The 55587-nt window shown below is 53.3% G+C and carries 62 protein-coding genes and 1 tRNA gene (2 of these 63 running past the window's edge); 28 read left to right on the forward strand and 35 right to left on the reverse strand.

Annotated features, from left to right (window positions below; all coding sequences use genetic code 11):
* The 3 genes in view from JMG82_RS02550 to JMG82_RS02560 are tightly spaced (each overlapping or abutting the next) and all read left to right on the forward strand, a layout consistent with a single transcriptional unit that may run on beyond the window.
* Positions 1–279, forward strand: the 3' end of a protein-coding gene (locus tag JMG82_RS02550) for an AAA family ATPase (protein ID WP_201353374.1). 642 nt of this gene lie to the left of the window's left edge; only the last 279 of its 921 coding nucleotides appear in the window; the start codon falls outside the window, past its left edge; it ends in the stop codon at positions 277–279.
* On the forward strand, positions 245–1114 hold the full coding sequence (locus JMG82_RS02555) for a DUF58 domain-containing protein (RefSeq protein ID WP_201353375.1): 870 nt from the start codon (positions 245–247) through the stop codon (positions 1112–1114). The genes JMG82_RS02550 and JMG82_RS02555 overlap by 35 nt, the downstream gene beginning before the upstream one ends.
* Positions 1083–3101: a transglutaminase TgpA family protein gene (locus JMG82_RS02560; RefSeq protein ID WP_201353376.1), complete on the forward strand. Its 2019-nt coding sequence runs from the start codon at positions 1083–1085 to the stop codon at positions 3099–3101. Before JMG82_RS02555 ends, JMG82_RS02560 begins: the two co-directional genes overlap by 32 nt.
* Positions 3102–3141: 40 nt before the next feature.
* On the opposite strand, the gene JMG82_RS02565 is transcribed toward JMG82_RS02560, so the two are convergent.
* Genes JMG82_RS02565 through JMG82_RS02575 form a run of 3 tightly spaced genes read right to left on the reverse strand, consistent with a single transcriptional unit; the run spans position 3142 to position 5237 of the window.
* Positions 3142–3969 carry a phosphatidylserine decarboxylase gene (locus JMG82_RS02565; RefSeq protein ID WP_201353377.1) on the reverse strand — a complete coding sequence of 276 codons (828 nt, stop codon included), beginning with the start codon at positions 3967–3969 and terminating at the stop codon, positions 3142–3144.
* Entirely contained in the window at positions 3970–4791 is an 822-nt protein-coding gene (locus tag JMG82_RS02570; RefSeq protein WP_201353378.1) for a hypothetical protein, read from the reverse strand.
* On the reverse strand, positions 4791–5237 hold the full coding sequence (locus JMG82_RS02575) for an iron-sulfur cluster assembly scaffold protein (protein ID WP_201353379.1): 447 nt from the start codon (positions 5235–5237) through the stop codon (positions 4791–4793). The genes JMG82_RS02570 and JMG82_RS02575 overlap by 1 nt, the downstream gene beginning before the upstream one ends.
* Before the next feature lie 178 nt (positions 5238–5415).
* Between JMG82_RS02575 and JMG82_RS02580 the strand changes: the two genes are divergently transcribed.
* The 4 genes from JMG82_RS02580 (at position 5416) to JMG82_RS02595 (ending at position 10715) form a co-directional block, all read left to right on the forward strand.
* Positions 5416–7437 (forward strand): EAL domain-containing protein, encoded by a 2022-nt coding sequence (locus JMG82_RS02580; RefSeq protein WP_201353380.1) that lies wholly within the window; start codon positions 5416–5418, stop codon positions 7435–7437.
* 86 nt (positions 7438–7523) lie between these two features.
* Positions 7524–8807, forward strand: coding sequence for a glutamate--tRNA ligase (gene gltX, locus JMG82_RS02585; protein WP_201353381.1), 1284 nt, complete (start codon positions 7524–7526; stop codon positions 8805–8807).
* The gene (locus JMG82_RS02590; RefSeq protein ID WP_201353382.1) at positions 8804–9079 is read left to right on the forward strand and encodes a YggT family protein; all 276 of its coding nucleotides are present in this window, start codon (positions 8804–8806) and stop codon (positions 9077–9079) included. The genes gltX and JMG82_RS02590 overlap by 4 nt, the downstream gene beginning before the upstream one ends.
* 10 nt (positions 9080–9089) lie before the next feature.
* Entirely contained in the window at positions 9090–10715 is a 1626-nt protein-coding gene (locus JMG82_RS02595; RefSeq protein ID WP_201353383.1) for a lytic transglycosylase domain-containing protein, read from the forward strand.
* Here JMG82_RS02595 and JMG82_RS02600 read toward each other — a convergent pair.
* On the reverse strand, positions 10645–11142 hold the full coding sequence (locus tag JMG82_RS02600; RefSeq protein WP_201353384.1) for a hypothetical protein: 498 nt from the start codon (positions 11140–11142) through the stop codon (positions 10645–10647). The genes JMG82_RS02595 and JMG82_RS02600 overlap by 71 nt on opposite strands.
* A 101-nt stretch (positions 11143–11243) precedes the next feature.
* Between JMG82_RS02600 and mobB the strand changes: the two genes are divergently transcribed.
* The 7 genes from mobB to JMG82_RS02635 all read left to right on the forward strand — a co-directional run bounded on the left by mobB (position 11244) and on the right by JMG82_RS02635 (position 18284).
* Entirely contained in the window at positions 11244–11741 is a 498-nt protein-coding gene (gene mobB, locus JMG82_RS02605) for a molybdopterin-guanine dinucleotide biosynthesis protein B (RefSeq protein WP_201353385.1), read from the forward strand.
* Positions 11741–12592 (forward strand): class 1 fructose-bisphosphatase, encoded by an 852-nt coding sequence (locus tag JMG82_RS02610; RefSeq protein ID WP_201353386.1) that lies wholly within the window; start codon positions 11741–11743, stop codon positions 12590–12592. Before mobB ends, JMG82_RS02610 begins: the two co-directional genes overlap by 1 nt.
* On the forward strand, positions 12579–12782 hold the full coding sequence (locus JMG82_RS02615; protein ID WP_201353387.1) for a hypothetical protein: 204 nt from the start codon (positions 12579–12581) through the stop codon (positions 12780–12782). The genes JMG82_RS02610 and JMG82_RS02615 overlap by 14 nt, the downstream gene beginning before the upstream one ends.
* A 105-nt stretch (positions 12783–12887) precedes the next feature.
* Positions 12888–14864 (forward strand): methionine--tRNA ligase, encoded by a 1977-nt coding sequence (gene metG, locus JMG82_RS02620; protein WP_201353388.1) that lies wholly within the window; start codon positions 12888–12890, stop codon positions 14862–14864.
* Between the two features lie 11 nt (positions 14865–14875).
* A complete protein-coding gene (locus JMG82_RS02625; protein ID WP_201353389.1) occupies positions 14876–15889 on the forward strand; it encodes a hypothetical protein in 1014 nt (337 codons plus the stop codon).
* Positions 15890–17062 carry a calcium:cation antiporter gene (locus JMG82_RS02630; RefSeq protein ID WP_201353390.1) on the forward strand — a complete coding sequence of 391 codons (1173 nt, stop codon included), beginning with the start codon at positions 15890–15892 and terminating at the stop codon, positions 17060–17062.
* A 127-nt stretch (positions 17063–17189) separates the two neighbouring features.
* Entirely contained in the window at positions 17190–18284 is a 1095-nt protein-coding gene (locus tag JMG82_RS02635; RefSeq protein ID WP_201353391.1) for a TRAP transporter substrate-binding protein, read from the forward strand.
* Here JMG82_RS02635 and JMG82_RS02640 read toward each other — a convergent pair.
* Both JMG82_RS02640 and queC read right to left on the reverse strand, forming a co-directional pair.
* Positions 18274–19284 (reverse strand): LPP20 family lipoprotein, encoded by a 1011-nt coding sequence (locus tag JMG82_RS02640; protein WP_201353392.1) that lies wholly within the window; start codon positions 19282–19284, stop codon positions 18274–18276. The genes JMG82_RS02635 and JMG82_RS02640 overlap by 11 nt on opposite strands.
* Positions 19285–19414: 130 nt before the next feature.
* The gene (gene queC / locus JMG82_RS02645; protein ID WP_201353393.1) at positions 19415–20086 is read right to left on the reverse strand and encodes a 7-cyano-7-deazaguanine synthase QueC; all 672 of its coding nucleotides are present in this window, start codon (positions 20084–20086) and stop codon (positions 19415–19417) included.
* A gap of 97 nt (positions 20087–20183) precedes the next feature.
* On the opposite strand from queC, the gene JMG82_RS02650 reads away from it, so the two are divergent.
* The 3 genes from JMG82_RS02650 to JMG82_RS02660 are packed head-to-tail and all read left to right on the forward strand — an operon-like array spanning position 20184 to position 22466.
* Positions 20184–21050 carry a Clp1/GlmU family protein gene (locus JMG82_RS02650; RefSeq protein ID WP_201353394.1) on the forward strand — a complete coding sequence of 289 codons (867 nt, stop codon included), beginning with the start codon at positions 20184–20186 and terminating at the stop codon, positions 21048–21050.
* Between the two features lie 58 nt (positions 21051–21108).
* Positions 21109–21534: an rRNA maturation RNase YbeY gene (ybeY, locus tag JMG82_RS02655; protein WP_201353395.1), complete on the forward strand. Its 426-nt coding sequence runs from the start codon at positions 21109–21111 to the stop codon at positions 21532–21534.
* A complete protein-coding gene (locus tag JMG82_RS02660) occupies positions 21531–22466 on the forward strand; it encodes a calcium/sodium antiporter (protein WP_346727046.1) in 936 nt (311 codons plus the stop codon). The genes ybeY and JMG82_RS02660 overlap by 4 nt, the downstream gene beginning before the upstream one ends.
* A 234-nt stretch (positions 22467–22700) precedes the next feature.
* On the opposite strand, the gene mrdA is transcribed toward JMG82_RS02660, so the two are convergent.
* Genes mrdA through JMG82_RS02725 form a run of 13 tightly spaced genes read right to left on the reverse strand, consistent with a single transcriptional unit; the run spans position 22701 to position 33256 of the window.
* Positions 22701–24503, reverse strand: coding sequence for a penicillin-binding protein 2 (gene mrdA, locus JMG82_RS02665; protein WP_201353396.1), 1803 nt, complete (start codon positions 24501–24503; stop codon positions 22701–22703).
* Positions 24500–24955, reverse strand: a complete 456-nt coding sequence (locus tag JMG82_RS02670; RefSeq protein ID WP_201353397.1) for a hypothetical protein — start codon at positions 24953–24955, stop codon at positions 24500–24502. Before JMG82_RS02670 ends, mrdA begins: the two co-directional genes overlap by 4 nt.
* A complete protein-coding gene (locus tag JMG82_RS02675; protein WP_236579205.1) occupies positions 24922–25344 on the reverse strand; it encodes an N-acetyltransferase in 423 nt (140 codons plus the stop codon). Before JMG82_RS02675 ends, JMG82_RS02670 begins: the two co-directional genes overlap by 34 nt.
* Positions 25345–25379: 35 nt before the next feature.
* On the reverse strand, positions 25380–25997 hold the full coding sequence (gene yihA / locus JMG82_RS02680; RefSeq protein WP_201353399.1) for a ribosome biogenesis GTP-binding protein YihA/YsxC: 618 nt from the start codon (positions 25995–25997) through the stop codon (positions 25380–25382).
* Positions 25978–26463, reverse strand: coding sequence for a lipopolysaccharide transport periplasmic protein LptA (lptA, locus tag JMG82_RS02685; protein WP_201353400.1), 486 nt, complete (start codon positions 26461–26463; stop codon positions 25978–25980). Before lptA ends, yihA begins: the two co-directional genes overlap by 20 nt.
* A 1-nt stretch (position 26464) precedes the next feature.
* On the reverse strand, positions 26465–26992 hold the full coding sequence (gene lptC / locus JMG82_RS02690) for an LPS export ABC transporter periplasmic protein LptC (protein ID WP_201353401.1): 528 nt from the start codon (positions 26990–26992) through the stop codon (positions 26465–26467).
* Positions 26983–27477, reverse strand: a complete 495-nt coding sequence (locus JMG82_RS02695) for a KdsC family phosphatase (protein ID WP_201353402.1) — start codon at positions 27475–27477, stop codon at positions 26983–26985. The genes lptC and JMG82_RS02695 overlap by 10 nt, the downstream gene beginning before the upstream one ends.
* Entirely contained in the window at positions 27474–28049 is a 576-nt protein-coding gene (hisB, locus tag JMG82_RS02700) for an imidazoleglycerol-phosphate dehydratase HisB (protein WP_201353403.1), read from the reverse strand. Before hisB ends, JMG82_RS02695 begins: the two co-directional genes overlap by 4 nt.
* 2 nt (positions 28050–28051) lie before the next feature.
* Complete coding sequence (locus tag JMG82_RS11755) at positions 28052–28783, reverse strand: septal ring lytic transglycosylase RlpA family protein (RefSeq protein WP_201354168.1); 732 nt, start codon at positions 28781–28783, stop codon at positions 28052–28054.
* Between the two features lie 34 nt (positions 28784–28817).
* Positions 28818–30029, reverse strand: a complete 1212-nt coding sequence (locus JMG82_RS02710; protein WP_201353404.1) for a lytic transglycosylase domain-containing protein — start codon at positions 30027–30029, stop codon at positions 28818–28820.
* Positions 30030–30063: 34 nt separating this feature from the next.
* Positions 30064–30858, reverse strand: coding sequence for a TatD family hydrolase (locus JMG82_RS02715; RefSeq protein WP_201353405.1), 795 nt, complete (start codon positions 30856–30858; stop codon positions 30064–30066).
* A complete protein-coding gene (locus tag JMG82_RS02720) occupies positions 30855–32396 on the reverse strand; it encodes an AAA family ATPase (protein WP_201353406.1) in 1542 nt (513 codons plus the stop codon). Before JMG82_RS02720 ends, JMG82_RS02715 begins: the two co-directional genes overlap by 4 nt.
* Positions 32393–33256, reverse strand: a complete 864-nt coding sequence (locus JMG82_RS02725) for an NAD(+)/NADH kinase (protein WP_201353407.1) — start codon at positions 33254–33256, stop codon at positions 32393–32395. The genes JMG82_RS02720 and JMG82_RS02725 overlap by 4 nt, the downstream gene beginning before the upstream one ends.
* 147 nt (positions 33257–33403) lie before the next feature.
* On the opposite strand from JMG82_RS02725, the gene aspS reads away from it, so the two are divergent.
* The 5 genes from aspS to JMG82_RS02750 are packed head-to-tail and all read left to right on the forward strand — an operon-like array spanning position 33404 to position 37031.
* The gene (aspS, locus tag JMG82_RS02730) at positions 33404–35173 is read left to right on the forward strand and encodes an aspartate--tRNA ligase (protein WP_201353408.1); all 1770 of its coding nucleotides are present in this window, start codon (positions 33404–33406) and stop codon (positions 35171–35173) included.
* Positions 35160–35411, forward strand: a complete 252-nt coding sequence (locus JMG82_RS02735) for a FeoA family protein (protein ID WP_201353409.1) — start codon at positions 35160–35162, stop codon at positions 35409–35411. Before aspS ends, JMG82_RS02735 begins: the two co-directional genes overlap by 14 nt.
* Positions 35408–35980: an adenylate kinase gene (locus JMG82_RS02740; RefSeq protein ID WP_201353410.1), complete on the forward strand. Its 573-nt coding sequence runs from the start codon at positions 35408–35410 to the stop codon at positions 35978–35980. The genes JMG82_RS02735 and JMG82_RS02740 overlap by 4 nt, the downstream gene beginning before the upstream one ends.
* Positions 35981–36016: 36 nt before the next feature.
* Positions 36017–36787, forward strand: coding sequence for a competence/damage-inducible protein A (locus JMG82_RS02745; protein WP_201353411.1), 771 nt, complete (start codon positions 36017–36019; stop codon positions 36785–36787).
* Positions 36756–37031 carry a DUF503 family protein gene (locus tag JMG82_RS02750; protein ID WP_201353412.1) on the forward strand — a complete coding sequence of 92 codons (276 nt, stop codon included), beginning with the start codon at positions 36756–36758 and terminating at the stop codon, positions 37029–37031. The genes JMG82_RS02745 and JMG82_RS02750 overlap by 32 nt, the downstream gene beginning before the upstream one ends.
* Here JMG82_RS02750 and JMG82_RS02755 read toward each other — a convergent pair.
* From JMG82_RS02755 to JMG82_RS02765, 3 genes are read right to left on the reverse strand one after another with little or no spacing between them, the layout of a single operon-like run.
* Positions 37028–37288, reverse strand: a complete 261-nt coding sequence (locus tag JMG82_RS02755) for a hypothetical protein (RefSeq protein ID WP_201353413.1) — start codon at positions 37286–37288, stop codon at positions 37028–37030. The two genes, JMG82_RS02750 and JMG82_RS02755, sit on opposite strands and share 4 nt — an antisense overlap.
* A gap of 19 nt (positions 37289–37307) precedes the next feature.
* Entirely contained in the window at positions 37308–37613 is a 306-nt protein-coding gene (locus JMG82_RS02760) for a hypothetical protein (RefSeq protein ID WP_201353414.1), read from the reverse strand.
* Positions 37603–38439 carry an HAD family hydrolase gene (locus tag JMG82_RS02765; RefSeq protein WP_201353415.1) on the reverse strand — a complete coding sequence of 279 codons (837 nt, stop codon included), beginning with the start codon at positions 38437–38439 and terminating at the stop codon, positions 37603–37605. Before JMG82_RS02765 ends, JMG82_RS02760 begins: the two co-directional genes overlap by 11 nt.
* 235 nt (positions 38440–38674) lie before the next feature.
* On the opposite strand from JMG82_RS02765, the gene ppa reads away from it, so the two are divergent.
* Positions 38675–39193 carry an inorganic diphosphatase gene (gene ppa, locus JMG82_RS02770; RefSeq protein WP_201353416.1) on the forward strand — a complete coding sequence of 173 codons (519 nt, stop codon included), beginning with the start codon at positions 38675–38677 and terminating at the stop codon, positions 39191–39193.
* Between the two features lie 32 nt (positions 39194–39225).
* Here the strand turns inward: ppa and JMG82_RS02775 are convergent, their stop codons facing one another.
* From JMG82_RS02775 to JMG82_RS02835, 13 genes are all read right to left on the reverse strand, one after another.
* Positions 39226–39663: an META domain-containing protein gene (locus JMG82_RS02775; protein ID WP_201353417.1), complete on the reverse strand. Its 438-nt coding sequence runs from the start codon at positions 39661–39663 to the stop codon at positions 39226–39228.
* On the reverse strand, positions 39663–40994 hold the full coding sequence (locus JMG82_RS02780) for an N-acetylmuramoyl-L-alanine amidase (protein ID WP_201353418.1): 1332 nt from the start codon (positions 40992–40994) through the stop codon (positions 39663–39665). The genes JMG82_RS02775 and JMG82_RS02780 overlap by 1 nt, the downstream gene beginning before the upstream one ends.
* Positions 40995–41150: 156 nt before the next feature.
* Complete coding sequence (locus JMG82_RS02785) at positions 41151–42242, reverse strand: nitronate monooxygenase (protein ID WP_201353419.1); 1092 nt, start codon at positions 42240–42242, stop codon at positions 41151–41153.
* Positions 42242–43441 carry a tyrosine--tRNA ligase gene (gene tyrS, locus JMG82_RS02790; RefSeq protein ID WP_201353420.1) on the reverse strand — a complete coding sequence of 400 codons (1200 nt, stop codon included), beginning with the start codon at positions 43439–43441 and terminating at the stop codon, positions 42242–42244. The genes JMG82_RS02785 and tyrS overlap by 1 nt, the downstream gene beginning before the upstream one ends.
* Positions 43442–43449: 8 nt before the next feature.
* On the reverse strand, positions 43450–45615 hold the full coding sequence (locus JMG82_RS02795; RefSeq protein WP_201353421.1) for a RelA/SpoT family protein: 2166 nt from the start codon (positions 45613–45615) through the stop codon (positions 43450–43452).
* A gap of 8 nt (positions 45616–45623) precedes the next feature.
* Complete coding sequence (locus JMG82_RS02800) at positions 45624–45836, reverse strand: DNA-directed RNA polymerase subunit omega (RefSeq protein ID WP_201353422.1); 213 nt, start codon at positions 45834–45836, stop codon at positions 45624–45626.
* A gap of 35 nt (positions 45837–45871) precedes the next feature.
* A complete protein-coding gene (gene pyrH / locus JMG82_RS02805; protein WP_201353423.1) occupies positions 45872–46582 on the reverse strand; it encodes a UMP kinase in 711 nt (236 codons plus the stop codon).
* A gap of 80 nt (positions 46583–46662) precedes the next feature.
* Positions 46663–47889: a murein hydrolase activator EnvC family protein gene (locus JMG82_RS02810; RefSeq protein WP_201353424.1), complete on the reverse strand. Its 1227-nt coding sequence runs from the start codon at positions 47887–47889 to the stop codon at positions 46663–46665.
* Positions 47890–47894: 5 nt separating this feature from the next.
* Positions 47895–48707: an FtsX-like permease family protein gene (locus tag JMG82_RS02815; RefSeq protein WP_201353425.1), complete on the reverse strand. Its 813-nt coding sequence runs from the start codon at positions 48705–48707 to the stop codon at positions 47895–47897.
* Positions 48694–49365 (reverse strand): cell division ATP-binding protein FtsE, encoded by a 672-nt coding sequence (locus JMG82_RS02820; protein WP_201353426.1) that lies wholly within the window; start codon positions 49363–49365, stop codon positions 48694–48696. Before JMG82_RS02820 ends, JMG82_RS02815 begins: the two co-directional genes overlap by 14 nt.
* The gene (gene trmB / locus JMG82_RS02825) at positions 49353–50531 is read right to left on the reverse strand and encodes a tRNA (guanosine(46)-N7)-methyltransferase TrmB (RefSeq protein ID WP_201353427.1); all 1179 of its coding nucleotides are present in this window, start codon (positions 50529–50531) and stop codon (positions 49353–49355) included. Before trmB ends, JMG82_RS02820 begins: the two co-directional genes overlap by 13 nt.
* Positions 50532–50540: 9 nt before the next feature.
* Positions 50541–51803 (reverse strand): fibronectin type III domain-containing protein, encoded by a 1263-nt coding sequence (locus tag JMG82_RS02830; RefSeq protein ID WP_201353428.1) that lies wholly within the window; start codon positions 51801–51803, stop codon positions 50541–50543.
* Positions 51712–52728, reverse strand: a complete 1017-nt coding sequence (locus JMG82_RS02835; protein ID WP_201353429.1) for an RluA family pseudouridine synthase — start codon at positions 52726–52728, stop codon at positions 51712–51714. Before JMG82_RS02835 ends, JMG82_RS02830 begins: the two co-directional genes overlap by 92 nt.
* A 47-nt stretch (positions 52729–52775) precedes the next feature.
* Between JMG82_RS02835 and JMG82_RS02840 the strand changes: the two genes are divergently transcribed.
* Positions 52776–53897, forward strand: coding sequence for an FtsW/RodA/SpoVE family cell cycle protein (locus JMG82_RS02840; protein WP_236579168.1), 1122 nt, complete (start codon positions 52776–52778; stop codon positions 53895–53897).
* 12 nt (positions 53898–53909) lie between these two features.
* Positions 53910–53986, forward strand: a tRNA-Ile gene (locus tag JMG82_RS02845).
* Between the two features lie 38 nt (positions 53987–54024).
* Entirely contained in the window at positions 54025–54942 is a 918-nt protein-coding gene (locus JMG82_RS02850; RefSeq protein WP_201353430.1) for a histone deacetylase family protein, read from the forward strand.
* A 180-nt stretch (positions 54943–55122) separates the two neighbouring features.
* Positions 55123–55587 carry an NfeD family protein gene (locus JMG82_RS02855; protein ID WP_201353431.1) on the forward strand — a complete coding sequence of 155 codons (465 nt, stop codon included), beginning with the start codon at positions 55123–55125 and terminating at the stop codon, positions 55585–55587.
* Positions 55584–55587, forward strand: the beginning of a protein-coding gene (locus JMG82_RS02860; protein ID WP_236579169.1) for an SPFH domain-containing protein. 866 nt of this gene lie beyond the right edge of the window; the window shows 4 of its 870 coding nt (coding positions 1–4); its start codon is at positions 55584–55586; its stop codon lies off the right edge, out of view. Before JMG82_RS02855 ends, JMG82_RS02860 begins: the two co-directional genes overlap by 4 nt.

The raw sequence follows: 55587 nt of genomic DNA on the forward strand, positions 1-55587 counted from the left end.
CGGCTAAGCGATGCAATGCTCGACTATCTGCAGGCTATCGTTGCCCATACCCGCACAAGCGGAGCTTTTTGTGTCGGCCTTTCCACACGCGGCGCCCTGGCTCTCGCCTCGATGACAAAAGCGTGGGCGAGACTCCACGGGCGGGATTACGCCATTCCCGACGACCTTCAGGCGGTGGCGGGCGAAGTCTGCATGCACCGACTCCGCTTCAAAGAGGGACCTACTACCATGGAACGCATTCGCCATGAACTCTTTTCGCACGTTGCTTCAGATTCGTAGAGAGGTCCGGCAGCACGCAACAAGGCAGAGTCTCATTCTTCTGTGTCTCATTGTAGGGCTCTTTTTCGAAGCCTATATGCACAATTTCAACCTCGTTTACATCACCCTCTTCTTTCTGATCGCCGCCGCCATGGCCGCCATTCCTCTCGGTCTTTTGAATATCGGTCCCCTCCAATGTCATTTCGACGGATGCGGCCGTCTGTTTGCAGGCAAAGAGGGAGAGTGCCGCTTCCGAATCGAAAATCCGGCGTCTACCACGGGATGGGGAGTCGACTTCTGTTGGAAAGAAAACCGCATCAAGCTGCCGCCGCTTCCTTCCCGAACGAGCCGCACGGTTGCGGTTGTGTGCCTTCCGAAACGGCGGGGACGCATGAAAGCGGGTTCCTGCTGCTTCGAATCGCTCTTTCCTCTCGCAACAATCCGATTCGTCAAACCGGTAGAGGTCGAAAGAGAACTCGTGGTCTTTCCCGAGCCGAAGGGAGTACCGCTGGAGAGTTTTGTGAAGCAGTCGAACGCTCCCTACGGTCACGAAACGGATTTCGACGGTCTCGCCGACTACAGCGGCACCGAAAACGCATCGCGTATCCACTGGCCATCGGTAGCCAAAGGCGAGACGCTGGTCAAACATTTTGAAAAGGAGCGGGAAAATGAGACGTTGATTTTCGATTTTCAAACCTGTGCCGGAAATGACGAAGCCAGACTTTCGCAACTCACACTCTGGGTGCTCGAGTGTGAAAGACGCGGCAAGCCGTTCATCATTCGGCTTCCGGGCAGAGTGCTCGAAAGCCAAAAGGTGGGAACCGATGCGATTCTTGAAACGCTGGCTCTCTACTGAAACGAACCTCCCGCCAGAGTCCGACGAGAGGCTGTTGAGGATTCTCGACCTCGCTTACGCAAGCCTTCTTCCACCTTTGCTGCTGATTTTGAAACTGCCGATGATTCTTTTTCTCCTTATCGCTGTCGTTTTGATCTTTTTTCGCAAAAAAGCGACGCCATTGACACTTAGTTCGCTTTTCATGACGGGACTTCTGGCTATCTTTCTTTCACTCTATGGGGCTTTCGGCTTCGTCGGCCTCATGCATTTGAAACTTTTCGTCGAGCTTCTTGTCTATCTGCTGGTTGTGGCAGTAACGCTGCAGCGGCTCACCCGGAAGGTCAATCTCTATCTGGCGATATCGCCTGTGCTTCTGCTGGGTCTTACGCTCTTCTTTTTCAATTCGATACCGATGCTTCTTTATACCGTTTTTGAAATCTTTTTTCTGCTTTGGATGGTTGTAACCTGGCAGATGCGCAGCGGTTTTGCGGAGAGTCTCCGCATGGCCGGCATGCTCTTTTTTCTTTCCCTTCCCCTGGTGGCGACACTCTTCATCTTCTTTCCCCGCATCTCCTTCGGCCACGCCTCCTACGGTTTCCGGGGCGAGGGCGCCGCATACGGCGGACACGACGGAACGATGCGGCTTGACAACGGAGCGCTTGACGTCCTTTCCGGACGTATCGTCATGGAGGTCGAATTCAAAGGCCACATTCCCCCCGAAAAGAGTCTCTATTTCCGAGGAAGCGTCCTTTATATCGACAGAATAGACCATTGGTCACCCCTGTCAAGACAAGCAGCGAGCAAATTTCGGCCCGTCAGAGTCGCGTATCCTCCCATGTTCGAAAGGGCGGAAAATCTCGTCATCTACAAAATTTCCCTCTATCCTACCCATAAACGGTGGCTTTACATGCTGGACCTTCCTTTCGAAGCGCCCGAGGGCGCATCGATCGGAGCGGATTTCGAAGTGACACTGCAAAAGCCGATCGACAGACCGCAGATCTATGAAGCCTCTTCCGCTCTCGATTACCGCTATGGCTCAAACACCGACGAAAACAGACTCCGTTACGCGCTGACGGCAAATCCCGCCCTCAATCCCATGAGTGCAAGGGAGGCGCGGCGCATCGTGCGGGCCTATCCCGACAAGAAAGAGAGGCTGCAGGCGATCGAAACATTTTTCAAGAAAGCGGATCTGACCTACACGCTGCGCCCCGACCCGCTCGATTTGAAGCATATGACCGACGACTTCCTCTTTCGCCGTAAAAAGGGGTATTGCGTCCACTTCGCCGCGGCTTTCGCCACCTTTTGCCGCCTCGCGAAGATACCGGCACGCATTGTTACCGGATACCGGGGAAGCCTGGCCAACAGCGTCAGAAATTTCATCGCCGTGGAAGAGCGCGACGCCCACGCCTGGGTGGAAGTCTTCGTAAACCGGGCGTGGCGGAGGATAGAAACCACGGCACTGGCACAGAAAGTGGGGAACGACGAAGCCACCGCCGCACTGCTTCGCAGAACTCCGGGCGCCGCGATGGTGAAAAGAGAAAAGAGCGGTACGCGTGGGCTCTCGAGAGCGGAACTCTATCTTCTCTACGCCAAATTCCGAATCGAGACATGGATTCTGCGCTACAGCCGCTATCGGCAGATGCAGCTGCTCGAACGCGCGAAGAGCGACCCCATGTTCGTGGCGATATTCCTGGGCGTGTTCGGGCTTTTGGCCCTGACGGCTTGGTATATCGCCGCGTTGCTGCGGCGTCTTGAATGCAAAACAACTCTCCGATGCCTGATGGAAAAACTCTGCCGGCATCTTGAAAAGCGTGGCTGCCGACGAGCGGAGGGGGAGACCATGCACCGCTACCTGCAGCGTTGCACAAAGATGCTCGGTCGCGCAAAGAGACTGGAAAAAATCGACGCACTCTATCATGCCTGCGAATATGCGGCCAAGACACCGTCACAAAGAAGCGAACTGTTAGAAACATTGAAAAAAGAGGTGAAGGCTTTTATTCGCGGCTGAACCGCCGCAGCTCATGCCAAACGGGACGGGATGGCGCGTTTTAATCGCGAATGATCGCCACTCTTTCACCGAAACGGACATGACGACGGTCGTTGGTTCGTATCTCCATCAGGCCCGGTTCGGCGAATATCAGCACCGTCGAGCCCATCATGAACATGCCGAGAAGATCCCCTTTGTGAATCCAGACCGGCTTTTTGTCGTATCGGTAGAATGTCGGTTCGTAGGGATCGGCATTCGTTTTGATGCGATGATCGAAAGCGATCGTCATCCGACCCACGTTGAGCGCCCCGACGAGCACGATAAAGATACGCCGGTTCTTTTCGGTGAAGCACTCCAGAATGACCCGCTCGTTCTCCACGAAGAGCTCTTTCGTGCGGCGAAGCGAAGGGAAGTTGACAGGATAGAGCTTGCCCGGCTGGTGCAGAATCGAGGCGATGCGAAGTTTGTAGGGCATGTGGTAGCGGTGGTAATCTTTCGGTGAAAGGTAGAAATTGATATAGGTTCCCTCATAGAGCGCTTTCGCTTCCCTGCCGTACTGCAGAGTCAGAAGATCGTCGATGCTGTACTCCATCCCCTTGATCTGCAACGCTTTGTCTTTCTGCAGTCTTCCGCATTCGGTGACAAAGGCGTCGACCGGCGAAATCAGCACACCGTGGCGATAGTCGATGGAACGCTCTTTTCTCAGTTCCCGGGTAAAGAGTTTGTTGAGCGTGGGATAGGTCGAAGGCGGGGCGAATTCCGACATGTCAAGCCCCAGCAGGTTGACATAAGCATGGTTGATGAAGGATTGGATGTTACTTGGAAACTCATGGTCCGCAAAGCGGCCGAACCACTGGGAAACGACATTCGTCAGATGTTTTTTCACCATCTATCCTATCCTCTCCAGCGCCTCTTCCATCAGGGTGATATGGTAGTCCTCCTGGAAGTTGATGAAATCGAAAAACTGCTGCAGTGTCTCGTTCGCCACCGCTTCGGCAAGCGCACGACACTGCTCCTTGGCCATCTTCTCCTCTTCGATGCCGTCGGCCAGAAATTTTTTCAGCGAATCGAACCGATAGATCTCCCGGGTGACCATCCGCGGAACCGCCAGTATCCCCAACTTCGCCATCATCAGCGCGAAAGATTTGAGATGGAATTTCGACTCGTCGATCAGTATCTGAAATATTTCGCCAAGCCGCTTGTCGTCGACGACCGTCTGGGCGTAGGAGTAGATCACGATCAGCTCGTACTCCTTGTAGCTCTCTTCGAAAAGAAAGAGCACCAGCGCATCGAGGGAGGCCTTGTCGAGTTCGATGCCATCAAACCTCAGAGATTTGTCAAAAGCAGTGACTTTCGCGTTGCGTCCGAAAGCGCGGTGGAGTTCGGCACGGATAAATTTCAGGTCGTTGAGCATCCTTTTGGCGAGGGGATCGCCGTTCTCCACCAGTTGCAGCCCGATACGCGCCAACGCCTCGTCGCAGTACATCGCCGCTTCCCCTTCGGTCGTAAACGCCAACTGTATGGCTGGCCGTTCGTAGCTGTATTCGATCTTTTTTTGGACATAGAGCGTTTCAATGAAACGAAGGTGCCTGTAGAGAATCTCGGCGTAGTCATAGAGCTTCTCGCCCCATGCTCTGTCTTCAACGGCGAAAGAGGCGAACAGAAGTTTGAGCCACCCTTCGTGAACCGTGGTAAAAAGTCTTTTCTGCATTATTGTTTCTCCTCTTCCGGCAGTGCACAGGCCCGTCCGATCATATGGGTGGGTACCAGCGCATCGGGATCGCTTTTTTTCGCCTCGTATTGGTCGAGTGCCGCCAGAAAAGCCTGTGCCACCATCTCCGAACAGGCCGCCTCTTCGGGGGGCATGCTGTCGAGTTTGCCAAGCATGATCTGGGCAAGTTCCTTCGATTCGGCGATGGTGGCTCCCTTGACCGTTTCGGTGAAGATCGACCCGGCGATGATCGTCGTCATACAGGCTTTGGCCTGGAAACGGATATCTTCGATCTTCCCATCATCCATTTTAAGGTAGACGATGACCATCTCCCCGTTGTCCGGATTTTTCCCTATTCCCTGCCCGTCGGCGTCTTCCAGTTTTCCGTAATTGCGCGGATTCATCATATGATCCATCGTGATGTCGTACAGCTCTTTCTTTTCCATTTCGTTCCCGGTATAAACTTCTTGTTGTTCTGTCCGATATTGGTTCATAAAAATATTCTATCGCATTCCATGAATTAATTAATGTTTGCGATCGATATTGAAAGCGTGATTATATCATGTTGTCACAATAAAATGAGATGGATTGCAATGTTTCCAGAAAATAATTGGCAGGATCGCAATGACCGCTAAAAAAAACCGATTCGTACTTCTTTTTGCGAGTATCTCTTTTCTGGCACTGCTCTACAATGCCATCTTTATCTATGATCAGTTCAGGCGTATCGACAATATCCAGCTGTTCGTCTCCACACAGCAGGCGAAAATTCTCGATGCGTTTTTTGTCGCTTTCAGGACGACCTATCAGGAGAGTTTCCTGAAAAACCATATTCCACTCAATGAAGAGAACATCAAGCTTCTGCCGGTAGTGACGACTCCCAAGATTTCCGAGAAGATTGCCGAAATCATCGCCAACAAAGCGATCGTCCGGACCGTTTCGGACCGGCCCAGGAACCCGAAAAACGCCGCCAATGAGCTGGAGCGTCGAACCCTTGATTATTTCAGAAAGCATCCGGGGCAAAAAAAGACCTACGCCACGATCAAAAGGGGGGGCGAAGAGTTTTTCTTCTTCGCCGCCCCGCTTTATATCACGAAACAGTGTCTCAAATGCCACGGAAAGCGGGAAGACGCCCCTGAGTATATCCGGACACACTACAACAGCGCTTATGGGTACAAAGAGGGTGATCTGCGGGGCCTCATCAGCATCTATCTCGACCAAAAAGGGCTGCATGAAAACGTGATGGGACTGGTTTACAAAAATATCTCTCTCATGCTGGTTATCACCTTTCTTTTTCTAACCGTCTTCTTTTTCCTGATGAAAAAAATCTATCTGAAAGAGGAGGAGTACACCTCAAAACTTGAAAAAGAGGTGGAAAGACAGACACAAGCCCTCGAAAAGAAGTCTCAGGAGCTTGAATACCAGCTCTATCACGACCGTTTGACCCAACTGCCAAACCGCAACGCCCTCATCAACGACATAGCCGATCCCAACGCAAGAGCACTGATTCTGCTCAATATCGACGATTTCAAAGAGATCAACGATTTCTACGGCCACGAAGCGGGCGACACACTGATCAAAAAACTGGCGGAGCTACTGCACGATGAGTGCCCAAGAAAGATCTGCACCCTTTACAGGATGCCCTCCGATGAATTCGCGCTTCTTCTTTACGCCGACATCAAAAAGGAGACACTCGAACGCCATATCAAGGAGCTGATTAGAAAAATCAACAATTTCGACTTCGTCATCGACTCCAATGTCGTCCACCTGCGAATCGCCGCCGGCGCCTCTATGGAGATAGACGATCTTCTCGTTACGGCGGATATGGCGATCAAGAAGGCGAAAGCGGAGAGAGCCGACTACATTATCTACGACCCTTCGATGAATATGAGCCACTTCTACAAAAAAAATATCGAATGGGCGGAGAGACTCAAAAGCGCCCTCGAAGAGGATCGCATCGTTCCCTATTTTCAGCCTATCGTTTCGGCCCGCGACGGCAGAGTCAAAATCTACGAATCCCTGGTGCGCCTTCTCGACGAGGATGGCACGGTCCATACCCCCTACCATTTCCTGGAAATCGCCAAGCGGACGAAATACTACCCCGAACTGACCAAAAGGATGGCTGACAAAATATTCGATATCTCCAAAAAGATTCCCTGTGACATATCGATGAACATCTCCTATCTCGACATTATGAACAAGCAGACGATGGACTACATCATCAGGAAAGTTTCCGAGTCCGACAATGCCCACCGCTTCCACTTCGAAATACTCGAAAGCGAAGGGATCGAACGATATGAAGATGTCTCAAGCTGCCTGAAGCGTCTTAGAAAACTCGGATGCCAGATTTCCGTCGACGATTTCGGCTCCGGCTATTCCAATTTCGACCACATTCTAAAACTCGAAGTCGACATGCTCAAAATAGACGGCTCCCTCATCAAGAACATCAACAACGATATCGGCTCGCAGATCATCGTCGAAACGATCGTGGATTTCGCAGAAAAACTCAGGATCGAGACCTGTGCCGAATTTGTCTGTTCAAAAGAGGTTTACGAAACCGTCAAAGATATCGGAGTCACCTACGTCCAGGGCTATTATATCGGTGAACCGAAGCCCGATATTCCAGACACCACCCATTACGAAATCTAAGAAGTGGCGCAGCGCGAGATCAACATTTCGACGACCAATTTGGTATAATCGCCTCAAGAAATCCGCCAGATGGCAAAAGGAACTCCATGCTGCGCTTCGCATCCGCTCCCTCGGCAGATATGTCCATCGACGATCTGCGCGTGGCCATTTTCAACTATATCGTTGCCAGACAGCGGGGCGAACGGTTCATTCTCCGTATCGAAGATGGCGACGATGCACGCAACAATGAGGGAAAGGAGCGGAATATACTCGAAATATTCCAGCTCTTCGGGCTTCATCCTTCCGATGTCTCCTACCAACGCGACAATCTCACGATTTATCAACATATGGCGGTCAAGCTGCTGCAAGAACGAAAGGCGTTTGCCTGTTTCTGCTCCCACGAAGAGCTCGAAGCGAAGAAGCAATTGGCCAAAGAGCAAAAGAGAGTCTACCGGTACAGCGGCCGATGCGAACGGCTCAGCGACGCGGAAGTTCTCGCCAATGAAAAACCTTTCACGGTTCGGCTTAAAAAGCCTGAGAAACCGATAACGTTCGACGATCTCGTCACGGGACACCAATCTTTCGCGCCGGATGATATCGACAGTTTCGTCATCATGCGGACGGACAAAACGCCCACCGCCAATTTCGCCTGCGCCGTCGACGATATGATTCACGACATCTCTCTTGTTATTCGGGAAGAAGAGCATTTGAGCGACACGCCCGAGCAGATACATATCAGAGAGGCGCTCGGCTATGACAAGACGGTGGCTTACGCCCATCTGCCGGCCATTCTCGGCGCATCGGGGGAAAAAGGCTTGCCGGGCGTCAGGTGGCTTTTTGAAGAGGGTTTTCTTCCGGAAGCGATCGCCAACTACCTGATTCTGCTGGGCAGCAAAACTCCGACGGAGGTCTTTACGATGGAGGAGGCGATTGGATGGTTCGACCTCGCCTCCGTCTCCAAAGAACCCGTCCGGTTTGAGATAGACAAGCTTCGTTTCCTGAACCGTGAGCATATACGGCTGGCCGATTCCAAAGAGCTCTCCCGTGCCTTCGGTTTCGCGGACTCTGCCATCGGGGAGCTGGCAAAATGCTACCTCGAAGAGGGAAGCACAATCGGGGAGATCAAACCGAAAATCGAGGCGATCTTCGCCGACAAACCCTTCGAAGGGGAGTGGAAAAGGCAGATGACGCTGCTGCGGGATGCAATCAAAAAGGGGCCGCTCTTTGAAACTTTCGACGAACTCAGAAGCTACCTGATGGAAAGGACGTATCTTGAAGGCGAAGCTCTCTTCACACCTCTTAGACTTCTGCTGACAGGATCCGAACAGGGTCCTGACCTTCGGACGCTCTATCCCCATCTCAAATCTTATCTACAGGAGATAGTCAAATGATTTCCGCACTTATGTTTGCCATCGTCAATGTCATCCATACAATCATCAACATCTACATCTGGATCGTCATCATCGCCGCACTTGTCAGCTGGGTCCGTCCCGATCCCTACAACCCGATCGTCCAGGCGCTCTACCGTCTGACAGAGCCGGTATACGCATGGATCCGCCGCTATATTCCGACCGTGGTGGGAGGCATCGACCTGGCACCGCTGATTGTCATCATCGGCCTTCAGTTCATCGACGTTTTCCTGATGCGCCTCGTTTTCCATTGATACCGTGCCGATGATGTGGGGTAAAGCTCTTGTTTTCGCCTTTCTGACTCCGCTTCTGCTCCATGCGGAGATTACGCCAAAACAGCTTGAAAAAATGCCACAAAGCTACGCCAAAGATTTCTATATCTGGCGTTTTTTCGATCAGAACATTACATCGGAGGAAGCGGACCGTGCCTTCTACCAGATCCGTTCTGTCAACTGGAAGCTCATCCACCGCTATGCGAAAAAGACGAAAAAACCGGGATTTGCCATGGCAGACCGCTGTCATCGGCTTGGCTACCGGAAAATTCCTGCCAAAGAGGCGGCATGCAGTGCCATCGCCGTCACTCCCTACAAATTTTCGAAACTCAAATACGCCGACAAGTACAGGCTCATCGCGCAGCTTTCCGAATTTCCAGAACTGCTTCGATGGATGGATATCATGGTCGCCGAAGAGCCTTTCTACGAGCTCGTGCGAAGCGACAACGATACGTTCTTCGAAGTGTTCAACCGCTGCGGACGCGATTGGCGCGAAACCTATCTCGATCATCCTCTCCCGCCGAAGCTTATAGAAAGAGTCGGTGGCGACAGGAAATTCGCACAGACTGTCAAACTGATCGTAACGGACCGGCGCCTGGAGAGACTGCAGAACTCTCTGCTTGGCATCGACTCCAAAAAATTCGACCACCAGACCACCTTCTTCCTGGCCATGAACGCGCTGCGGCACGGCCATCCCGCACTGGCGAAAATCTATCTGGCGGACGCCTACAAAAAGGCATGGTTTCGTTTCGACAAGGACAAGGTCCTCTTCTGGCTCTCGCGGATCGATCACGAAAAACCCTATCTGGAAGCGCTCGGGAAGAGTTTCGACCTCAATATCTATACCCTCTACGCCCACGAAAAGCTCCACACCCCCTGGCCCAGGATTGTTTCACCCACCTTTGGGAAAAAGCGCTGCCGCTACGATATCCGTAACCCTTTCGCATGGCTGAAGACTCTCAAAACGATCCGTGGGAAGAAGGAGGATTTTCTCATCGATTATGGCAAACGTTTCGCCTGTCCACAGACGCTTGGCCACTACGCTTTCGTGATGGAGAGAGCCTCCCGCTACCATACCCACTACTTTCCGATCCCCTACGAAGAGGCGTACGCAGGTCTGGATACGGATGACAAGGCGCTCATTCTGGCGCTCGCACGGCAGGAGAGCCGATTCATCCCCTCCTCCATCTCACCCTCCTACGCGCTGGGTATGATGCAGATTATGCCCTTTCTCGTCAAATCGCTGGCGAAAGAGAGAAACGAACCTTTCGACCTGGATGCGATGTTCGACCCTGTAACCAATGTCGCATACGCCAAGACCCATCTGACATTTCTCAAGCGTTCGCTCCATCATCCGCTTTTTCTCGCCTATGCCTACAACGGCGGCATCGGATTTACAAAACGGCTGCTGACGGAGCGGGAGCTATTCAGAAAAGGTGCTTACGAACCGTGGCTGAGTATGGAGTTGGTCTATTACGATGAAAGCAGACGATACGGCAAGAAGGTACTTGCCAACTATATCGTCTACAAAAAGGTGCTGGGAGACCCTATCGACGTTTCGTCGGTCGTTGGAACGCTAACTGAACCGAGCCGTACGGATAGATTCCGAAGTCGATAGTATATTTGGTACCCGAAATGGATGGGAATTTGACGATGAAGTACTTTCCCCACCGATTGACATTGGGCATCAGCCTGTAGATATCGTCCGTGCTCTCCACTTTCTGGATAGAGAGGGGTTCCATGCCGTTGAGCCGGATATGGTAATTCTTTTTGAACTCCTCCACATCCAGATCTGTGACGATGCCGACGAAAAAGAAGATTCCATCCTTGTAGGAGTATTTGTCGGGGAAAACCTCGTTCAGAAGCGTCGCACTGATGGCCGCTTTGGTCTCCAAACCGCGCACCACCTGGTCTTCTCTTGTGTAAACGAGCGCTTTTTCGTAGATTCTGTCGGGTTCAAAAAGCTCCGAAACACCATGCTTCGCACTGCATCCTCCCAGCGTCAGCACGAGTGTCAATCCTGCGAGCAAAAACTTTTTTTTCACCTGTCGGCCCTTTAAACTGTTATGGAAGAATTTTATCACATTATCCTTTCTTTAACCCTTTTTGGTTATAATCGACTTCATTTTACATCGAGGTAGACACTTTGCAGAAACGTTCGGCAATCGCCTTTACCGGCCCATCCAACAGCGGGAAGACAACCATCATCGAGAAGATAGCACGCGTGCTGATCAGAGATTACAAAATCGCTATCGTCAAAAACGATCCGAAGGACAAAGCCACTTTCGATGTGGAGGGAAAGGACAGCTGGAAATTTTTCCAAACCGGCGCGGAAGTGGTCGTCACCTCGCCGACGAGGACCACCTACTTTTCCCACCGCCAAAAAACGATCGACGAGATCGTCCGGATGGTCGACGATTTCGACTACCTTCTGGTCGAAGGGCTCAAAACACTGCCTCTTCCCCGCATCGCCGTCTTCCGAAACAGGATCGACGAAAGCTATTTTTCCTGCTCCGAAGCGATCGCGATCGACGACAGCATCGATGTAAAGGATTACACCATTCCGCCCGGCATCGACATCCTCGATCTCAACGATGTCGATCAGATCGTCGGCTGGATCAAAACCCACGCAAAGGCTGTTTAATGACACTCAAACCCGTATTCGACGCCATTGAGCGATCCGCCCACCGCATCAAAGAAGCGATCACCAACGAAGACCTCTGTTACGGAGACTCCTGCAACGCCACGGGCGATATGCAGCTCAAGCTCGATATCCAGAGCGACCTGATCATCGCTGAAGAGTTTTCCAAAATCACGGCAGTCAGGGCGATCGCCAGCGAAGAGAAGGAGGAGGCCGAAACCCTTCATCCCGAGGGACGCTTCATGATCGCCTACGATCCGCTCGACGGCTCCAGCCTGATCGATGTCGACCTGAGTGTCGGCACCATCTACGGAATCTACGACGGAGAGTTCCAGGCGAAAAACATGCTTGCCGCCGTCTATGTCGTCCACGGTCCGCGTCTTGAGATGGTTACGGCCTACAAGGGGGGCGTGCGCCACTACATCTACCGCCACGGTCGTTTCGCCGAGCAGGAGACGATACGTCTTGCGGAAAAGGGAAAGCTCAACGCCCCGGGCGGAACCCAGATGCACTGGTACCCCCATCACAAAAAGATGGTCGACGGGCTCTTCGCGGAAGGCTACCGTCTCCGCTACTCCGGAGGGATGGTCCCCGACCTGCACCAGATTCTCCTCAAAGGGGGCGGCCTCTTCAGCTACCCCGGCACGACGGACAAGCCCGAGGGAAAACTGCGCAAACTTTTCGAAGTCTTTCCCTTCGCGTTCGTCTACGAAACGGCCGGCGGCGCCGCGATCGACGACAAGGGCAGACGCCTGCTCGATCTTCCCTGCAACGATCCCCATGAAACCACACCCTGTTTCTTCGGAAGCTGCTACGAAATCGGCAAGGTGAAAGAGGCCTATGGCATCGACTGAGAAAAAAACCGATCAATGGGAAGTGGCACGTGACGAAGCGAAAGAGAGGCTTCTGGCGTGCCAGAAAGAGCATGGGGTCGAAAGCTGCATGAAATGCGAAAAGATCCTCGGATGCGACATCCGCAGCGACTACGTCAAGAAAGTCTACGAAAGCATGAGCAAAGGAGAGGGAGGCGGATTCGAGTTTTAAACTAAAAGTTAAAAACTAAAAACTAAAAGTTTCGGTTTTTTCAATGTCAATTGTTAGTTTATTGTTAGTTTTTAGTTTTTAGTTTTTAGTTGAAAAAGAGGTTTCATGAGCGAAAAATGTAAAAAAATCTATATCACCACACCGATCTATTATGTCAACGATGTCCCGCATATCGGACACGCCTATACGACGATCATCGCCGATACGCTGGCGCGCTATTCGCGCATGGTCGGCATGGATGTCTTTTTTCTGACCGGTACCGACGAACACGGCCAGAAGATCGAGCAGGCGGCCAAAGCGCGCGGCAAGAGCCCGCAGGAGTATGCCGACGAGATTTCGGCCCGTTTCAAAAATCTGTGGGATGAATTTGATATCAGTTACGACAAATTCATCCGCACGACCGATCCCGACCATATGAAGGGGGTTCAGAAGGCGTTCGAGGTGATGTATGACAAGGGCGACATCTACAAAGACGTCTATCGCGGCCATTACTGTGTCAGCTGCGAAACCTTCTTCACCGACACCCAGCTCGTGGACGAGGAGTTCTGCCCCGAATGCGGCCGTTCCACGACGATCGTCGAGGAAGAGAGCTACTTTTTCCGTCTCTCGAAATATGAGGAGAGGCTGCTGGAGTGGTACGAAAGCAAACCCGAATGCATTCTTCCCAAAAGCAGGCGAAACGAAGTGATCAACTTCGTCAAAAACGGACTCGAAGATCTCTCCATTACCCGTACCAGTTTCGACTGGGGCGTCAAGCTGCCGGAAAAGATGAACGATCCGAAACATGTGATGTATGTGTGGCTCGATGCCCTGATGAACTACGTCACGGCACTCGGATACGGAACCGACGAGAAACGGATGGATTACTGGCCCGCCAAAATTCATCTCATCGGCAAAGACATCCTCCGTTTCCATGCCATCTACTGGCCCGCCTTCCTGATGAGTCTGGGACTGGAGCTTCCCCACCACATCGGTGCCCACGGGTGGTGGACACGCAATGGGGAGAAGATGAGCAAAAGCAAAGGCAACGTCGTCGACCCAAAAGAGATCGCCGACGCCTACGGCCTGGAAAATTTCCGCTACTTCATGCTGCGGGAAGTCCCCTTCGGACAGGACGGTGACTTCAGCCAAAGAGCCCTCATCGACCGCATCAACTCCGACCTGGGCAACGACCTGGGCAACCTGCTCAACCGCATCATCGGCATGAGTGGCAAATATTTCGATTTCCGAATCGACAGCGAAGGGGTCAAAACCCATCACGCATCGGAGCTTGAGGAGGCGGAAAAGATATTCTCCGGCATCGAACCCTACCTTTACGAAGTGCAGACCAACCGCTACCTCGAAGAGCTGTGGAAAACACTGCGCATCGCCAACAAGGCGATTGATACCGCCATGCCGTGGGTGAAGATGAAGGAAGCGAAAGAGAAGGAGGCGATGGCGACCATCGCGCTGGTCGCCAACATCCTGGCGAAAGTCTCCGTACTCCTTCACCCCTTCATGCCCAAAACGACCCAGACGATTGCCGGCGCACTGGGATTTGCGATCACCACGGAGCAGTACCGCAGGCTGATCAAAGAAAAGAGTCTGCTGGAGAGTTTCACGATAAAGAAGATTCCACCCCTCTTCCCCCGCATCGAGGAGCCCCTCGTCGAAACTCCGGCAAAAAAAGAGGAGACGGCGAAAGAGGAGAAAAAACAGAAGAGAGGCTCCGAAAAGAGAGCGCCTTCCGAAACGAAGAGCGAAGAGAGCGGCGCAAACCTCATCACGATCGACCAGTTCTTCCAGGTCCAGCTGAAAGTGGGCACCGTCGTCAAAGCCGAAGAGGTTCCCAAAAGCAAAAAACTGCTCAGGCTGCAGGTCGACCTGGGCGAAGAGCAGCCGCGACAGATCATCGCAGGCATCAAAGAGTGGTATGGACCCCAAGACCTCGAAGGCACACAGGTCTGCGTCGTCGCCAACCTCAAACCGGCCAAACTGATGGGCATGCTCTCCGAGGGAATGCTCCTTGCCGCCAAAGATGAAGAGGGACTCTGCCTCATCCGTCCGGAAAAACCGAGGCGCCCCGGCAGCGCCATCGGTTGACGCACTCTTGCATGCGGCTTGAAAGCGTACTTGCCGTCACGGGCGGCAGGCTGCTCAATTCTCCTTCCATTTCGGGTTTCGACACCGTCGCCCTCTCTCCGCGCAAAGTGACACGCGGCTCGCTTTTTGTTGCGAAACGGCGGGAAGAGATTGTCCAGGCGCTTCAACAGGGCGCTTACGGTATCATCACCGATCTTGATCTCGTTCCGCAGGATGAAGAGGTCGCATGGATCAGGACGGACAATCTTGCAGAGGCCATGGTCCGTCTCCTGAGACTCTGGCTCGTGGAGAATCCGAGAAATATCCGATACGTTCCAGCCGCCGACCTCGAGTTCGTCGAGCAGATCGGTTCTCAAAGATCGCTCGTCATCATTGCAGGAAGCGAAGAGCAGATGAGCGAGACTCTCTTTCTCTCCCACGCCGAACAGATACTCCTATGCGGCGCCAGGCCCTTTATCGAACGAATCGGAGCCTCCGTCGAACCGATCGAACCGGCTCCCGTCGCCTGCACCGTCACGTCCTCGAAGATTTTCGAAACTTCGCTTGTTCTCGATGGCACCTACCATCCCCATCTTTTCGTGATCCCCTGCATGGTTCCACATCTTCTGCACGCGGTCGGTATTTTGAAAACACTTTCGCTTCCCTACTTCCTACAGCATCTGCACCATACTCCCTCCCTCAAGCCGGTTTTCGTCGACGCCTGCGGCCGGGAAGTGGCGTACGGATCGAGCGAACATGTGCTTGTCTTCGCCGAAAATTCGCTGCTGTGCGCATGCAAAGAGCTTTTTGAAAATGCCACATGGATCCGACGTAGGATCTTTTTCCCAAAACAAATTAAGTTCAATTGTGATATAAAAATGACGATGTATCCATACGAATCGCTGGAGCGTCTGCTGATGACGATCCGCGAAGAGTTCGCCAAACCCGCCTATACAATCATAACGGGCACAAAACGCGAACGTGTGATGGAACATCTGCCACAGGATGATGCGATATTTTCGAACATGAACAAAGGACTCTTTTAAATGAACAGTGACAGTTCTGAACCCTCCCCGGGTTTGCAGGATTTTCTCGAGGATTACTGGGATCTGATCGCCGGTATCCTCTTCGCCTCGCTGGCGCTTCTTTTTCATCTGAACCATTCGGTCTATCTCGCCACTCTCTTTGCGGGACTCGGCATCGCGGCATTCTCTTTCACCGTCTCCGAAATCGCGGAAATACTCGCCGAAAGACTCCAGGAACCCTATGCCAGTTTCGTGCTCACCTTCAGTGCCGTTGCCGTCGAGATTCTGCTGCTTTTCATGATTTTGCTCGAAAGCAGCCACGGCGCTCATGCGCTCGAAACGGTCAAAGGCGGTATCATTTCCGCTGTCATCGTCGATATGAACGTTCTGTTGGGCATCGCCGTGTTCGTTGGTGGCCTCCGTTTCAAAGAGCAAGAACACAACGAAGACACATCCAGCACCTATACGACCATTCTGCTTGTCGCGTCGGTCATGCTGCTGGTCCCGAGCCTTCTGCAGTACTCAAGCAGCAAGGGAGATTCGCTGCCGACGGCAAGCTATATCATCGCCGGCCTTCTGATGTTCTACTACATCACGATCTTCATTTTCCAGACCAGGACACACATTCACTTCTTCAAAGCCACGGCAAGAAGCCGGATTTTCCGCCTGCGAAGAAAACGCGCCGAAAAAGAGGGAATGGAGGAAGAGGAGGAAGAGGAGGACTACATATTCGAAAAACTCCCTAACATCGCCAACTTTTTCGTCATCTTCGGTCTCATCTTTCTCATCGGCATCATTGCGGAGATTTTCGCCAGCGACGGTATGCAGATCGCCAACGATTATGGTATATCCGCCGCCCTCGCCGGTCTGGTCATCGCCATCATCAGTGTCTCGCCCGAACTATTCACCGCCGTCAAAGCGGCGAAATCCGACCAGATCCAGCGGGTCGTCAATATCGCCATGGGGGCCTCGACCGTTTCGATCCTGCTGACGGTGCCCATCCTTATGCTTCTGGCCCCCTTCGCCGGTGTCCACCTCAGCCTCGATTTCAATTCACTGCAGATCGGCGCGCTGATCCTGACCGTCATTCTCGCGTGGAAAACGACCGACAACGGGGAGACCAACTACGTCGAAGGGATCAGCCACCTGATGTTCTTCTTCGCCTACGCCGTTATCGCGGCCTTCTATCATTAAACCACACAAAAGCGGCCGATGGGGCAAGCCTATCGGTCTGCGCTCTATTTCTCTTTTGAGAAAAAGCGTCATTCACCCTTCAGCAATCTTCACAATGTTATAATTTCCAAAAAATTCAGGAGTCCCCTTGAAACGCAGAGATTTTCTTAAAACCGCGGCGGTCGCCGGGGCCGCAGCGACATTTTCGGGATGTACCAGGGAACAGATCGAAGGGAAGAAGAGCTTCAACGTCAGCCGTCAACGCAAAGTGAAACTCAAACTGGCTACCAGCTGGCCGGCCAACTTCCCGATCATGGGGACGGGTGTCGACCGTTTCGCCGAAAAGGTCAAGACGATGAGCGGCGGATCGCTGGAGATCAAGGTCTACCCCAAAAACATCCTCGTCCCCGCCCTCGCCGTCTTCGATGCGACCAGCAGCGGACAGATCGACGCGTTCCATTCGGGCCCCTACTACTGGAAAGGGAAAAATCCCGCCTTCGCCCTTTTCAGCGGCCTGCCTTTGGGCATGGTCGCATCGGAACTGAAGTGCTGGATGGATTACGGCGGGGGGTACGAGCTGTGGCGGGAACTTTACGCAAAATACAATCTCCATCCGTTTGTCGGCGGCAACACCGGTGTTCAGATGGGTGGATGGTTCCGTAAACCGATCGAATCGCTTGATGACCTCAAAGGGCTGAAGATGCGCATTCCTGGCCTAGGAGGCGAGGTCATGGCGAAACTGGGCGTCAATCCCATCCTGCTGCCCGCCGGCGAAATCTACACGTCGCTCGAGCGGGGCACGATCGATGCGACCGAATGGGTCGGTCCCGCGCTGGATATCCGCATGGGATTTTACAAAGTCGCCCGCTACTACTACACGGGATGGCACGAGCCCGGCTCGATTCTGGAGTTGACCTTCAACAAGGCCCGCTTCGATTCGCTCGGCGACGAGCACAAAGCCATCATCCGATATGCGGCCGAAGCGATGACGACGGAGATGTACCATGAGTTCATGGATGAGAACGCCAAAGCGTTGAAAAAGCTCAAAGAGGTGCATGTAGAGATCAGGGATTTTCCGCCGGATATCATCGAGGCGGCCAAAAAAGCGCTGATGCAGGTCGTGGAGGAGCAGAGCGCCAAAAGCGGCGATTTCAAACGGGTCTTCGCATCGATGGACGCCTATGAGAGAGTGATCAGGCCCTGGACCGATATCAGCGAAGCGAAGTATCTCTCTATTCGCTGAAAGGAAACCCCTCTCTCAGCTGTTTCTCCAGCGCCTGCGTGGCTTTCTGCAGCGCCCGCATACCGCTTTTGGAAGAGGTTCCTGTCACCACGTAGTGTCTCTTTTCGATCACATGCCGGTGTGGCTCCCGCAGTTTCAGATCGATGGATGCACTCAACATGTGCGTATCGGCGCTGCTGTGATGATCGAGCACTCCTTCCACGAGGATGCAGATGGTGTCTTTTTTCACACCGTCTGAGGTCACGACCGGGTAGTTCTCTTTTGTCAGGGCTTTTTCGACCGCTTCGGAGAAGAGCTCCAGGGCAGGCGTTTCCGCCGGTTCGATACAGAAACTCAATCGTTTTTTGAGCGACCTCTCCATACGGTCGAAATAGGGCAAGGCCTCTTCGACACGGCTCGTTATGTTTTTCGAAAACGGTTCGATCGCCGAAGCGACCAGGTAGTCCGGAAGCAATTCCCTTATCTTCTTTTTCGCCTCATTCAGGGTCTTGTAGCGGACAAGAATATTCGACGTACGGACCGCATGCCAGCGCTCTTCGATCGGTACCAGTCTGCGAATCACCTTTCGCTTCAGAGGTTTGGCCAGGTCGGCGCGTCCGGCGCCTACAAGTACAATGTATCCTTCGGGCCTTCTTTCGCTTTTCAACATTTTAATATCTTTGACATGGAATTTTTCCAGTCGTCGATGAAGCGTCCTGGTCTGACTTTCTGTCAAATACCTTTTCACTCTCTTCTCATGAATGCGGCACCGAGCGAGCAGGTCATCGCTTATCCGTTCGTTCAGATCTTTCCGTGCCGCTTCTGCTGCCGCGTCCGGCGTCGTTCCCCTGCCTATGCCGTAAAAGAGAGTATCGCTGTTTTCAGGAGGATGGGTATACCACCCGGGCATCGCATCCACCTCTTTTTGCTGCGGTATGTCGGCATCTTTTTGTATCTCCTTCTGACTGCAGCCGGCCAGGAAGAGAAAAAAGATGAGGGGCCAAAAAAAGATCTTTGTCATGTTTCTGTTATCCGTTATGGAGCATGGTTTCATTCAGCGGGTTTTGCAATATCATGTACTACATAATCGACAATAACCAAAAACATGAAAGAGTCTGGAAGAAATTTTTTATATGTCGGGAATGGGTTCCTTATCCCTTTTTTTTGTAGGGGATGACATCCTGAAGGCCCGCTTTTTCGAACCCTTTGAGCCGAAGCCGGCAACTGTCACACACACCGCACGCCTCCTCCTCGTTCTGGTAGCAGCTCCATGTCAGCTCCAGTGGAACGCCGTATTCTACTGCGGTTTTTACGATATCCTCTTTTTTCAGATGCACAAGCGGCATGCGTATCTGTATGCGTGTCTGCTCCTTCGTGCCGAGGTTGATCGCTCTCTCCATCGCTTCGATAAAGGATTCCCTGCAGTCGGGATAGCCGCTGCTGTCCTCCTCCACCACGCCGATGTAGAGCGCTTCGGCCCCCTCTTTTTCCGCCACGGCGGCGGCAATGCTCAAAAAGATGCCATTGCGGAACGGAACGTAGGTTACGGGAACCCCCTCTTCGATACCGCCGGTGGGCACATCGATGCTTCTGTCCGTCAGTGCCGACGCTCCGATCTGCTCGAAAAAAGGAAGATCGATGAGATAACGGTTCACGACGCCCATCCTGTCGCAGATCGCCTCGAACGCCCTGCGTTCCCGCCTCTGTGTGCGCTGTCTGTAATCAAAATGCAGCGCCACGATCTCATACCCCTCCGCCCTGGCAATATAGGCGGCTGTCGTCGAATCCATTCCGCCACTCAATATCACTACCGCTCTTTTCATTGGAGATCCCGTATTTTTTATTCTTATTGCAATTTTACAATCGCAAGACTTTCATTATCCAAAACTTCACGGCATACCTGTGGTACAATCGATCATTATGGCAAATGAAACGACAACCCTCGACACTCCCTCGGCCTGGCTGCGTCTGGATGAAAAACTATTAAGCGGCATCGTCATGGTCATTGGAGGCACCGATTCGGGCAAAAGCACCTTCGTGCGCCATTTTGCGGAAAGACTTCGCGGCGAACGTCTGGTCGCGGTGATCGACGGGGATATCGGACAGACGGCGCTGGGACCGCCAACGACACAGACACTCAGCCTCTGCTCGCCGGATTTTGATTTCGTATGCGTGGCAAGATGGTTCGTAGGCGGCATTTCGCCCGCAGGGCACCGTGAGCAGACCCTGGTGGGGCTGGAGCGTCTCGTACAAAAAGCTAAAAAGTCGGGGGCGCGCACGATACTGATCGACACGACAGGTTTCATTTCGCCCGATGCCGGCGGCCATACGCTCAAATGGAGCAAATTCGATCTGTTGCGGCCCGCCACTCTCATCGCACTGAAAAAGGGCGAAGAGCTTGAGCCCATTCTTTCTCCCTGGCGCAAAAGCGGCCGTTTTTCGATGATTGAACTGCCACTTTCCAACAAGGTCCAAAAGATCTCCCCCGCCCGGCGCAAAAGAATACGCCAAGATAATTTCCGCCGCTATTTCCAAGACGCCACAACGATCTCTGTCTCTTTGGAAACGACGGGCGTGGTGGGACGGTGGCCCCTGCGAAAAATGCAGCTTGTGGGTTTGATCGACAACGAGGGGTTTTTGCTGAGGCTTGGCATCGTGGAGAGAGTGGAGGATGAGAAAATTTTCGTCAAAGCGCCCCTTTTCGATCCAAAGGCTCTTGACATGGTGCGCACGGGATCGCTTCTGCTCGACGAAAAAGCGGGCTGGATCGAACAAACGATTCGCTGAACGATATCCCGTAAGATCGCCATCGCCTTTTTATCGATTTTTCGATAAAATCGGCCCCATGATAGAGATTACCAACGAAACCAACTACCGGCCCAATACCAATCTGCTCGAAACGATCGCGGCGGAACTGACCGACCGCGACATCGAACTCGTTTTGACTAACAACAGCAGAATCCGGGAGATGAACCGCCTGCAGCGGGGAGTCGACGCTCCGACCGACGTGCTCAGTTTCCCGCTGGAAAAGGTTCCCTTCGCGCCCCTCGGCGAGATCGTCATCAGTGTCGAATACGCCGCCGACAAGGCGAGCCAGTACGGAAACTCTCTTGACGACGAGATCGCCCTGCTCTTTATCCACGGGCTGCTCCACCTGCTGGGCTACGACCATGAGACCGACAATGGCCAAATGCGCCGGAAAGAGGAGGAGCTGATCCGCCGTTTCGGTTTACCCGAAAGCCTCATCGTCCGTACGGAGGGCAGCCAATGATCGATTTCGTGATCTTCGTCGTCAGCATGGGCGCTCTGATATGGGGAGCCGAATTCATCATCAAAGAGTCCGAGCGCATCGCTTTTCACCATAACATCAGCGAATTCATCATCGGCGCGACACTGATCGCCCTGGGGACCAGCCTGCCCGAAATGGCGGCCAGTGTCGCCGCGAGCATCAAGGGGCAGAGCGATATGGCCGTCGCCAACGTCCTGGGTTCGAACATCATGAATATCGCACTGGTGCTCGGACTTGTCTTTCTGATCGCATCACGCATCGCGCCCCATCGCGATCTCTTCTTCAAGGACAGCGCGTGGCTTCTTTTTCCTGTCATCATCTTCCCGCTGATGATTCTCGACGGTTCCCTCTCCCGCATCGACGGTTTTTTGCTATTTGCGATGATGGGAGCCTACGTGATGTTCCTGATCCAGTCAGGCAGTGAGGAGCAACTGGCCGAATTGGACGTGGAGATGAAAAAAGAGGTGTTCAACTGGCCCAAAACCATCGCTCTGCTGGCAGCAGGCTTTGTTCTGGTCGTTGTCGGCGCGGATTACGCCATCGAGAGTGCCGCCAACATCGCCAGGGCGTTCGGAATCAGCGAATGGATCATCGGTCTGCTTCTCATCGCCTTCGGGACCAGCCTTCCGGAACTGGTCGTCAGCATCAAGGCGGCCCGTCAGGGCAAAGCCGACATGAGCATCGGAAACATCATCGGCTCCAATATGGCCAACACGTCCGTCGTGCTCGGCTCCGCCGCTATGACACGACCCCTTTCCATCGACCTTGTCAACAGCTCTTTCGATGTTTTCCTGATGATCGGCGTCACATTGATGCTCGTCTTCATCACCGCCAACAGACTCTACGCCAAAGCCTCCGGCGTCATGCTGCTCATCGTACTGGCCATTTTCCTGCAGCATGCGCTGAGCGCATAGGCATCGGCTATCTCTTTTCACTCGCGACGCTCTATAGTCTCGCCCGTTTCGGCAATGTCACCCTGTGATGCGATACGGCGATGACGACATTTGTCACATGGGTCATCTACCGGGGCAAATCCTGCTCCTTTCCCAGCGTCATGCAAAAAAGCGCATGCCGGGCAAGTAAGGAGGGTTGGTGACACTGTTTAAAAATGATCCGATGTTGTGCACGATACCGGCGAAATTTTCAGACTATTTGATATACCCGTGGTCGATGAGCCAGTTGTAGATCGCCTTGGTCATGGGGCCGGCGGCTGACCCACCGTGGCCGCCGTGCTCGATGAGGATCGTCACGACATACTGCGGATGGCGGTAGGGTCCGTAGGTCGTCAGCCAGGCGTGGGAGCGGTGGTAGTAGGCGAGTTCATCCTCTTTCATGCGTTTTTTCTCCTCCTGGGGGATGCCGATGACCTGGGCCGTACCGGTTTTGCCAGCCACTTTGACCTTCGTTCCCTTGAGTGCCCAGTAGGCCGTTCCCTTGGGGTGGTTGCACACTTCGTACATGGCGCGTCGTATGATCGGAAGCGACCGCTTTTCACGGAGTGTGAGCACATCGGTGAGCACCGGCTTGAGTTTTCTGCCCGCCAGGGACTCGACCAGATAGGGTTTTGGCAGTTTTCCGGTGGCCAAAAGTGCGGTGTAGCGGGCTATCTGCATCGGTGTCACGAGGACATATCCCTGCCCGATAGCGGCGTTGAGCGTTTCACCCATGTACCATGGCTGGCCGTATTTGCTCATTTTCCACATCTTGTCGGGTATGACGCCGATAAATTCGTTGGGCAGATCGATGCCGCTTTTTTCCCCAAGCCCCATTTTTCTCAATTCTCGGGCGATTTTGTTGATACCGGTCACCAGACTCCCCTTGTAGAAATAGACATCACAGCTCTCCCGGATCGCCTTGACCATGTCCGTCTTTCCGTGCCCGCTGCTCTTCCAGCAGCGGAATTTGTGCTTGACCGTTTTGCCCAGTTCGATGGCCCCGTTGCAGAAGAAAGTGGTGTAGGGAGAGACCTTTTTCGAGTCGATCAGCCCCAGGGCAACACCCGGCTTGATAACCGATCCAGGCGGATAGAGACCGTGGATCAGCTTGTTGGTGAAGGGATGGTTCAGGTTTTCGATGATCCGTTTCCACTCCTCTTTGCTGATACCGCTGACAAAATCGTTCGGATCGAATGCAGGATAGCTGCCCGCACTGAGAATGGCCCCATCGGTGCGCATGACAATGACGGCACCCGACTTTTTCTCCCTTTTGAACATTTCGGAGATGAACGCCTGTAGCTCCATGTCAAGATGGAGCGTGATGTCGGTATCCTCTTTCGGCGGCACCGTCTTAAGTACATCGATCTGTTCGTTGAAGGCGCTCACTTTCACCTTTTTGTATCCGGGTCTGCCCTCCAGAAATCTGTTGTAGTATTTTTCAAGACCGCTTTTTCCGGCGATCATGGTCAGTTTCACCATTTCGTCACCGGCCATCTCTTTTTGGTTGGCTTTGCCCACATAGCCGATGACATGTGCCGTCATATCGCCGTAGGGGTAGTAGCGTTTTGTCGTCGGTTCGATGGTGATATGCGGTTTTCTGGAGAGTTCCGTATAATGGGGAAGGACCTGCTCGTAGGGAAGGAATTTTACCATGACGATCGGATCGTGCCGGTAGGGGGAGTCGATGCGCCTGTAGCGCCTGAGCAGTTTTGTCCTGTTGACGTCGGGAAAATCTCTTTCGATATCTTTCAGGGCTTTGAGCAGTTCCGGAAGGCGTTTTTTGGATGCAAGATGAGCATCCACGAGAATTTTGAAACCGATTTTGTTGATGGCCAGCGGCTTGCCGTGCCGATCGAGAATCTCCCCCCTGACCGGTAGAATCCACTCTTTTTTGACAATATTCTGTTTGGCCAGGGATTCGTAGTAGGTGTTCGATTTGACGGTAAGCTGATAGATCCGTACCAAAAGGACCATCCAGACGATCGTGAAAAAGGCCAGAAGCAGTTTGATCTTCAAAACAGTATCACTCCCGCCAGATCCACAACGAAATAGTAAAGAAGTATCAGATCCGTTTCGACGACTTTCGTATGCATCAGGTGACCGTATCCCAGGAGGAAGACGAGATAGAGAAGATCGAAAAGAACGACACTCACAAGACGGATCGCCGTCCGCATACGCAGCAGATAGGTGATTTTAGGGTCAAAAAGCGCGAAAGTCACGAACATCACGGTCCAGATGCCGTAAAGGGGCAGGCCCCATACCGACTCCAGTATGACGGCATAGAGCATCCATACCGCCACCCAGAAATAGTCCTGCCGATCGAGCGCTTCCCTCCACTGCACATAGACAATGCCCGTCAAGGGCGGAAGTATCGGATAGACCGACTCCATCGAAGGATAAAGAAGCAGCAGTCCAAGCAGCGGCAGAAGCTGTGTCAGAGTTTTTTGATCAGCGATATTTCGTTGCACACGGGGAAATATTTGCATTTGATGCAGTCCGCCCAGATTTTGTGTTCGGGTATCGTCTCTTTCGGGATCTCTTTGAAACCGAGGCGTTCGAAAAAGGTTCCCATATATGTCAGGGCCAGCACTTCGCGAAGTCTCAGGCCTCTTCCCTCTTCGATCGCCCGCTCCACAAGCCCGGTGCCGATATTTCTGTGCCGGTGCCCCTCTTTGACAATGAGACTCCGTATCTCTCCCAGCCGCATCGAATGGATATGGAGCGCCACATACCCAACGATCTCGCCGCCAAAAGCCTCTTTTGCCACGATATAGGAGCGGATATTGGTCGCCAGTTCGTCGTCAGAGCGCGGAAGAATGATCCCCTCCTCCACCTCTTTCCTGACAATCTCCTGCATTTGCGGGATATCGGTCAACACAGGTTTTTCATAGATTACAGACACGGTTTTCCCTTGATGACGATATCGAAAATGAGCTGTTCCACTCTTTCGATACCCTGTTTTTTAAGATTGGATACCAAAATGGCACCGGGATGCTTGCCAAGTATCTTCCCTCTCTCTTTCTGATTCAGTTTGTCCGATTTTGTGAAAATTTCGATATAGCACTGATCGGGCCCGATGAACGATGCGATGTAGGATTTGACTTCCTCGTCGATCGGTACGTCAGGATGCCGTGCGTCTCTGAGATGGACAAAAAGACGGATCGTTCGGCGGTTTCGGATGAATTCGTTGAGGCTTTTCTGCCACGCATGCTTCATGCTCTTGGAGACTTTCGCATATCCGAATCCGGGCAGATCGACGAAATGGAGCCTGAATTTCTCCTGTGTCTCCTCTTCCTTGTAGACAATGTCGAAGTAGTTGATCAGACGTGTTTTCCCCGGTGTCGATGAGCTTTTGGCCAGATGTTTTCTGTGAGTCAGGGAGTTAAGAAGCGAGCTTTTCCCCACATTGCTGCGCCCGAGGAAAACCACCTCCCCGATCCCCTCCGCCGGAGCCTCTTCGATACGGCTGGCACTCGTGATGAAGGAGGCGTCAACGATCCTCGCCGCCATCGCGTTCCTCCACCTTGAAAATGAACTTCACCGGTTTGTCGCCCCCGCCCTCGACGCTCGCCCTGCCGCTCAGTTTCTCGACGACGACTTTCTCCCCTGTCACGGTTCTGTCGAGTCTGGGCTCTTTGAGCACGACACTGCCGTAGAGTTCGTAACGCTGCTCTTTGGGGAGGTAGACAAGTTTGTCGGCTTTGCCGGTGTAGAGCTGCCCCTCTTTCTTCATGTGGATGACGAAGGAAGCCTTTCCGATCGCTTCGTAGCGAAGGGGTTTTCGCTTCGCGTCGAAATAGACCACCACCTTCGACGCGTTGAGTTCGTCGGCACCCTTTTTCATCCGAACATGGCCGAGAAATTTCGCGACATGTTTCACATCGTCCGCTTCGAACCGGTCCGAGAGAATTTCCACCCGCTCCGCCGCCGCGAAAAGGACCGATACCGCCAGTAGAGTCATGACACTTTTTTTCAAATCAGATATCCTCTTCCGCTATCTTCGCATCTATCGATTCGGCCTTGATTTTACCACTTTTTTGGTAATAGTGGAGGTTTTTGCCGTGGATGACGCTGCTGCCGTAGGTGATGACGAAGGAAAAGCCCTGTGTCGTGTAGAGTTTTTTGTCGATGATATAGGTGAGTCTTTGCGTATCAAGAACCCAACCGCCCTCTTTTTCAAGATGGACATCTCCTCTTAGCTCGACCCTTCTGTTAAGAAAGAAGAGAGCTTTTTTCGCCCGGACCGACTCTTCACCCCTGGGTGCCAAACGGATCAGCTGCGCGTTGCTGACTTGCAACCGGTCCATGAATTTTTCCGCCTTTTCTCCGGTAAGATGACCGGTGACACCGTCGCCTGTAATCTCGTAACTTTCGAAATCGACAAATGCAATCTGCGGGATTCCCCGCTTCTCGATCCTGGCGACATGATAGGGCTCGAGAAAAAAGATCGCAGAAAAAGCGAGCGCGAAAAGCAGCAGAATAAAATCTCTGATCGTCAGGTCCAAAGTGCCAGATACTCCTCTTCAAGCCCCTCCTGCCGGATTAGCAGTTCGATCATCTCCCGGATCGCTCCCTCCCCGCCGTTTTTGCTCAGCACCACGTCGGCAATGTCGATGACATAATGGTTGGCATCGGCCGGAACAAAGGAGATGCCGCACGCTTTGAGCATTCTGTAATCATTCAGGTCATCCCCGATGACAGCCACTTCGCTGCATTCGATGCCCAGCTCTTCGCAGAGATTTTCGAGCATCGCGAGTTTGTCCTTGACATGCTGGTAGAAATGCCTGATTCCTAGCTCTTTCGCTCGGCGCTCCACGATTTTTGAGCTGCGCCCCGTGATAATGGCGGCGGCACGTCCAAGGCGAATCCAGTTGACGATAGCAAATCCGTCCTTCACGTTGAAGGCTTTGAGTTCGTCCCCCTTCTGCGTATAGACGATTTTACCATCGGTCATGCAGCCATCGACATCGAGAACGATCAGCTTGATCACAGCACCCCCTTCGTACTCGGGACACCCGCCTTGGCATTTTCAACCAGTGCCCTGCGAAGCGCCACGGCACACGCCTTGAAAGCCGCTTCGATGAGATGGTGACGGTTTTTCCCCCGTTGCTGTACCAGATGGAGTGTCAGACCGCTGTTGAAAGCGAAAGCCTTGAAGAACTCCTCGGCAAGCTCCACATCGAACTGCCCGACCTTTCCTTTCAGGTCGATCTCATAGACGAGATAGGGACGGTTGCTTAGATCGAGGGCACACTCCACCGCCGCTTCGTCCATCACGACGACACTGTTGCCGAACCGTTCCACATTCTGGATCGGATAGATCGCCTCGCTCAATGCCTCTCCCAGTACGATACCGACATCTTCGACCGTGTGATGGTCGTCGACATGGGTGTCCCCGCGACATTCGACACTCAGGTCGAACTGGGCGTGCTTGGCGAAACTCTCGAGCATATGGTCGAAAAATCCGACACCTGTCGCGATCTGCGAGACGCCGCTGCCCCCCGTATCGAGCACCAGGCGAATGGCTGTCTCTTTGGTTTTTCGTATTTTCTCTACTTTCACTCTCACCCCCTTATGATAAATGCACCGGGAATGCCCCAGGCTTTGATGAAATCTCTCGCTTCCGCTTCGCTTTTGAAACCAAGAAGCCAGACACGATAGAGCGGCTCTCCGTGGACGATGAACTTCCTGATCTCGGCATGGTAGCGTCCCTCGAAATTGTCGTATCGGTTCCGGTAGATTTCGGCTCCGCGGTAGTGCTTGAATGCTCCCACCTGCACGCCGAAACCGCTCAGGACCACCTCTTTTTTCACCCTTCGGCCCGCCTGTTTGGCCATCGAAGCGATAATATTGTCAAAGCCCAGAACCGTCAGACGGACCGGGGCCGTACCGGTTCTGTCGATACCCAGTTTTTTGGCTGCGGCATAGGAGAGATCGATGATGCGCCCCTTGACAAAAGGTCCCCTGTCGTTGATGCGCACGACGACCGATCTGCCGTTGCGCCTGTTTATGACCCGCACCATGGTGTTCATCGGAAGGGTCTTGTGAGCTGCCGTCATCTCGTACATATTGTAGGTTTCGCCATTGGATGTCTTCCCGCCGTGGAAATTGGGACCGTACCAGCTGGCCACACCCTCCTGCTGCCATCCGAGGGAGACTACCGTGGGATAGTAGGTCTTGCCGTTGATCGAGTAGGGACGCAGCGTCGCCCTGTGTACCGCCTGGGAGGAGCGCGGTTTCGATGGCCCATGGATGACGGGATATCCCAGTGTGCCGTGTCCGCTGCATCCAGCCATGACAAGAGCCAACAGTATGCCGGCCACACACTTTTTAGTTCGGGATAACAAGTTTGTCGCCTATATGGATGATATTGTCTTTCAGATCGTTCCGTGCTTTGATCGTCGCCACTTTGACACCGAAACGCTTCGCGATCTTGTATATTGAATCCCCTTTTTTCACCCTGTAATGGTGCAGCGATCCGCGAGGAACCGGGATGATGAGCTCCTGTTTCGGATAGATCACCGCCTTCTTTATCCGGTTGAAGGCGATGATCATCTTGTAGGAGATGCCGTAACGGTGTGCGATGCGGCTCAGGCTCTCCCCTTTTTTGACTGTATGGACCAAAAACATGTTCTTCTGTTTGCCCGGTCTGTAGGCTTTTTTGAAAGCGGCCATCCTGTTTTGCGGAATGTTGATGCTTGCACCCGCCACAGGCGGTGTGAATCCGTAATTGAATTGAGGGTTGAGCGTTTTAAGATCCGCCGTCGGCATTCCGATCTGGGAGGCGATATGTTCCAGTGTTTCGCCGCCGCTCACTTTGACGCGGACAAGTCTCTCGCCATCGGTGTGTCTGAAAAGTTTCAGTTCCGATTCGGTGAAACAGAGTTCCGCATTGTTGGCCACAAGGGCCAGCGAGACGATTTTTCGCAGATAGTTTCGGCTCTCTTTGGGCAGGTATTTTTTCTTCTCGTCCATCAGAACATGCAGCTCATCGGAGCCCGCCTTCTTTATGGCCCGCAGCACACGACCCTCTCCGCAGTTGTAAGCGAATGCCGCCAGATACCATTTGCCGAACCGGCGATGAAGGTCTTTGAGATACCTGACAGCCGCTTCCGTCGACCGGACGGGATCTTTCCGCTCGTCGATATAGCGGTCGATCTTCAGTCCGTAAAGTTTCGCCGTCTCGGGGATGAACTGCCACAATCCCGCCGCTTTCGCACGGGAAAGGGCGTGGGCATCGAAATGGGACTCCGCCATCGCCATGTAGAGAAAGACCTGGGGAATGCCACTCTCGTCGATCATCTTCTGAAGGGTCGGAATATAGATGCGTCCCCGTTTGAGCATCCGCAGAAAATGGTCGCGTTTGCGGGAGTTCATATCGTTTTTCAACTGCCTGAACAGCGGATCGTAGAGAAAGGATGCATCGATGTCGAGACTTTTGAGTACAGTGCTCTCGTCGTTGTACTGCGGTTCGTTGACCGCGGTAAGCGACGCATGCAGCAGGCCCAGCGACAAAAGAAGAAGCGATACGGCTTTTTTCACGGAGACTCCCAAAACGTTTTGAAAAAGTACGAGATTATACCATCTGCAACGTGGCAAACGGTTTAAACAGCCGCTGCGCGTTCCGGGTCGTCAGCGACTCCACCTCGGCGACGTCCATTTCAAGTATATCGGCTATTTTTTCGACGATGTAGAGCGTATAGGCGGGTTCGTTACGCTTTCCCCTGCGGGGATGGGGCGCCAGATAGGGGGCGTCTGTTTCCACGACGATCCGATCCGGCGGGATTTTCGGAAGCACGTGGGGAAGTTTTTTCGCGTTTTTGAAAGTCACGACGCCACCGATGCCGTAATAGAAGCCGTGACCGGCCAGCTTCAGAAGCTGTTCGTCTGCATTGTAGCAGTGAAGCACGCCGCCCACCTCTTTGGCATGATGGTCGATCAGCATCTGCATCGAATCACTGCCGGCGTCGCGGATATGGACGATCAGCGGCTTGCCCACCCGCTTCGCCAGTTCAATCTGGGCGCCGAAGACTCTCTTTTGTGCAGCGATCTCTTCGTGTCTTTGGCCTGTATCCTCGGGAAGCCGGTAATAATCGAGTCCGCACTCCCCGACGGCGATGCACTTCTCATCCTGCAGGTGCTCGAGCAGCAGCGCTTCGTCATATTCATTAATATCATAGGGATGGACGCCTGCGGCGTAGTACACTTCCGGATAGGTATGGGCGATTTTTCTTGCTTTCGCCAGTGTCTTGGGCTCGGCGCCGGGTATCAAAAATCCCCGTACCCCGTGCGCTTTCGCCCGCTCGATCACCGCATCGAGATCGTCGTCAAACCGCGTATCGTCCAGATGGCAGTGGGTGTCGATAATCATTTCGCAAACTCCCCGAGAAGATTCTGTGCCAACGCCCGCGCCTCCTTCATCCCCTTTTCTCCCGCGATCATCCGCGAAATCTCTTCCACCCGTTCGTTTTTGTCGAGAACCTTCGCCACACTTTTGCTCTCCTCTTTTTTGATCAGAATATGCTCTCTCGCGGCCGCACTCAGGTGGGGTTGATGGGAGATCGCCACAATCTGGTAGTTTTTCGAAAGGGTTTTGAGCAGTCTGGCGATGGCGATCGATTCGTCGCCGCTGACATTGGCGTCGATCTCGTCGATGAGCAAAATCCCCTCTCCTCCGGCAAGTTCGCTCTTGCACAGCAGAAGCGCGAGGCGTATCCTGTTGAATTCGCCGCCGCTGAGGGTTTGGATGGATGAGCCCTGCAAATCGATATCGACGGCGTCGATGCCAAGCCTGTCCAGCGGTTTTTCCGACAGCTTGAAACCCAAGGAAGGCATCCGCAGTTGCGCGAGGTAGCCGTTGATGAAATGTTCCACTTTCTGAGCCGCTTCCCTGCGGGTGTAACTGATGTTCTCCGCCTCCTTCCGCAGGGCAAGATGCAGCGTTTCGACTTCGGTTTCGAGCTCTTCGAGCTCATGGTCGATGTTGCGGTAGTATTCAAGATCACGTATCTTTTCGTCCCGGTAGGCGAGCGCCTCCTCAATCGAACCGTAACGCCGTTTGAGCTCGGCCAACGCCTCGATGCGGTTTAGAATCTGCTCCACGTCGATCTCCTGCAACTCGTCGAGCATCTCCTCGGCCCGCTCGAACTCGTTGCGGAGCATGTTCATCGCTTCGTTGAAGAGCACAAGCCCGTCGCTTTCGATCATCGTCAAAGCTTCGGTCACGGCATCCTCCGCATCAAAAACTTTCGATGCCCGTGCGATCGCCTCGCCGATTTTCTCTTTTTTCGAGAGTTTTCGCTTGATCGTCATCAGCTCTTCGTCCTCTCCCACACGGGGCGCTGTCTCGTCGATTTTTGCGATCTCGAATTCGGCAAATTCGATCATCTCCTTGATGCGGTTCTCATCGGATCGCATCTTTTCGAGCCTGTGGCTCTTTTTCATGTAGTCGTCGTAGAGATTCCTGAAAGTCTCCAGCCTTTCGCCATAGCCCGAATCTTCCACCATGGCCATGGCATCGAGCAGTTCCAGCAGCAGTTCGGAGGAGAGCTCGTTGTTGCTCCGTTGGGAAATATGGCGCACCAAAGGCTGCATGAGCTCCTTCAGACGCTTTTTCGAAATGGTGAGGTCGTTGAGGAAAAAGCGTATTTTTCCCTTCTTGACAGCTCTTAGCGTCATCTCCGCTTCGCCGTTTTCGAAACTGCCGAGATCAAGAAGAACGCTCGTGCTTACGACAACTTCCGAAAGCTCCGCCTGCACATCGGCCAGTCCGAAAAGCGCCAGAAGCGACTGCATGAACACCGATTTTCCGGCGCCGCTTGGCCCCGTGATGGCGATCAGCCCCGGCTCGAAGGAGATATCAAGCGTCTTAAATCCCAGAAGATTTTTGGCATAGAAGCGTTCGATCATCGCATCTGACCCCAGGAGAGTTTTTCACGGAGCACGTCGAAATAGTTGCGTTCCACCCGGTGGATGAGCCGCGCCCCGATCGAAGCTTTGCGTACCAGCAGCGTATCATCGGGACCGAAGTCGTACTGCTCCTGACCGTCGATGATCACCAGCGACTGCTTGTCCGGCGTTTTGATCTCGATTTCGAAATTGGCCGGAATGACGAGAGGGCGCTGGGTCAGAGAGTGGGGGCAGATCGGCGTCAGGATGAAGGCATCGGTCAGAGGAAAGGTCACAGGCCCGCCGGCAGCGAGATTGTACGCCGTGGAGCCGGTCGGCGTCGAAATGATAAGCCCGTCTCCGTAGTAGGTGTTGAACCATTTGTTGTCGATATAGGCATCGACTTTCACCATCTTCGAAATGGAAGGACGGCTGATGACGATATCGTTGAAGGAGAAGAAGTGTTCCGAGCCGTGAGAGTTTTTGAGCACTCCTTCGATCATCATGCGCTCGTCGATCCGGTATTCATACTTGTAGAGTTTCTCGACGAATTTCTCCACTTCCGAAGGATTGATGTCCGCCAGAAAGCCGAGCGTTCCCGCATTGATCCCCAGTATCGGTTTGTGATAGCGGTAACTCCGGCGCGCCAGAGAGATGAGCGTGCCGTCTCCGCCGATGCAGACGAGTATGTCGCTCTTTTCGCACATTGTGGAAAAATCCTGCCCGAGCATCCCTAAAATGCCGGCGCTGATCGTATCGAGAATGATTTCGGCGCCATGTTTTTCAAAAGCGTTTTTGACACGGAAAAAGAGCTCTTTGAGTTCGGGGGTCGAGGGTCGCAGAACGACACCGACCCGCCGGATCTGAATTTTTTCTTGCACGGCAAACCTTTGGACGACGAACGAACCGCTTCGGGCATCTTGGGGTCGTCTGTAATTCTGGTGATTATTCTATCAAAAATAAGTTTCTTTTCGCTATAATCGCGCCACTATATCCGGGGAGAGGCTTCCCCAAACGGGAGATTTGATTTGAGAACTCACTACTGTACCGATCTGAATGAAACCGACATCGGCAAACGCGTCGAACTTGCCGGCTGGGTCAACAGCTACCGTGACCACGGCGGTGTCATCTTTATCGACCTGCGCGACAAAACGGGGCTGATCCAGCTCGTCTGCGACCCCGCCGACAATGCCGAAGCCCACAAAACCGCTTCCCACGTCCGTGACGAATTCGTTCTCATCGCGAAAGGCACGGTGCGCCGACGGGGCGAGGGACTGGAAAACCCGCGTCTTGCAACGGGCCGGATCGAGGTGGTCGTAGACGAACTCGTGATCGAAAACCGAAGCGAGCCGATGCCGTTCACCCTCGGCGACCCCAACGTCGGCGAAGATATCCGACTTAAATACCGGTACCTCGATCTTCGTCAAAAAGAGATGTTCGAAACCTTCAGGATGCGCTCCAAAGCGGCCATCGCGGCACGAAATCTCCTCGATTCGCTCGGGTTTCTCGAAGTCGAAACCCCGATACTGACCAAGTCGACTCCCGAGGGCGCGCGCGACTATCTCGTGCCGAGCCGGGTCCACAACGGGGAGTTCTATGCCCTGCCCCAGTCTCCCCAGCTTTTCAAACAGCTGCTGATGGTGAGTGGTTTCGACCGCTATTTCCAGATCGCCAAATGTTTCCGCGACGAAGACCTGCGTGCCGACCGCCAGCCGGAGTTTACCCAGATCGACGTGGAGATGAGCTTCTGCACCCAGGAGGATGTGATGGCAGTGGCCGAGGAGTTGCTCAAAGCGATCTTCGAAGCCTGCGGACACGAAATCCAGACCCCTTTCAACCGCATCACCTATCACGAATCGATGGAGAAGTACGGCAACGACCGCCCCGACCTCCGCTTCGGTCTGCCGCTCGTCGATGTCATCGACCTTTTTGAAAAGTGTGAGAGTCCCATCTTCGCCGAAATCGCGCAGTACAAAAAGCTCAATCGCATCAAGGCACTGAAAGTGCCCGGCGGCGACACATTCTTCTCCCGAAAAATGATCAAGGAGCTCGAAAGTTTTGTCGGAAAATTCGGTGCCAAAGGCCTGGCCTACATCCAGGTCAAGGAGGAGGGTCTCAAAGGGCCCATTCTCAAATTCCTCGGCGACGAGGCGATCGAAACGATGAAATCCCGCCTCGACCTTCAGGTGGGCGACATCGTCTTCTTCGGTGCCGGCGACAGAAAGACGGTCTGGGACTACATGGGGCGCCTGCGCACGGAAGTGGCCCATCGCATGGGAATGATCGACGAAAACCGTTTCGAATTCGTCTGGGTCGTCGATTTCCCGATGTTCGAACTCGAAGAGGGGGAGCTTCACCTCAAAGCGCTGCACCACCCGTTCACGATGCCAAAAAACATCGACGAAGAGGATATCGAGGCGATCGATTCCATCGCCTACGACGTGGTTTTGAACGGTGTCGAACTCGGTGGCGGTTCCATCCGTATCCATAAACTTGATATTCAGCAAAAAGTGTTTAAAATGCTGGGTATCGGCGAAGAGGAGGCGCAGGAGAAATTCGGTTTCCTCCTCGACGCACTCAAGTTCGGTGCCCCTCCGCACGGGGGATTCGCCATGGGTTTTGACCGCATCATGATGCTTCTTGGAAAAAAAGAGAGCATTCGCGACGTCATCGCCTTCCCGAAAACCCAGAGTGCGACCTGCCTCCTGACCCATGCGCCGAGTCCGGTGGACGATGCCCAGTTGAAAGAACTCGGTATCCGGATCAGGAAACAGCCGAAGACCGATGCGTCTGAGTGAAGCGAAAACCGGCGATCTCGTCAAAATCAGGGGATTTGAGGGAGGCTGCGACACGTTCAAGAGCCGCCTCGATGCCCTCGGCATCCGGATCGGCGACATCGTGGAGATCAAATCGAAAGCCTTTCTCGGCCCCATCGAGATCAAAAACGAAAATATCGATGTCGCGCTCTGCCGGGGCCAGGCAGAGAAGATCATCGTCAAACCCATCACACCAATCAAATTCAGGAGAACCTCATGAAAAAACTCTTTCTTATCATCGGCGCACCCGGAAGCGGAAAAACGACCGACGCGGAGATCATCGCCGCCAACAACCCCGACACCATCGCCCATTACTCCACCGGTGACCTGCTGCGTGCCGAAGTCGCCAGCGGCTCGGTCCTGGGTGCCACGATCGACAGCTATATCAGCAAAGGCAATCTCGTTCCCCTCGAAATCGTCATCGACACAATCGTCAGTGCCATCAAGCGAAGCGACAAGCCGGTCATCCTGATTGACGGATTCCCGCGGAGTGTCGAACAGATGAAGGCGCTCGACAAGATCCTGGCAGAAGAGCCCGACGTCAAACTCGAAGCGGTCATCGAAGTCGATGTCAGCGAAGAGGTCGCCAAAGAGCGCGTACTGGGACGCGCCCGGGGTGCTGACGACAACGAAGAGGTTTTCAAAAACCGCATGAAAGTCTACAGGGAACCGATCGAGGAGATTCGCAAATTCTACAAAGAAAAAGGGCTGCTTCACGTCATCAACGGCGAACGAAGCATCGAAGAGATCGTCGACGAGATGGAGAAGTTCATCAAGAGCAAAATATAGGAAACGGCTTTATGCCGTTTCTCTCAAAAGGCGTGCATGCATTTCTATCAAGTCATAATCGGCACCGAAATCCTCAACCGGCGCAGGCGTGACAAACATTTCGACTTTCTTACGGAAGAGCTCCTCAAACGGGGTGAAACCCTCTATGCCTCTTTCATCCTCGAAGATGACCGCTCTTTGATCGCCAAAGCGTTCGAGCTTGTCAAAAGCGATCCCGAAAGTGTCATGTTCAGCTTCGGCGGCATCGGGTCGACACCCGACGATCTGACGCGACAGATCGCCGCGGATGTTTTCACTAGCAGCCCTCTTGAAGTTCACGAAGAGGCGAAACGGCGTATCCTCGATCAGTTCGGCAAGGACGCGTTCCCCCATCGCATCCACATGGCGGAGCTTCCAAGGGGGGCGAATCTCCTTGACAATCCCGTCAACAACGTCCCAGGATTCAGTCTCGAGAGCCGTTTCTTCTTCGTGCCGGGGTTTCCCAAAATGGCCCACCCGATGATCCGCCAGGCACTCGAGAGACTCCTGCCCGATGCAAAGCCTATGGTGCGCAGAACCTTCACGGCCCTGGTCAGCGAAAACGATCTGATAGAGATGATGCAGAAGGTTCCGGACGACGTAACGCTCTCTTCCCTCCCCGCATTCTGCGGCAGCAGACGTATCGCTGTCATCAGTCTCAGCGGAAAGGACGGCGGAAAAATCGACTCATGGTACAAAAAGTTCATAGAGTTCATGAACGAAAAAGGGATCGGGTGGATCGAAGGGGACCGGCACAATGACCTTGACATATGCCGTACTCAGGCTTGAGCTTCCTTTTGCCGAATCGAAGAAAGGACGCCGTGCCGTTCTCAACTCCATCAAGGAGCGGCTCGCGCGGATGAACTGCTCCGTACTCGATCTCTCCGGAGAGTATCCCAAAGAGGGGGAAATCGGCATCGCCTTTCTCTCCCCCGACGAACAGCAGGCGAGGCAGAAGATCGAAAAGATCGAGGCGATGCTCGAGAGCCGCTACCCCGACATCCATGCCGAAATAACCTACGAATCGCTCTAGAGCCTGTCGGGAGTCAGCTCCACCTCTTCGAGGAAATGGCGCAGGCGCACCGTCTCATCCTTCGTGAGATGATCGCCGTGGGGGAGGTTCAGGACAAATTCCCTCTCCCGGTAGAAGAGTTTCACTTTGTGTTTCTTGGTCGTTTCGACCTGCATACCGTAGTGTTCCAATGCCGAAACCAGTTTTTTGACATCGATATTGGAAGAGATGGGATGTTCGAACACCTTTTCGATTTTGGCTTTGTGTCTGTGGCTCATGATTTTTTCCTTTCGCTATTCAAGATTGTGGGTGGTGTGCCATCCAGATTCCGGCCAGTGCGGCCAGCAGAACGACGATATAAAGAGCGTTGCCCCACACGCCATACTTCGCCGGCTCCATTCCCCGCTCCTTTTCCAGCATGCCCATGACGATGCCGATGGCCGCCGTGATAAAAGAGAGCATCACGTATCCGTAGAGCGGATAGAAAAAGTATCGGACAACGGGGTGGAGATTGTCGGTGGCATGGAGCAGGTAGCCGGCCAGGGCGACCAGGGCGGCTGCAACGTTGAAAAAGAGTATCTTGGCACCATTGCTACGAAACATTCAGAACCTCCTTTTCGATAAACTTCGCAACCGCATCTTCATCGTTCGTCCAGGGCAGAATGATGTCGGCGGCGGCTTTGACTTCCTCGATGGCATTGGCGACGGCGATTTTCCGACCGGCCGCGGCGAAAAGCCCCAGATCGTTGTGGCTGTCACCGAAGACCGTCGTATGGGCCCTGTCCACCCCTTCCATCGCCTCCAGTCGAGTCAGGGCGTGGGCTTTGTCCCCTTCGGCATGCAACACGGTCATGAACCAGCAGTCGATGTAGGGATCTTTGGAGCGTTTGATCTCGATCTCATCTGCGAATTTCTCTTTCAGAACACTCTGCAGGTACGCCGTCACTTCGCCGTTTTCGAGAAAGACGATTTTGAGATTTCTCTCCATCGCCCGCAGCGGATCGGCATCGACGAGACGGCGGTCGTTGTGAAAGGTTTCAAGAAGTTCTTTGAGATAGCGGTTTCTCTTTTTCGGATAGACAAATCGTTCGGTATCATCCCTTTCCATGCCCACCAGCAGCGGATAGATTCCTGCCGCTTTGTGTGCCGTGGCGATGATATCGTCGGCAAGCTCCCTCTCCAGGGCGCTCACATGAAGAATCTTCCCGTCCGAAGAGGCGATCACGACGCCATCTAGAAGTATCAGCGGCTCTTCGAGACGAAGCCCTTTGAGAAGTTTCATGACGCCGGTGTAACTGCGGGCCGTGGCGACCGAGAGCTTCGCTCCCCGCTTAACGGATGCGTTCCATACGCGGCGGCTGTAGTCGGAGATGCTCAGGTCGCTGCGCAGAAAAGTTTTGTCAAGATCGGTCAGGTAGAAGTGTTGCATCTTTTCTCTCCTTCACCGATATTACAACCCGTATCCGGATGGACTCGGCGGTTTTTCTGCCTCGCTGGTTTTTTCAAATCGCGCATTTTTGCAATATCCGGTCGTAATCCCATAATCTCTTTCATTTTATATCGATGCGGAATTTTAGCATACTCCGCTTACATTTTTTGATTTGATTTTCAATCACATTGCGCTAAAATTTTTCGTCAGTCACTAATTTCTTCAGGAGAAAAAAATGGATATTGAAAAAATCGGAAGCGGTGAATGCCCCGACAAGGTGCATGCGCTGATCGAAATTCCCTACGGTTCGAACATCAAATACGAACTCGACAAAGAGAGTGGCGCCGTCGTCGTGGACCGCGTCCTCTACTCCGCCATGTTCTATCCGGCCAACTACGGATTCGTGCCCAACACACTGGCGGACGACGGCGATCCCATCGATATTCTGGTACTCAACGACTACCCGGTCCAGGCCGGGTCCGTGATCAAATGCCGGCTTATCGGCGTGTTGATCATGGAAGACGAGGCGGGCATGGACGAAAAACTTCTGGCCGTACCGGTAACGAAAATCGATCCGACCTACGATTCGATCCAAAGCTACGAGGATCTTCCCAAAGCTACGCTCAACAAGATCAAAAACTTCTTCGAAACCTACAAGATGCTTGAGCCCAACAAATGGGTCAAAGTGAAAGATTTCAAAGGCAAGGAAGAGGCGACGCGCCTTCTTGAAGCCTCCATCAAGAACTACAAATAGAAAAGTACGGCTTCGGGATACCCCCGGAGCGCCTACTCACCCTTTCGCTGACGAGAGGGCACGAATACCAGAACTCTCTCTTTACCGCCTGAAAAGAGAAGCATTCCATCTTTCATTTCGTACCGGTCCACCTGGAGCAAGCGTTTTTTGAATGCGGTTTCGCCACGCATGTCGACACACGCCATCTGCGTCGAGGGATCCATCGTAAAGCGTATGTTTTTCCCCCTCATTTCATAGGTCCCGCTCAGCCCGTTGCATCCGGCAAAACCCTGATACCGTCCCTTTTCAAGCAGAATCCACGCCCTTTGGGGCACCTTCATGCGATGGTTGCCGAAGCTCATCAACCGCCATTTGCGCCCTTCGATGACGAAGGCCGTTTCCTTTTTGACTTGCGAAGGTGGCCGCGGTTGTGTGGCACATCCGGAGAAATAGATGAAAGCCACCCCCGCCAGAACGATCTTTTTCAGCATTATCGACCCCCGTTTTTGTGATAGATGTAACTTTCAATCCCGTTGGCGATACCTTCTGCCAGCAGTTTCTGGTAATAGGGGTTGAAAATTCTGCGGGCTTCCGTCGGATTCGTGATATACCCTATCTCGATCAGTACCGCCGGCATCTGCGCGCCGACAAGTACCCAAAACGGCCCTTTTCGCACCCCGTTGTCGACCACATGTCTGTATTTCTTTCTCAAGGATGTGAGCATCTGTCTCTGCAGGTCGATGGCCAGTTTGTTGGATTCGATAATCTTTTCCCTGTTGAGCATGCTAAGCACCGCATCCTTCGTGTAGCGGTCGATGTTTTTGACCTCGGCACTGTTTTCGATCGCGGCCACCCGTTTGGCACGTTCGGTTCTCGCCGGCGAGAGGTAATAGGTTTCGATCCCCCTGTTTTTCAGGTAATTGCGCTTTCTGGCGGCCGCATTGGCGTGGATCGAAATGAAGAAGTCGGCCTGTTTCCTGTTGGCCATCCGCGTGCGTTTTTTGAGCGGAATGAAAATATCCTTTTCCCGTGTGAGAAAGACATTGAACCCCCGTTTTTGCAACACTTTCTTGAGCCGTTTCGCGACCGCAAGGACGGCGTCCTTTTCCTTTCTCCGCTGATAGCCCACCGCTCCGCCGTCTTTACCTCCATGCCCGGGGTCGATCACGACTCGGTACTTTCTGAGTGTGGCGTTGTAAGAATTGTTTGAAGGAGGTTCGGAGGTTTTCGAAAGGATCTTCTTTTTCGGTTTGCCGCTCTCTTTTTTCGATGGAACCCGCTTTTGGATACTTTTTTTTCGCTTTTTAAAGTCCGGCAGAGAGATTTTCATCACCTTTCCCGTCACGGTGAATTCCGGCCTGTAGGATTTCGTCGTTTCGATAACGAGACGAACTCTCTTGGGATCGTACTGGGCGATGCGGATCTCTTTGAATCCCTCGCCTCGGATTCGTTTGATCGCATAGGGAAGACGGACACGGTAGATATCGAAAACGTAGAGGATCGATTTTTTGCGTTTGAGTACGAACTCTCTGATCCTCTTTTTTCCGATCGTATCGGAAAAACGGAGTGTCAACGTTTTGCCTCGCACTTTCGATTCGGCCAGAGTGAGAGTTTTTGTCTCTTTTTCGCCGGAAGTCTCGGGCGATCGGGCTTTTGGGCTTTTTTTTCCTTTCGCCTCCCGATCTTTTCGGGCGGCCGGCTCAATCGCCGCCAGTGCGTTTTGGTACCGAGTCGGATCGAGTCCGAGTCTTTTCGAGGCTTTGATGAGCCCTTTGAGCGCAGCGGCCTGAAGTGCTCTGTCCCCTTCCAGAAGTCCTTTCATGTAGAGGGACTGGTAGTCGTGGTACCCTTTCCAGACGGTCGATTTCGTACTCGCCTCGATCGCCTTGCGCGCCGTTTCGAGCCGGTCCGCATAGCCGGCGGCAAAAAGAGAGAGGGTACCGAAAAGTACCAGAAGAAGCAGCGCTCTTTTTATGGTCTACTCTCCGTACACCAGTTTTTGCATCAACTCTTTGACACTGATCAGTTCGTTCAGGCGGTATCCATTGGCACCGGAAAAGAAGAGCCCCAGCTCTTTGTCACCCATGTAGGCGTCACTCAGGCGGTCGGCGATGCAGTAGCCCACCTGCTTCGCCTCGACACCGCGTTTGCACGGCGCGACGCAGTTGCTGATGCATTTGATGGCGGGCCCTTCCCGCCTGTCGACAAGATTGATGAGATTGGTTCGAACGCCCCGTGCCGGATAACCGACCGGTGATTTGAGCAGCAGAATATCCTCTTTTTTGGCGTTGAGGAGCACCTCTTTGAAATTCTGGTGGGCATCGCACTCGTGGGTCCCGATGAAACGGGTACCCATCTGGACACCGGCCGCGCCCAGTTCGATGCAGCGGACAATGTCGTTTTTGTCCCAGATGCCTCCGGCTGCAAAGACAGGTATTCCACCCCACCTTTCCGCCTCTTCGACGACAGGGCCGATAAGATTTTCCAGTTGATACTCCTCCATCAGGCACTGCTCGTAGGTGAAGCCCTGATGCCCGCCGCTCAAAGGCCCTTCCAGAATCACCGCGTCGGGGATTTTGCCGTAACGCTTCTCCCACCGTCGGCATATCAGACGCAGCGCTTTGGGGGAAGAGACGATGGGTACCAGCGCCACATCGGGATAGTCGGCCGTGAATTCGGGCATATTGGTCGGAAGCCCCGCCCCGGTGATGATGATGTCCGCACCCGCCGCACAGGCATCTTCCACGACCCGTCCGTAATCGTTGATGGCGTAGAGCACGTTGCATGCCAACGGTGCGTCCGCGCATATTTTCCGTGCGTTTTCGAAAATTTTGAAAAGCGCTTTTTTCGAATAGAAGTTGTCGGTTTCGAGAGGACGGTCCGAAACGAGTTTGTCGGCGTAGGCCTTGTTGTTGTAATAGCCCGTCCCGACACTGCTGATGACACCGAGGCCGCCCTCCAGACTTACATGGCCGGCGAGCTGGTCCCAGCTGATCCCGACCCCCATGCCGCCCTGGATAATCGGGTATTTCAGCCTGTATTTTCCGATTTTGACAGGTTTGAGCTCCACTACTTCACCTTCACTTTCGCAAATTTCTTTTTTCCTACCTGAAGTATATAATCTCCCGCCTCCAATTGCAAGTCTTTGTCGGTCACTTTCTGCTGGTCGATGCGCACGGCTCCCGCTTGAAGATCGCGTCTGGCCTGGGAGGTCGACGGCTCCAACTTCGCCTCGACCAGCGCCTTGGCGATCCAGATGGGTCCTTCAATCTCATGTTCGGGCATGTCGGTCGGCAGATTCTTCTGTTTGAAAACCTTGTTGAACTCTTCGCATGCCGCCAGGGCCGCCTCTTTGTCGTGGAATCGCTCGACGATCTCTTCGGCCAGCATCTCTTTGGCCCGTTTTGGATGGAGCTTTCCGGCGGCGACATCCTCTTTCATCCGTGCGATCTCTTTCAAGGATCGCCCGCTCAGCAGTTCATAGTAGCGCCACATCAATTCGTCGCTGATGCTCATCACTTTGGCGAACATCGTGTTGGGATCTTCCGCCACGCCGATGAAGTTGCCCAGCGATTTGCTCATCTTCTGCACGCCGTCGAGACCCTCGAGGATCGGCATCATCATAACCACCTGCTCCTTGCCCACGCCGTAGGCCCGCTGCAGGTGGCGTCCCATCAGTAGGTTGAACTTCTGATCGGTTCCTCCGATCTCGATATCGCTTTTTAGCACCACGCTGTCGTACCCCTGAAAGAGAGGATAGAAAAATTCATAGAGGGAGATGTCCTGTCCGCTTCGGAACCGTTTTTCGAAATCGTCGCGCTCGAGCATCCGGGCGACGGTCCGCTTGGACGCGAGCTCGATCATCTCGTAGCTGGTCAGTTTCCCGAGCCACTCGCTGTTGAAGACCACGATCGTCTTTTCGGGATCCAGAATTTTGAATACCTGCGCTTCGTAGCTTTTCGCATTTTCTCGGACCTCTTCCTGTGTCAGTTTTTTGCGGGTCTGGCTCTTTCCCGTCGGATCGCCGATCATTCCGGTGAAATCGCCGATCAGAAACTGGACGATCCCGCCGTACTTCTGGAATGTCGCCAATTTTTGCAGAAGCACCGTGTGGCCCAGGTGAAGGTCGGGAGCCGTGGGGTCGAACCCCGCTTTGACATAATAGGGTTCGCCCGTCTCATAGTAGCGTTTGAGCAGGTTCTCGATCTGCTCGTCCGTAATGATTTCGGCAGCGCCGCGTCTGATTTCGTTCAAAGCTTCTTCTATCATATCGTTCCTTATGGTAATTGTTTGTAGGCGTCGGTCAGGTTGACCATTTCGATCACTTTGAAACGCCTCTCCAAAAGTGTTTTGAGACGATTCCTGTCGTACTCCCTGCTCTCGACGACCAGTTCGCACAGATTGCTCTGGGCCATTCCGTCGCCCAGTTTGATCGAAATGACATTCGTATCGATCTTCGCCAGGAAAGCGAGTAGTTTGGCCAGAGCCCCTTTTTCGTCTTTCAGTGTCACCAGGATGCGATAGCGCATCATTTTGCTTTCGCTCCACTCCACGAACAGCATCGCCGTATGTTTCTGGATCCAGCTGTAGGCCTTTTCGCAGAATTTGTGATGAACGATCGCCTTGTTCCCGAATCGGAAAGCGACGATCGGATCGTTTCTTTTGGGATGGCAGCAGTAGTCGAATTCGACACTGTTGACGCTCTCGGTGGCATGAATGACGAAATTTTCGAATTTGTACCGTTTGATCCTTTTGGGCGGCAGCTGGAAAATCGTAGGCAGGATCGACTTCTCTTTGCGGCTTTCGACAAATTTGTGAAGCACCTCTTTATAGAATTTCAAATCACGCGCCACCAGATAGATCTGATCCTCCAGCGACTGCTGCTTTATCCACTCCTCCACTTCGTAAGGCAGGAGATTGAGCGTGGCCATCAGGATATTGACGGCGCTCATGCGATCGATCTGTTTGCGCCGCTTGTTGCATCGCGTCCGCATGTGGCTTTTGGCCCGGGATGTTTTGACTGCATCGATCCAGGTACAGTGGTAGATTGGATGATCCGCCGTGATGATTCTGACAAGATCCCCGTTTTTAAGCTCCGTCAGTAGCGATGCCGCCCGTTTGTTGACCAGCGCCGATGTGGCGGTCTCGCCGACTTGTGTGTGAACCGCGTAGGCGAAGTCCAGCACCGTCGCGCCCCTCGGCAGTGAAATCTGGTCCCCCGCAGGGGTGAAGACACTGATATCCTCACTGTAAAGATCGTTTTTGACAAGTTCGTAGAACTCTTCGATCGACTCGTTCTGATACTGGAGATTTTTCAACCACTCCACATTGACGGAGATATCCTCCTCCATCTTGTATTTCCAGTGGGCCGCGATGCCGAATTCGGCTTTCTTGTGCATTTCGTAGGTTCGAATCTGCGCTTCGATGATCGAGGTGTCGTCAAAAACCGTCGTATGGAGGGTCTGATAGCCGTTCTCCTTGGGGAGGGCCACATAATCTTTGAAACGCGCGATCAGCGGTTTGAAATGCAGATGAAGTGTCCCCAGCGAACGGTAACAGTCGATCGGCCTCTCGACCAGAATCCGCACCGCAAGCAGATCGAGAATCTCGTCGATCGATATTCCTTTGCGCTGCATTTTCAGATAGATCGAGTAGTAGTGTTTGACACGGCCGAATATCTCGAAGCTGTCCGCCTTGAAACCGCTGCGCACCATCTGGGTTTTGACCTTCGAGATGAAAGTGTTGAGTTTTATCTGGAAATCCTGGCTGTGCGACGTGATGAAAGCGTCGATCTTCGCATACTCTTTGGGAAAGAGGTAGTAGAAGCTCAAGTCCTCGAGTCTGTTTTTCAGTGCGGAGATACCGAGGCGGTGGGCGATGGGAGCATAGACCACCAGTGTCTCCTCGGCGATACGATGCTGTTTCTCCTTCGAAAGAGCATCAAGCGTGAGCATGTTGTGCAGACGGTCGCAGAGTTTGATGATCAAAACCCGCACATCTTCGATCGAACAGATGAGCATTTTCCGGAAACTGAGAGCGGAGGTCACCAGTTTTTCGTCGGATGAGGAAGGGATCAGTTCCGATTCGCGTATCTCGACGATCTTCGTCAATCCCTCGACGAGATAGGAGACATCTTCGCCGAACCGGAACTTGATATCCTCGATCGTATAGGGGGTATCCTCGACAACATCGTGCAGAAGGGCCGTCACCACCATCGTCTCGTCGGAACTGACCGTCGCGGTGATCGCGGCGACAATGATCGGATGGATGATGTAGGGCTCGCCGCTTTTTCTCTTCTGATCGATATGCGCCTCTTTGGCGAATTCGAGGGCTTCCCTGATACGGTCGGTCGGTTCCACCGTATCCCAGAAAATCTCTTCCGCCACGTCGACCGTTTTGATCGTGCGAACGATATTGACAAGGGGCTCGAGGGCCGGATTCATTCGGGTCCCTAGCTCTGCTGCATACCCTCTATCTTGACAAGGCCTTCGGCGATCTCTGTGATGGCGATATCCGAAAACTTGTGTTTTTTCGGATCCATGTTGACCAGCGGTTCCGCACCCGCCGCCAATTCGTTGGCTCGCTTGGAGACGGCAGCTGAAAGAAGGTATCGGTTGAAGTTGGCTTTTTCAAGGGCTTTCGCCGCTACTTTTTCGAGTCTCATGGTATCTTTGCTCCTAAAAAATTATTTGACGGATGTTATTTGACGATCGAACATTTTTCGTAATCGCCCTGCATAATGGCAAGAAGATTGCCTTTTTTGAACATGTCGCACACGACGATAGGCAGTCTGTTCTCTTTCGCCAGGGCGATCGATGTGTCGTCCATCACCCGGATATTGTCCGCCAGTGCCTCGTCGTAGGTGAGTTCCGGCAGTTTCTTCGCATCGGGATATTTGGCGGGGTCCTTGTCGTAGACACCGTCTACCTTGGTCGCCTTGACGATCATGTCCGCACCGATCTCTATCGCGCGGAGTGTCGCCGCCGTGTCGGTCGTGAAGAAGGGATTGCCCGTGCCCGCCGCGAAGATGACGATGCGCCCTTTTTCCAGGTGGCGTATCGCACGGCGGACGATGAACGTTTCACAGATCTGCTCCATCTTGATGGCGCTCTGGACCCGTACGCGAAGTCCCAGATACTCGAGAGCCTCCTGCATCGCCACGGCATTGATGACTGTTGCGAGCATTCCCATATAATCGCCGCTCGTGCGCTTGATGATGCCGTCTTTGGCTGCCGTCACGCCGCGGATGATATTGCCTCCGCCGATCACCACACCCACTTCGATGCCGCTGTCCGCGAGCTGTTTGATCTCTTCGGCGATGAATTTCAGAATCGATGTATCAACGCCGTAGCCGCTCTCACCCGACAGAGCTTCCCCGGAAAACTTCACCAGTACCCGCTGTTTCGCCATCTGCACGCTCCTTTTAAAAGTGGTTGGATTTTATCCAAAAGATGCTTTAAAAAAGATATAAAAGAAAGTTTAAGGAATCGTCAACGCAGGCGTATCAGTTCGAGCGGATTGATATGCCGATTCTTCTGCGTCACTTCGAACATCAGCTCATTTTCGACCCGTCCGATCACATAGCCTCTTTTTATCTTTTTTCCTTCGCGGATCGTCGGGGCGATTTTATCCATCTTCGCATAGATCGTATGAAGGCTGTTTCTGTGTTCGATGATCACGACATTGCCGAGCATCGGCGTCTCCTTGGCGAAGACGACACGGCCGTTGAGCACGTTCTTGACCTTGGCATGCTTCTGATAGGGCTGCAGAGTGATCGACTCGTTGAAAATTTTGATCTTGTAGATTGGATCGGTATAGGGTCCGAACTTTTTGACCACTTTCGCTTTTCCGACGGGCGAGAAGGTCTTTCGTCCGCGGTATCGGCCGATGGCGTGTTTCTGGTAGGAGGAGCCGATGGTCCTGACATGAAGTCTGTCGCCACTGGCGATGGCATGGGTAGTGTTGTCAAGGCGGCGTTTTTTCTCTTTTTCAATCGCCCTCTTCTTCAGGATATTGAGTGCCGCGAGGGTCCTGCGAAGATCGCTCTCCTCTTTCTGGAGCTTCTCGAGACGCCTCTGATACTCCTTCTTCTCCTTCTCAAGGCTCGCCATCAGTTTTTTCCGCCGCTCCTTCTCCCTGGCGGCACGCTCTTTTTTCTTCTTCAGCCGTTCGATCATGTTGCGGATACGCTTCGCCTCTTTCGAAAGAGCTTCACTCACTTTGAGTGTTTCAAGGTATGCCTTCTGCATCGATTTGAGCCGTTCGTTGTCCGATTTGATCAAAGCTGTCAGCAGCTCCGATTCGACTACATCGTCGGGTGACTGGATACCCCGCTCCTTTTTGATCTCTTCGAGAATGTAGCGGTTGGCGAGCAGATCGATGAGTTGTCTCTCCTGCTCCGCTTTTTTCCTGTTTAGCACCGTGCTGTTGTTTTCGATTTCTAGAAGTCTTTTCTCCCCCTCGGAAAGAAGAATGGAGTTGACGGCGATCTCTTTGTCCGAGAGGGTGATGATTAGATCGAGCTGTTTGAGTTTTTTCTGGTTCGCTTCGATCTGCCGGGCTATTTTCGCCAGTTTGCGGTCCATCTTGGCGTAACTGCTTTTTGTGCTGGCAAGCTTCTGCTTCGAACTTCTGATTTTTTTGTCGATCGAAGCGGCATGGAAAGGGAGAACAAGGAGGAGTGTGACGGCGATCCACTTCAGAAATCTCATACCCATCGAGGCTACAGCTCCTCCCTGAAGCGGACGACGACCCATGTGGCACAAAAAAGTGCGATCCCGAATCCCGCCGAAGCGAGATAGAGAACATCGTCGTAATGGAAAAGGAGGGCGCCGTTGATCCCCATCTCCGCAAGAGCCTCTTTGACCCTCGGTTCGGAAATCAGGTAGAGCATCCCCGAGAGAGCCAGCAGCACGGCGATCAGGGCGTCGACGAAAGCCAGGCGGAAGAGCACGCCGCTTCGAAGCCACACCGGCGCTCCGAAAAGTGCCATGATCTGCATTCTCTCCTTGTGTTCGAGCTGCCAGATGAGCATCTGTTTCATCACCAGCAGAAAACTGATCAATCCCAGCATGGCACCGAAGATGTAAAAGTTGCTCTTCATAAACAGCAGCATGGCATAGAGACGGTCGTGGACCTTTTCGAAAATCTGTACCCGCTTGATTCCCTTGATATTGAGCAGGTCGCGCCGGAGTTTGTCGAGGCTTTTCTTGTCGGGGTAGCGCACCAGTTTCAGGGTATAGAAAGCCGGTACGATCGTCTGGAGTTTCTTCAGATTCTCTTCGCTGATCTTCTTTCTGATATGCATCAGCACACTCTTCGAATCGACCGGCTCCACGGTTTTGACGAGCGGATTGGCCCCTTTGATGCTTTCGGGATCGAGACTCTTTTCGGCCACCACTATCACCGTATACTGCTCCTGCAGGCGCGTTTCGTAATCTTTGATGATTCTGTCGAAAATCAGCATGTACTCGATGGCGAAAAGTATCGCAAAAAGCGGCAGAATAAGGCCCAGATGATTTCTAACGAATGTCATAGATCACTCCGTTTTCGATCAAAAGGTGCCGATAGTCCGCATTGATCATTTCGGGTATATGGTGCGTGACGATGACGACTGTCGTCTCGAGCTCCTCGTTCGCACGTTCCAGCAGCTCCCAGACCACCTGGGAGGAGTAGTCGTCGAGATTGCCGGTCGGTTCGTCGGCGAGAATCAAGAAAGGGTTGTGGGCCAGCGCTCTCGCCATCGCCACCCTCTGCTGTTCCCCGCCGCTGAGCTCCATCGGATACTTGTCCGACTTGTGGGAGAGTTTGACGTGGTTGAGAAGCTTGACGGCCTGCGCCCGGCAGACATCTTTCGGAAAACCGGCGATAATGAGCGGAAGCATCACGTTTTTTTCAACGGTCCACTCTTTGATGAGTTTGTAGTCCTGGAAAACGATGCCGATATGCCGCCGAAGTTTATAGAGTTTCGAGCCGGAGATCGAACGCATGTCGATCCCTCCCACGTTCAGCTCGCCATCTGTAATCTCCATCGCGCCGTACATGGAACGAAGAAGAGTCGATTTTCCGCTGCCGCTGGCACCTGTTATGAAGACGAACTGGTTCGTCTCCACCCGAAACGTCGCGTTTTTGATGACCGGTTCGTGCCTCGGATAGGCCAGTTTCAGCCCTTTGGCTTCGATCACATTCCGCATAGCCATTCCTTGAGCGTCCGGTGGGCGTCGAGATTGGTCTGCGTCGCCACCGGATCATGGGGATAGTAGGTCACGCTTTTGTGTTGTATCAGCAGATATTTGTGTTCCGGCCGATCGAAACTTCCCAAAGATACCCGTATGAGCCCTTCGGTATCGCTGATGGCATAGAAGCGCTCGACATGGACGAAAAAATTTTCGTCGATCACCGCTTTTTCCGGTTTCCTCCCATAAAGTCTCTTCAAAGCCGGAGCGCAGGGAAACGAAAAGTCGGCATCGATCTTTCTCTCCTCGGAAAACTCGAGCGATTCGACACGTATTTCGTAGATATCTTTTTGGTGGCGCAGCCACCGCTCTTCGTACTTGCTGCGTACAGCCGCTTCGCCGTTTTTCTCCAACGCAAGCTTTACGCGTTTGGGCCGCGTGAAAACATCCATGGCATACCGAAAGTAGTTCTCGCTGTCGGTGCGGAGTTCCAGCGTGCCGCCCGGTTTCAAGACCCGCATCGCTTCGGCCAGGAAGGTGTCCGATATGACGCGACGGTGGGGTTTTTTGTCCCATGGAACCGGAAAATGGACGAAAATGCGCTCGATGCGGTTGCTCGGCAACAGTTCCATAAAGAGTCGTGCATCGTAGTCGATCACCCAGACATTCTCCAGTTTCTGCAGATCGATGCGGCGCATCACCTGTTCGAGGGAAGGACGGTGGATTTCAAGCCCGATCAGGTGGACATCGGGACGGGATGCGGCCTGATGGAGCAGATGCCGTCCGCTTCCAAAGCCTATCTCGATCCATATCGGCTTGTCGGGAAGCTCTTCGGGTCTGAAATCGGCTATCTCTTTGAGGGAGGGAAGAGGCTCTTTCAATTTCGCCTCGTCAAGATTCGATATGTTGGAGTAGAGAATTTTCGGCTTCGCTTCGACGAGATAGGCCTGAAGCGCCTTTTTGATCAGGGCGTTGGGCGAAGGCCTGGAAATTTTCTCCGACTTTATCAGAACCGAATCTCCTTTCGGTTTGACCTGCAGCAAAAAAGGGATGCCGCCCACCTCGGCACCCAGCAGACCTTCTCCCGGATGCTCGATGTTTTCGGCATACCACTCAATCCTCACGTTGCCGCTTCTAATGGGAAGAACGGAAGCATCGAATGCATCTATCCGAATATGGGGCATACAGCGACGTTACTTCTCTTCTGTCTCGATATAGAGCTCCACCGGTTTCGAAGGCTCCGATTCGATGCCGTTCCTGTCGATAGCGACGACACGGTAGCTGTACTTGATACCCGGGGACATCGATTTGTCAACGAATTTCGTCCCGTAGATGTTCGTAAAGATCTTCTCTTTTTTGCTCAACCCCTCCCAGTGGGTTCGGATGACATTGTATTTCTCGGCCCGGTTATCGATCGGTGTCCATGTGATGATCGCCTGGTTGAAGGCGATTTTGGCGGCCGTGATCGACGGCGGCGAGGGCTTCGCGAGTGTGGAACCGATGACGGGAGCCTCCGGCATGGGGCTTTCCAGGCCATCTTTGTCCACCGCCGTCACTTTGTAATAATAGACCTTTCCGTCTTCGGGAACACGGTCTTCGAAACTCGTTCCCTCCGTTTTTGCCCGGTAGCTGTAGAATCCGATCTGAAACGGAGCCCGGTAGATTTTGTAGTAGACCACGTCCGGCGTGGGGCTGGGCTTCCATTCGAGATGGATCGTTTTGGGAAGGTCGTGCGATGCAGAAAGATGGCCGGGCATCTGCGGAAGCGGTTTGGTGATCGCTTTCACAGGTGCGCTCGGCTCCGATACGAGACCGTTGCAGAGTTTGACCCGGACGCGGTACATATAGACCTCGCCCTCTCCGAGTCTTTTGTCCATGTATTCGGCACTGAGGCGGTTTTTGATCTCAGCCTGTACTTTCCACTCATCCGGTTTCGTCACCGAAGCCCGCTCGACGATGTAGCCGACGACCCGCAAGTCCTGATGGGGTCGCCAGATGAGCTTGATGCGGTGGGGGAGGTCCGTAATGGCCCTCACGAAGCTGACGGAGTGGATCATCGGGGCCGTTTTTACCTGGACGGGCGCCGATTGTCTCGATTCGTACCCCTCTTTGTCGTAGGTCGACATCTGATAAACATACTGCGATCCCGGCCGGAGTTTCTGGTCGACGTAGTGGGTGCTGTAGCGGTCGTTGATTTTGGCGACACGCTTCAGCTTTTTCTCTTGGCTGTCGGGATCCAGGCGGTAGAGATAGTACCCCTCGATATTCATCGAAGGCACCATCTGCCACTCGATCCCCACAGCGGTCATGCTGCTGATGGTGCGGATGGAGGTGACTTTGGGGAGGTTCTCTTTGATCTGTGCCTTACCCGTCGGAACGATCACCCCCTTCGTGGAACATCCGGTCGCAATGATCGCCAAAGCGCCGTAGAAAACTGCACGGATCCAAAATTTCATCTAATCTCTCCTTTTCGAAACAGTTCTCAAGTCTCTCCCACATATCCTTCGGTATCGGTGCTGTGAACTGCATCGTTTTTCCGGTGGCGGGATGGTCAAGATAGAGAATGTATGCATGTAGCAAAATACGTTGGATTATATTGTTTTTGCTCTTAAAGCCGTATAAACTATCCCCGACGATATGCCGGTTCAGTGACGCCAGATGCACACGTATCTGATGGGTACGGCCCGTATAGAGTTTCGCACCGACCAGTTCGTATCGGCTTTTTTCATCCATCAGCAGCTTTTCAAAACGTGTCCTGGCGGGTTTTCCGCCGGAAACGACGCCCATTTTAAGACGATTGGCGGGGTTCCTTCCGATCGGCCCTTCCACGATGCCCGAGGCTTTAAGAGGCAGATCCACGAGGGCCACATAGTAGCGCCCCATCGTTTTCTCCTGTAGCTGCCGCGAAAGCCTTTCATGGGCAGTGTTGTTTTTCGCCACGACCATTGCGCCGCTGGTTTCCTTGTCGAGCCTGTGAACGATGCCGTGCCGCTCTTCGCCGCTGATCGTCGAAAGGTTGACCCCCCGGGCTTTGAGCCAATCCACCAGCGTCGGCTCCCTGACGCTCGGTGCCGGATGCACCACGAGACCCGAAGGCTTGTTGATTACGAGAATATGCTCGTCCTCGTAGATAATAGGCACCTCGAAATCGACGGAGGCGGCGACATAGTCGGGCTCTTCGGGAATCGTGTAGCGGACGACTTGACCGGAAGATACCCGGTAGCCCGCCTTTTTGACAATCTTTCCGTCGATTTCGACAAACCCTCGTTTGATCAGCCTTTCGATCTGGTTGCGTGACCCCCCGATACGGCTGTGCAGAAATCGGTCGAGACGCTGGCTGGTCTCGACGGTCAGACTTTTCGTTAAACTCTCTTTTTTCATTGGTTGGGTACAATTTCCTGAAACGATTGGGAGTGCAGATTTTTATTATGAAACACCGATTGATGTTCGACAGGCGCATTCTAACACATTTCGATTTTTTCCTGCTGCTGCTTATTTTACCACTCCTCGTCATCTCTCTGATTCTGGTCAAAGAGATCAGCCCCGCCCTTTTCAGAAAGGAGATTTTCTATATCGGGCTCGGTTTTGTCATCTTCTTTCTCTTTTTCCTGATCCCGTGGCGCTCGATACGCTGGCTGATCCCGTTCTTCTACTGGACGACGATCCTGCTGCTGTTGAGCGTCGATTTTTTCGGGGTGACGAAACTAGGTGCCCAGCGCTGGCTTCAGATTCCCCTCATCGGTTTGACCATCCAGCCTTCCGAACTCTTCAAACCCGCTTTTTTGCTGATGCTGGGCCATCTCATCCAGGAAAACCCACCGCCGCCGGACGGGTACCGGCTCAGGGAGTTTCTCAAATTCTCTCTTTATATTTTGCTGCCCTTTTTGCTGATCGCCAAAGAGCCAGACCTGGGTACGGCCATGGTACTGCTCATCATCGGGTACGGGGTGCTCTTCCTCGTGGGCGTCCACTGGAAAATCTGGGCCGGCATCGCCATCACATTGGCCGTGGCGGCCCCCTTTCTCTACTCCAATCTGCACGACTACCAGAAAAAACGGATTCACGACTTTCTCTCCGAAAAGCCGAGCTACCATGTCCAGCAGTCGATCATCGCCATCGGGTCGGGAGGGATGACCGGGAAGCCGAAAGAGGAAGCGACCCAGACGCAGCTCAAATTTCTCCCCATCGCGTCAAGCGACTTCATATTCGCCTATTACGTGGAACGGTTCGGTTTCGCGGGAGCTGCGATACTCATCCTCATCTACGCGATGCTCATTTTGCATATACTGAGTCTGGGCATGCATGCCAGAGGCGACTATTTCATCCAGGTGATGGCCTACGGCATCGCTTTTCTTCTTTTTGTCTACACCAGTGTCAACATTCTCATGACCATCGGTCTGGCCCCCGTCGTCGGCGTACCTCTTCCCCTTCTGAGCCACGGCGGCAGCAGCTTCATCAACTTCATGGTCCTCTTCGGCATTTTGGAAAATTTTATTGCTTTTCGCTTCAAATTTCTGTATAATTCCGGCTCCAAAGTTACCTTTCTTTAAGGGTGACCTTCAGGGCCAATAGCTCAGTTGGTTAGAGCATCCGGCTCATAACCGGATGGTCCCAGGTTCGAGTCCTGGTTGGCCCACCACCTTCCCTCTTTCTCCGATTTTTCCTATAATTGATTTTATGAAACCATCCGTTGCCTATATGACCGATCCGATCTATCTGCTTCATGACACGGGCCCGTGGCATCCCGAATCGCCCGAACGCCTCAAAGCCATAGAGCGCCGTGTCGCACCACTGAGAGAGCGTCTGACGACGCTCTCCCCCATCGCCGTCAGCGAAAAACTGATCGCTTCGGTCCATTCGTTGGAACACATCGAAACGGTCAGAGCCCACTGCGAGTCGCTGGAACCCATCGATGCCGACACAATCTGCTCCGCCCATTCGTGGGAGGCGGCGCTGAAGGCGGCGGGAGCAGGCATTGTCGCGGTCGACGCCTTGCACCAAGGCACGGCCCATCGTGTTTTCTGTGCCGTCCGTCCTCCGGGCCATCACGCCACCATCGAACGTTCCATGGGATTTTGTCTTTTCAACAATGTGGCCATCGCCGCACGCTATGCCCAGACAAAGGGTTTCAAAAAAGTTGCCATTGTCGATTTCGATGTCCACCACGGCAACGGTACGCAGGATATCTTCTATGATGACGGCACCGTCTTGTACTTTTCGACGCACCAGTCGCCGGCCTATCCGGGAACGGGCTCGGCCGATGAGAGGGGTGTGGGCGAAGGCTTGGGTGCCACTTTCAATTTCCCTTTTCCTCCGGGCAGCGGCGACAGCGAACTCGTTGCCCTCTACGAAGAGAGGCTCGCCCCGATTCTCGAGGAGTTTTCACCCGACATCCTGCTGGTATCGGCGGGATACGACCTGCACGAGGCAGACCCGCTTGCGCAGCTTGAAGTGACCACGGAGGGTGTTCGGCGTATCGTGCGGGCCATCCTGAAAAGCTCCGAGATACCCAAAATTTTCATGCTCGAAGGCGGCTACGACACCCACGCTCTTGCAGAGTGCGTCGCCGTGACGATCGAAGAGATGTTACAATAACCGATAGAACAGAATCTCCTTATGCAGTTTGCGTTGCCATCCGTTTGCCGATGGACAGAGGGAATGCGGAGCGAAAAGTTTCGACGCAGCCAAAGCGGGGTCAATGGCGGGGATGAGAGCGTATGCCGCGTAAGGTCTGTAAAAAAATCCGTGAGTGGACGGAGCACGCAAAGGAGAATCATGGAGTATCTGGGCCAGTATGTTTTATGGTGGCACTGGATTGTACTGGGCATCCTTCTCATCGCTGCAGAAATTCTCATTCCCAGTTTTGTCGTCATCTGGTTCGGCATCGCCGCTCTTGTCGTCGGGGGGTTAGACTTCTTTTTCCAGACCAGCTTCACCCAGGAGCTTTTTTTGTGGACCGGAATTTCCGCAACGCTGCTGGCGATCTATTTTCTCTTTTTCAAAAAGAGTGAAACAGTCCCGAATGTCGGTCAGTCGGAAGGAGAATACGCCGACATTCCCGGCGTCGTCATCGAGGTCCTTGACGAAGGACGTTACCGGGCGCGTTTCGATCTTCCGGTACTGGGCGACCGTGTCTGGATTGTCGAAGCCGAAAATGGCGAAGTCCTCAAAGAGGGAGACCGCGTCCTGGTAGACCGTGTCTACGGGCAGATTATCAAAGTCAGAAAGGAGGGCACATGA

This window comes from Hydrogenimonas urashimensis (assembly GCF_016593255.1).
Classification (GTDB): Bacteria; Campylobacterota; Campylobacteria; order Campylobacterales; family Hydrogenimonadaceae; genus Hydrogenimonas; species Hydrogenimonas urashimensis.

Bases quoted from the DNA above. Each gene is read 5' to 3' on its own strand.
- tyrS (WP_201353420.1), bottom strand. From the start codon at position 43,441: ATGATAGAAGAAGCTTTGAACGAAATCAGACGCGGCGCTGCCGAAATC.
- JMG82_RS02560 (WP_201353376.1), top strand. From the start codon at position 1,083: ATGCGATTCTTGAAACGCTGGCTCTCTACTGAAACGAACCTCCCGCCA.
- JMG82_RS02555 (WP_201353375.1), top strand. From the start codon at position 245: ATGAACTCTTTTCGCACGTTGCTTCAGATTCGTAGAGAGGTCCGGCAG.
- metG (WP_201353388.1), top strand. From the start codon at position 12,888: ATGAGCGAAAAATGTAAAAAAATCTATATCACCACACCGATCTATTAT.
- JMG82_RS02855 (WP_201353431.1), top strand. From the start codon at position 55,123: ATGGAGTATCTGGGCCAGTATGTTTTATGGTGGCACTGGATTGTACTG.
- JMG82_RS02640 (WP_201353392.1), bottom strand. From the start codon at position 19,284: ATGACAAAGATCTTTTTTTGGCCCCTCATCTTTTTTCTCTTCCTGGCC.
- JMG82_RS02755 (WP_201353413.1), bottom strand. From the start codon at position 37,288: ATGAGCCACAGACACAAAGCCAAAATCGAAAAGGTGTTCGAACATCCC.
- JMG82_RS11755 (WP_201354168.1), bottom strand. From the start codon at position 28,783: ATGGCTGGATGCAGCGGACACGGCACACTGGGATATCCCGTCATCCAT.
- JMG82_RS02630 (WP_201353390.1), top strand. From the start codon at position 15,890: ATGAACAGTGACAGTTCTGAACCCTCCCCGGGTTTGCAGGATTTTCTC.
- JMG82_RS02570 (WP_201353378.1), bottom strand. From the start codon at position 4,791: ATGCAGAAAAGACTTTTTACCACGGTTCACGAAGGGTGGCTCAAACTT.
- JMG82_RS02775 (WP_201353417.1), bottom strand. From the start codon at position 39,663: ATGCTGAAAAAGATCGTTCTGGCGGGGGTGGCTTTCATCTATTTCTCC.
- JMG82_RS02735 (WP_201353409.1), top strand. From the start codon at position 35,160: ATGCGTCTGAGTGAAGCGAAAACCGGCGATCTCGTCAAAATCAGGGGA.
- JMG82_RS02650 (WP_201353394.1), top strand. From the start codon at position 20,184: ATGGCAAATGAAACGACAACCCTCGACACTCCCTCGGCCTGGCTGCGT.
- JMG82_RS02745 (WP_201353411.1), top strand. From the start codon at position 36,017: ATGCATTTCTATCAAGTCATAATCGGCACCGAAATCCTCAACCGGCGC.
- JMG82_RS02765 (WP_201353415.1), bottom strand. From the start codon at position 38,439: ATGCAACACTTCTACCTGACCGATCTTGACAAAACTTTTCTGCGCAGC.
- JMG82_RS02625 (WP_201353389.1), top strand. From the start codon at position 14,876: ATGCGGCTTGAAAGCGTACTTGCCGTCACGGGCGGCAGGCTGCTCAAT.
- JMG82_RS02815 (WP_201353425.1), bottom strand. From the start codon at position 48,707: ATGACATTCGTTAGAAATCATCTGGGCCTTATTCTGCCGCTTTTTGCG.
- JMG82_RS02795 (WP_201353421.1), bottom strand. From the start codon at position 45,615: ATGAATCCGGCCCTCGAGCCCCTTGTCAATATCGTTCGCACGATCAAA.
- JMG82_RS02800 (WP_201353422.1), bottom strand. From the start codon at position 45,836: ATGAGACTCGAAAAAGTAGCGGCGAAAGCCCTTGAAAAAGCCAACTTC.
- JMG82_RS02610 (WP_201353386.1), top strand. From the start codon at position 11,741: ATGACACTCAAACCCGTATTCGACGCCATTGAGCGATCCGCCCACCGC.
- JMG82_RS02835 (WP_201353429.1), bottom strand. From the start codon at position 52,728: ATGAAAAAAGAGAGTTTAACGAAAAGTCTGACCGTCGAGACCAGCCAG.
- pyrH (WP_201353423.1), bottom strand. From the start codon at position 46,582: ATGGCGAAACAGCGGGTACTGGTGAAGTTTTCCGGGGAAGCTCTGTCG.
- JMG82_RS02675 (WP_236579205.1), bottom strand. From the start codon at position 25,344: ATGCAGGAGATTGTCAGGAAAGAGGTGGAGGAGGGGATCATTCTTCCG.
- JMG82_RS02850 (WP_201353430.1), top strand. From the start codon at position 54,025: ATGAAACCATCCGTTGCCTATATGACCGATCCGATCTATCTGCTTCAT.
- JMG82_RS02615 (WP_201353387.1), top strand. From the start codon at position 12,579: ATGGCATCGACTGAGAAAAAAACCGATCAATGGGAAGTGGCACGTGAC.
- ppa (WP_201353416.1), top strand. From the start codon at position 38,675: ATGGATATTGAAAAAATCGGAAGCGGTGAATGCCCCGACAAGGTGCAT.
- JMG82_RS02715 (WP_201353405.1), bottom strand. From the start codon at position 30,858: ATGATTATCGACACCCACTGCCATCTGGACGATACGCGGTTTGACGAC.
- JMG82_RS02810 (WP_201353424.1), bottom strand. From the start codon at position 47,889: ATGGGTATGAGATTTCTGAAGTGGATCGCCGTCACACTCCTCCTTGTT.
- JMG82_RS02820 (WP_201353426.1), bottom strand. From the start codon at position 49,365: ATGCGGAATGTGATCGAAGCCAAAGGGCTGAAACTGGCCTATCCGAGG.
- JMG82_RS02580 (WP_201353380.1), top strand. From the start codon at position 5,416: ATGACCGCTAAAAAAAACCGATTCGTACTTCTTTTTGCGAGTATCTCT.
- JMG82_RS02660 (WP_346727046.1), top strand. From the start codon at position 21,531: ATGATCGATTTCGTGATCTTCGTCGTCAGCATGGGCGCTCTGATATGG.
- JMG82_RS02780 (WP_201353418.1), bottom strand. From the start codon at position 40,994: ATGAAAGGACTTCTGGAAGGGGACAGAGCACTTCAGGCCGCTGCGCTC.
- JMG82_RS02565 (WP_201353377.1), bottom strand. From the start codon at position 3,969: ATGGTGAAAAAACATCTGACGAATGTCGTTTCCCAGTGGTTCGGCCGC.
- JMG82_RS02740 (WP_201353410.1), top strand. From the start codon at position 35,408: ATGAAAAAACTCTTTCTTATCATCGGCGCACCCGGAAGCGGAAAAACG.
- ybeY (WP_201353395.1), top strand. From the start codon at position 21,109: ATGATAGAGATTACCAACGAAACCAACTACCGGCCCAATACCAATCTG.
- JMG82_RS02760 (WP_201353414.1), bottom strand. From the start codon at position 37,613: ATGTTTCGTAGCAATGGTGCCAAGATACTCTTTTTCAACGTTGCAGCC.
- JMG82_RS02590 (WP_201353382.1), top strand. From the start codon at position 8,804: ATGATTTCCGCACTTATGTTTGCCATCGTCAATGTCATCCATACAATC.
- JMG82_RS02595 (WP_201353383.1), top strand. From the start codon at position 9,090: ATGATGTGGGGTAAAGCTCTTGTTTTCGCCTTTCTGACTCCGCTTCTG.
- trmB (WP_201353427.1), bottom strand. From the start codon at position 50,531: ATGCCCCATATTCGGATAGATGCATTCGATGCTTCCGTTCTTCCCATT.
- JMG82_RS02720 (WP_201353406.1), bottom strand. From the start codon at position 32,396: ATGATCGAACGCTTCTATGCCAAAAATCTTCTGGGATTTAAGACGCTT.
- queC (WP_201353393.1), bottom strand. From the start codon at position 20,086: ATGAAAAGAGCGGTAGTGATATTGAGTGGCGGAATGGATTCGACGACA.
- JMG82_RS02830 (WP_201353428.1), bottom strand. From the start codon at position 51,803: ATGAAATTTTGGATCCGTGCAGTTTTCTACGGCGCTTTGGCGATCATT.
- yihA (WP_201353399.1), bottom strand. From the start codon at position 25,997: ATGGCGGCGAGGATCGTTGACGCCTCCTTCATCACGAGTGCCAGCCGT.
- JMG82_RS02575 (WP_201353379.1), bottom strand. From the start codon at position 5,237: ATGGAAAAGAAAGAGCTGTACGACATCACGATGGATCATATGATGAAT.
- JMG82_RS02750 (WP_201353412.1), top strand. From the start codon at position 36,756: ATGACCTTGACATATGCCGTACTCAGGCTTGAGCTTCCTTTTGCCGAA.
- JMG82_RS02840 (WP_236579168.1), top strand. From the start codon at position 52,776: ATGAAACACCGATTGATGTTCGACAGGCGCATTCTAACACATTTCGAT.
- gltX (WP_201353381.1), top strand. From the start codon at position 7,524: ATGCTGCGCTTCGCATCCGCTCCCTCGGCAGATATGTCCATCGACGAT.